Source organism: Streptomyces sp. F63, assembly GCF_018070345.1.
In the GTDB taxonomy this organism is placed as follows: domain Bacteria; phylum Actinomycetota; class Actinomycetes; order Streptomycetales; family Streptomycetaceae; genus Streptomyces.
Map to the genome: position 1 here is coordinate 230687 of NZ_JAGPXX010000003.1, position 55537 is coordinate 286223.

The 55537-nt window shown below is 73.3% G+C and carries 50 protein-coding genes, 1 pseudogene and 1 riboswitch (2 of these 52 cut by a window edge); of the genes and pseudogenes, 18 read left to right on the plus strand and 33 right to left on the minus strand.

The window, feature by feature from the left end; genetic code table 11:
• The 3 genes from rsgA to KBZ10_RS05080 form a co-directional block, all read right to left on the minus strand.
• Window positions 1-777: the 5' portion of a ribosome small subunit-dependent GTPase A gene (gene rsgA, locus KBZ10_RS05070; protein ID WP_210986266.1), read on the minus strand. Its footprint begins 252 nt before the window's first position; only the first 777 of its 1029 coding nucleotides appear in the window; the start codon lies at window positions 775-777; the stop codon falls past the left edge of the window.
• 13 nt (window positions 778-790) lie between these two features.
• The gene (gene aroA, locus KBZ10_RS05075; protein ID WP_210986267.1) at window positions 791-2149 is read right to left on the minus strand and encodes a 3-phosphoshikimate 1-carboxyvinyltransferase; all 1359 of its coding nucleotides are present in this window, start codon (window positions 2147-2149) and stop codon (window positions 791-793) included.
• A 210-nt stretch (window positions 2150-2359) separates the two neighbouring features.
• A complete protein-coding gene (locus KBZ10_RS05080) occupies window positions 2360-3118 on the minus strand; it encodes a M50 family metallopeptidase (RefSeq protein WP_210986268.1) in 759 nt (252 codons plus the stop codon).
• Window positions 3119-3179: 61 nt separating this feature from the next.
• On the opposite strand from KBZ10_RS05080, the gene KBZ10_RS05085 reads away from it, so the two are divergent.
• From KBZ10_RS05085 to KBZ10_RS05125, 9 genes are all read left to right on the plus strand, one after another.
• Entirely contained in the window at window positions 3180-3998 is an 819-nt protein-coding gene (locus KBZ10_RS05085; protein ID WP_210986269.1) for an SOS response-associated peptidase, read from the plus strand.
• Between the two features lie 36 nt (window positions 3999-4034).
• Window positions 4035-4700, plus strand: coding sequence for an alpha/beta family hydrolase (locus KBZ10_RS05090; RefSeq protein ID WP_210986270.1), 666 nt, complete (start codon window positions 4035-4037; stop codon window positions 4698-4700).
• Between the two features lie 300 nt (window positions 4701-5000).
• Window positions 5001-5684 (plus strand): sigma-70 family RNA polymerase sigma factor, encoded by a 684-nt coding sequence (locus tag KBZ10_RS05095; protein WP_210986271.1) that lies wholly within the window; start codon window positions 5001-5003, stop codon window positions 5682-5684.
• Complete coding sequence (rsrA, locus tag KBZ10_RS05100) at window positions 5681-6067, plus strand: mycothiol system anti-sigma-R factor (RefSeq protein WP_210986272.1); 387 nt, start codon at window positions 5681-5683, stop codon at window positions 6065-6067. Before KBZ10_RS05095 ends, rsrA begins: the two co-directional genes overlap by 4 nt.
• 150 nt (window positions 6068-6217) lie before the next feature.
• Window positions 6218-7696 carry an HD-GYP domain-containing protein gene (locus tag KBZ10_RS05105; protein WP_210986273.1) on the plus strand — a complete coding sequence of 493 codons (1479 nt, stop codon included), beginning with the start codon at window positions 6218-6220 and terminating at the stop codon, window positions 7694-7696.
• A complete protein-coding gene (locus KBZ10_RS05110; RefSeq protein WP_307847198.1) occupies window positions 7693-8988 on the plus strand; it encodes an HD domain-containing protein in 1296 nt (431 codons plus the stop codon). Before KBZ10_RS05105 ends, KBZ10_RS05110 begins: the two co-directional genes overlap by 4 nt.
• A gap of 309 nt (window positions 8989-9297) precedes the next feature.
• Entirely contained in the window at window positions 9298-10287 is a 990-nt protein-coding gene (locus KBZ10_RS05115; RefSeq protein ID WP_210986274.1) for a hypothetical protein, read from the plus strand.
• A gap of 73 nt (window positions 10288-10360) precedes the next feature.
• Entirely contained in the window at window positions 10361-11041 is a 681-nt protein-coding gene (def, locus tag KBZ10_RS05120; RefSeq protein ID WP_210986275.1) for a peptide deformylase, read from the plus strand.
• Window positions 11042-11225: 184 nt separating this feature from the next.
• A complete protein-coding gene (locus KBZ10_RS05125) occupies window positions 11226-11963 on the plus strand; it encodes a D-Ala-D-Ala carboxypeptidase family metallohydrolase (RefSeq protein ID WP_307847199.1) in 738 nt (245 codons plus the stop codon).
• Window positions 11964-12096: 133 nt separating this feature from the next.
• Here the strand turns inward: KBZ10_RS05125 and KBZ10_RS05130 are convergent, their stop codons facing one another.
• From KBZ10_RS05130 to KBZ10_RS05155, 6 genes are all read right to left on the minus strand, one after another.
• On the minus strand, window positions 12097-13053 hold the full coding sequence (locus tag KBZ10_RS05130) for a ribonucleotide-diphosphate reductase subunit beta (RefSeq protein ID WP_247701869.1): 957 nt from the start codon (window positions 13051-13053) through the stop codon (window positions 12097-12099).
• 125 nt (window positions 13054-13178) lie between these two features.
• Window positions 13179-15653, minus strand: coding sequence for a ribonucleoside-diphosphate reductase subunit alpha (locus KBZ10_RS05135; RefSeq protein ID WP_210986276.1), 2475 nt, complete (start codon window positions 15651-15653; stop codon window positions 13179-13181).
• A gap of 141 nt (window positions 15654-15794) precedes the next feature.
• Window positions 15795-15927: riboswitch (cobalamin riboswitch) on the minus strand.
• A 263-nt stretch (window positions 15928-16190) separates the two neighbouring features.
• On the minus strand, window positions 16191-16706 hold the full coding sequence (locus tag KBZ10_RS05140) for a GNAT family N-acetyltransferase (RefSeq protein ID WP_210986277.1): 516 nt from the start codon (window positions 16704-16706) through the stop codon (window positions 16191-16193).
• A 104-nt stretch (window positions 16707-16810) separates the two neighbouring features.
• Entirely contained in the window at window positions 16811-17011 is a 201-nt protein-coding gene (locus tag KBZ10_RS05145; RefSeq protein WP_374223310.1) for a YbdD/YjiX family protein, read from the minus strand.
• Window positions 17012-17013: 2 nt separating this feature from the next.
• A complete protein-coding gene (locus KBZ10_RS05150; RefSeq protein ID WP_210986279.1) occupies window positions 17014-19218 on the minus strand; it encodes a carbon starvation CstA family protein in 2205 nt (734 codons plus the stop codon).
• 220 nt (window positions 19219-19438) lie between these two features.
• Window positions 19439-20209, minus strand: coding sequence for a GntR family transcriptional regulator (locus KBZ10_RS05155; RefSeq protein ID WP_210986439.1), 771 nt, complete (start codon window positions 20207-20209; stop codon window positions 19439-19441).
• 320 nt (window positions 20210-20529) lie between these two features.
• Between KBZ10_RS05155 and KBZ10_RS05160 the strand changes: the two genes are divergently transcribed.
• Window positions 20530-21600, plus strand: coding sequence for an SIS domain-containing protein (locus KBZ10_RS05160; RefSeq protein ID WP_210986280.1), 1071 nt, complete (start codon window positions 20530-20532; stop codon window positions 21598-21600).
• Between the two features lie 312 nt (window positions 21601-21912).
• Window positions 21913-23436 (plus strand): PAS domain-containing sensor histidine kinase, encoded by a 1524-nt coding sequence (locus KBZ10_RS05165; protein ID WP_210986281.1) that lies wholly within the window; start codon window positions 21913-21915, stop codon window positions 23434-23436.
• A 210-nt stretch (window positions 23437-23646) separates the two neighbouring features.
• On the opposite strand, the gene KBZ10_RS05170 is transcribed toward KBZ10_RS05165, so the two are convergent.
• Entirely contained in the window at window positions 23647-23904 is a 258-nt protein-coding gene (locus tag KBZ10_RS05170; protein ID WP_003983230.1) for a WhiB family transcriptional regulator, read from the minus strand.
• 320 nt (window positions 23905-24224) lie between these two features.
• Window positions 24225-25193: a diacylglycerol kinase family protein gene (locus KBZ10_RS05175; protein WP_210986282.1), complete on the minus strand. Its 969-nt coding sequence runs from the start codon at window positions 25191-25193 to the stop codon at window positions 24225-24227.
• Window positions 25194-25256: 63 nt separating this feature from the next.
• Between KBZ10_RS05175 and KBZ10_RS05180 the strand changes: the two genes are divergently transcribed.
• Window positions 25257-25724, plus strand: a complete 468-nt coding sequence (locus KBZ10_RS05180; protein ID WP_210986440.1) for a hypothetical protein — start codon at window positions 25257-25259, stop codon at window positions 25722-25724.
• 105 nt (window positions 25725-25829) lie between these two features.
• Here KBZ10_RS05180 and KBZ10_RS05185 read toward each other — a convergent pair whose 3' ends face one another.
• The 6 genes from KBZ10_RS05185 to KBZ10_RS05210 all read right to left on the minus strand — a co-directional run bounded on the left by KBZ10_RS05185 (window position 25830) and on the right by KBZ10_RS05210 (window position 30482).
• Complete coding sequence (locus tag KBZ10_RS05185; RefSeq protein WP_374223311.1) at window positions 25830-26900, minus strand: RNA polymerase sigma factor SigF; 1071 nt, start codon at window positions 26898-26900, stop codon at window positions 25830-25832.
• Window positions 26789-27202: an anti-sigma regulatory factor gene (locus tag KBZ10_RS05190; RefSeq protein ID WP_019710113.1), complete on the minus strand. Its 414-nt coding sequence runs from the start codon at window positions 27200-27202 to the stop codon at window positions 26789-26791. The genes KBZ10_RS05185 and KBZ10_RS05190 overlap by 112 nt, the downstream gene beginning before the upstream one ends.
• Window positions 27203-27514: 312 nt before the next feature.
• Window positions 27515-28438 carry a 1-aminocyclopropane-1-carboxylate deaminase/D-cysteine desulfhydrase gene (locus KBZ10_RS05195; RefSeq protein WP_210986284.1) on the minus strand — a complete coding sequence of 308 codons (924 nt, stop codon included), beginning with the start codon at window positions 28436-28438 and terminating at the stop codon, window positions 27515-27517.
• A gap of 174 nt (window positions 28439-28612) precedes the next feature.
• The gene (locus KBZ10_RS05200; protein ID WP_210986285.1) at window positions 28613-28846 is read right to left on the minus strand and encodes a hypothetical protein; all 234 of its coding nucleotides are present in this window, start codon (window positions 28844-28846) and stop codon (window positions 28613-28615) included.
• 200 nt (window positions 28847-29046) lie between these two features.
• The gene (locus KBZ10_RS05205; RefSeq protein WP_210986286.1) at window positions 29047-29985 is read right to left on the minus strand and encodes a beta-ketoacyl-ACP synthase III; all 939 of its coding nucleotides are present in this window, start codon (window positions 29983-29985) and stop codon (window positions 29047-29049) included.
• A 158-nt stretch (window positions 29986-30143) separates the two neighbouring features.
• On the minus strand, window positions 30144-30482 hold the full coding sequence (locus KBZ10_RS05210; RefSeq protein WP_210986287.1) for an STAS domain-containing protein: 339 nt from the start codon (window positions 30480-30482) through the stop codon (window positions 30144-30146).
• Between the two features lie 411 nt (window positions 30483-30893).
• Here KBZ10_RS05210 and KBZ10_RS05215 point away from each other — a divergent pair, with 411 nt between their 5' ends.
• The gene (locus KBZ10_RS05215; RefSeq protein ID WP_210986441.1) at window positions 30894-31532 is read left to right on the plus strand and encodes an N-acetyltransferase; all 639 of its coding nucleotides are present in this window, start codon (window positions 30894-30896) and stop codon (window positions 31530-31532) included.
• A 160-nt stretch (window positions 31533-31692) separates the two neighbouring features.
• Here KBZ10_RS05215 and sodN read toward each other — a convergent pair whose 3' ends face one another.
• Window positions 31693-32088, minus strand: a complete 396-nt coding sequence (gene sodN / locus KBZ10_RS05220) for a superoxide dismutase, Ni (protein ID WP_030545080.1) — start codon at window positions 32086-32088, stop codon at window positions 31693-31695.
• Between the two features lie 141 nt (window positions 32089-32229).
• Here sodN and sodX point away from each other — a divergent pair, with 141 nt between their 5' ends.
• Window positions 32230-32745 (plus strand): nickel-type superoxide dismutase maturation protease, encoded by a 516-nt coding sequence (gene sodX / locus KBZ10_RS29155; protein WP_282107774.1) that lies wholly within the window; start codon window positions 32230-32232, stop codon window positions 32743-32745.
• A 44-nt stretch (window positions 32746-32789) separates the two neighbouring features.
• On the opposite strand, the pseudogene KBZ10_RS30240 reads toward sodX, so the two are convergent.
• From KBZ10_RS30240 to KBZ10_RS05240, 4 genes and pseudogenes are all read right to left on the minus strand, one after another.
• Window positions 32790-33626: pseudogene (locus KBZ10_RS30240) on the minus strand (ABATE domain-containing protein); the annotation flags it as partial.
• 17 nt (window positions 33627-33643) lie between these two features.
• The gene (locus KBZ10_RS05230) at window positions 33644-34423 is read right to left on the minus strand and encodes an amino acid ABC transporter ATP-binding protein (protein WP_019710105.1); all 780 of its coding nucleotides are present in this window, start codon (window positions 34421-34423) and stop codon (window positions 33644-33646) included.
• On the minus strand, window positions 34420-35415 hold the full coding sequence (locus tag KBZ10_RS05235) for an amino acid ABC transporter permease (RefSeq protein WP_374223308.1): 996 nt from the start codon (window positions 35413-35415) through the stop codon (window positions 34420-34422). Before KBZ10_RS05235 ends, KBZ10_RS05230 begins: the two co-directional genes overlap by 4 nt.
• 41 nt (window positions 35416-35456) lie before the next feature.
• Window positions 35457-36404 carry an ABC transporter substrate-binding protein gene (locus KBZ10_RS05240; protein WP_210986289.1) on the minus strand — a complete coding sequence of 316 codons (948 nt, stop codon included), beginning with the start codon at window positions 36402-36404 and terminating at the stop codon, window positions 35457-35459.
• Between the two features lie 523 nt (window positions 36405-36927).
• Here KBZ10_RS05240 and KBZ10_RS05245 point away from each other — a divergent pair.
• Window positions 36928-38145, plus strand: a complete 1218-nt coding sequence (locus tag KBZ10_RS05245) for an NADP-dependent malic enzyme (protein ID WP_210986290.1) — start codon at window positions 36928-36930, stop codon at window positions 38143-38145.
• Window positions 38146-38565: 420 nt separating this feature from the next.
• Window positions 38566-39528 carry a zinc-binding dehydrogenase gene (locus KBZ10_RS05250; protein WP_210986291.1) on the plus strand — a complete coding sequence of 321 codons (963 nt, stop codon included), beginning with the start codon at window positions 38566-38568 and terminating at the stop codon, window positions 39526-39528.
• Window positions 39529-39673: 145 nt separating this feature from the next.
• Here KBZ10_RS05250 and KBZ10_RS05255 read toward each other — a convergent pair whose 3' ends face one another.
• The 9 genes from KBZ10_RS05255 to KBZ10_RS05295 form a co-directional block, all read right to left on the minus strand.
• Complete coding sequence (locus KBZ10_RS05255; protein ID WP_210986292.1) at window positions 39674-40816, minus strand: PadR family transcriptional regulator; 1143 nt, start codon at window positions 40814-40816, stop codon at window positions 39674-39676.
• Window position 40817: 1 nt separating this feature from the next.
• Complete coding sequence (locus KBZ10_RS05260; RefSeq protein ID WP_210986293.1) at window positions 40818-41828, minus strand: DUF4097 family beta strand repeat-containing protein; 1011 nt, start codon at window positions 41826-41828, stop codon at window positions 40818-40820.
• Between the two features lie 156 nt (window positions 41829-41984).
• On the minus strand, window positions 41985-42164 hold the full coding sequence (locus KBZ10_RS05265) for a DUF6104 family protein (protein ID WP_019710098.1): 180 nt from the start codon (window positions 42162-42164) through the stop codon (window positions 41985-41987).
• A gap of 400 nt (window positions 42165-42564) precedes the next feature.
• A complete protein-coding gene (locus KBZ10_RS05270) occupies window positions 42565-46383 on the minus strand; it encodes a multifunctional oxoglutarate decarboxylase/oxoglutarate dehydrogenase thiamine pyrophosphate-binding subunit/dihydrolipoyllysine-residue succinyltransferase subunit (RefSeq protein ID WP_210986294.1) in 3819 nt (1272 codons plus the stop codon).
• Between the two features lie 296 nt (window positions 46384-46679).
• Window positions 46680-47804, minus strand: a complete 1125-nt coding sequence (locus KBZ10_RS05275) for an ATP-binding protein (protein ID WP_210986295.1) — start codon at window positions 47802-47804, stop codon at window positions 46680-46682.
• Window positions 47801-48550, minus strand: a complete 750-nt coding sequence (locus KBZ10_RS05280) for a response regulator transcription factor (protein WP_210986296.1) — start codon at window positions 48548-48550, stop codon at window positions 47801-47803. The genes KBZ10_RS05275 and KBZ10_RS05280 overlap by 4 nt, the downstream gene beginning before the upstream one ends.
• Window positions 48551-48642: 92 nt before the next feature.
• Window positions 48643-49437 carry a spermidine synthase gene (locus tag KBZ10_RS05285; protein WP_247701824.1) on the minus strand — a complete coding sequence of 265 codons (795 nt, stop codon included), beginning with the start codon at window positions 49435-49437 and terminating at the stop codon, window positions 48643-48645.
• Between the two features lie 159 nt (window positions 49438-49596).
• A complete protein-coding gene (locus KBZ10_RS05290; protein ID WP_210986298.1) occupies window positions 49597-50943 on the minus strand; it encodes a hypothetical protein in 1347 nt (448 codons plus the stop codon).
• Window positions 50940-51707, minus strand: a complete 768-nt coding sequence (locus tag KBZ10_RS05295; RefSeq protein ID WP_210986443.1) for an ATP-binding cassette domain-containing protein — start codon at window positions 51705-51707, stop codon at window positions 50940-50942. Before KBZ10_RS05295 ends, KBZ10_RS05290 begins: the two co-directional genes overlap by 4 nt.
• Window positions 51708-51980: 273 nt before the next feature.
• On the opposite strand from KBZ10_RS05295, the gene KBZ10_RS05300 reads away from it, so the two are divergent.
• Window positions 51981-53186, plus strand: coding sequence for an RNA-guided endonuclease TnpB family protein (locus KBZ10_RS05300; protein ID WP_210986299.1), 1206 nt, complete (start codon window positions 51981-51983; stop codon window positions 53184-53186).
• Window positions 53187-53236: 50 nt separating this feature from the next.
• Here the strand turns inward: KBZ10_RS05300 and KBZ10_RS05305 are convergent, their stop codons facing one another.
• Window positions 53237-54520, minus strand: a complete 1284-nt coding sequence (locus tag KBZ10_RS05305) for a zf-HC2 domain-containing protein (RefSeq protein WP_210986300.1) — start codon at window positions 54518-54520, stop codon at window positions 53237-53239.
• Window positions 54517-55125: an RNA polymerase sigma factor gene (locus tag KBZ10_RS05310; RefSeq protein WP_210986301.1), complete on the minus strand. Its 609-nt coding sequence runs from the start codon at window positions 55123-55125 to the stop codon at window positions 54517-54519. The genes KBZ10_RS05305 and KBZ10_RS05310 overlap by 4 nt, the downstream gene beginning before the upstream one ends.
• 83 nt (window positions 55126-55208) lie before the next feature.
• Between KBZ10_RS05310 and KBZ10_RS05315 the strand changes: the two genes are divergently transcribed.
• Window positions 55209-55537, plus strand: partial view of an ATP-binding protein gene (locus KBZ10_RS05315; RefSeq protein WP_210986302.1) — the 5' portion only. The gene runs 145 nt beyond the window's last position; the window shows 329 of its 474 coding nt (coding positions 1-329); it begins with the start codon at window positions 55209-55211; its stop codon lies beyond the right edge, outside the window.

Genomic DNA, 55537 nt, shown 5'->3' on the forward strand with positions numbered 1-55537 from the left:
CGCGGGCGCGCCGGGGGCGTCGGGCAGGGGCAGGGCCAGCGCCGAGGTGGTGGTGTGCCGGCCGCGGCCGGTGACCGCGTTGACCACTCCGGTGGCCCGCGCCCGGTCCGGCACCAGGGCGTTGACCAGTGTCGTCTTGCCGACGCCGGAGTGCCCCACGAAGACGGTGATCCGGCCGGCCAGTCGTTCCCGCACCCGGTCGGCGGCGTCGCCCCCGGCCGGCTCCGCGCGGCTGGTGACCACGTACGGCACGCCCAGCGGCTCGTAGGTCTCCAGCAGCGGTGCCGCGGGCGCGAGGTCCGCCTTGGTGAGGACGAGCAGCGGGTCCAGCCCGGCGTCGAACGCGGCGACCAGGCAGCGGTCGATCAGCCGCGGCCGGGGCTCCGGGTCGGCGAGGGCGGTGACGATGGCCAGCTGGTCGGCGTTGGCGACGATCACGCGCTCGTACGGGTCGTCGTCGTCGGCCGTGCGCCGCAGGACGGAGGAGCGCGGCTCCACCCGCACGATCCGGGCCAGGGTGTCCTTGGCGCCGGACAGATCCCCGACGATGCCCACCCGGTCGCCCACCACGACGCCCTTGCGGCCCAGTTCACGGGCCTTCATCGCGGTGACGCTGCGGCCGTCGACGAGGCAGGTGATGCGGCCGCGGTCGACGGTCAGCACCATGCCCTCGGCGGCGTCCTCGTGCTTCGGGCGGATGCTGGTGCGCGGCCGGCTGCCCTTGCCGGGCCGGACCCGGACGTCGTCCTCGTCGGTGTGCTTGCCGTAGCGACGCATCGCGGGACCTGCCTCAGCCCTTCCGGGCGGGGGCCGCCGCCCGGGCCGGGCCGAGCATCTCCGTCCACAGCCGCGGGAAGTCCGGCAGGGTCTTGGCGGTGGTCGCCACGTTCTCGACCTCGACGCCCTCGACCCGCAGGCCGATGACGGCCGCGGCGGTCGCCAGGCGGTGGTCGTCGTAGGTGTGGAAGATGCCGCCGTGCAGCGGGCGGGGCCGGATGCGCAGGCCGTCCTCCGTCTCGCTGACGTCGCCGCCCAGTTCGTTGATCTCCTTGGTGAGGGCCGCGAGCCGGTCGGTCTCGTGCAGCCGCAGGTGGGCCACGCCGCGCAGGACGGACTCGGAGTCGGCCAGGGCGGCGACGGCGGCGATGCCGGGGGTCAGCTCGCCCACGTCGCCGAGGTCGACGTCGATGCCGTGGACGCGGCCGGTGCCGGTGAACGTCAGCCCGTCCGCGGTGAGTTCGCAGGAGCCACCCATCTCGGTGAAGATCCCGCGCAGCGCGTCACCCGGCTGGGTGGTGTGCTCGGGCCAGTCGGGGATCGTCACCCGGCCACCGGTGACGAGTGCCGCGGCCAGGAACGGCTGGGCGTTCGACAGATCCGGTTCGACGACGAGGTCGCGGCCGAGCAGCGCGCTGTGCGCGACCCGCCAGACGCCGGGCTCGCCGCCCGCCTCCGGGGTGTCCACGGCGGCGCCGGCGGCGCGCAGCATGTCCACGGTCATCCGGATGTGCGGCATGGAGGGCAGGGCGCGGCCCACGTGCCGCAGTTCGATCCCCTGGTTGAAGCGCGGCGCCGACAGCAGCAGGGCGCTGACGAACTGGGAGGACGAGGAGGCGTCGATCTCGGCCCGGCCGCCGTCCAGCGCGCCGCCGCCGTGCACCGTCATCGGCAGTGAGCCGCGTCCCTCGTCGTCGATGCGGGCGCCGAGGGCGCGCAGGCCGTCGATGACGCCGTGCAGCGGGCGCTCGTGCGACCGGGGGTCGCCGTCGAAGCGGATCGGTCCGTCGGCCAGGGCGGCCACCGGCGGCAGGAAGCGCATCACCGTGCCGGCGTTGCCGACGTCGACGGTGGCCGGGCCGTGCAGGCCTGCGGGGATGATCCGCCAGGCCTCGCCGCCGGTCGCGTCGCCGGAGCTGGAGGAGACGGTCTCCTCGATGCCGGTGCCCATGGCCCGCAGGGCCTCGGCCATGAGGAGGGTGTCGCGGGAGCGCAGCGGGCGGCGCAGCCAGCCCGGCTCGGAGGCCAGGGCGGCCAGCACCAGGCCGCGGTTGGTGACCGACTTCGAGCCCGGCACGGTGACGGTCGCGTCGACGGGGCCGGACGCGATCGGGGCGGGCCAGAGGGCGGTGTGCTCGGGGGTACCGGTCATAAGCCTCACCTTAATGGCTCGCGGCATGCCGGAAACTTCAACAAAACCGCCGCAACCCGCCCGAAAGGTGTCAGGGGGATCGCAGTCCGTCCAGCCGCTTTCCGGCCGTTCCCCGCCCGTTCCCCGCCGTTCCCGGCTCCGCACCGGCCCCCGCGCCCGCTTCCCCCACCCGGGCCGGCGGCCCGTCCCCCCGCCGGGTCGCACCGTCCGTCACAGCCCGAGCAGCCAGCGCCCGCCACCGGTCAGCGAGCAGAGGGTGACGGTGTGGAAGAGGAACAGCCACACCGCCGCCGGCGCGTGCGTCAGCCGCGCGAGCTGGTCCGCGTCGGAGTCCGGCGCCCCGCCCGCCGCCATGCCGCGGGAGCCGAACGGCAGCCCCCGCCGGCCGTAGCGGCGCCGCTTGGCCTGGAGTTCGAACACCGGTCGTACCCCGCCCAGCAGCAGGAACCACACGACGCCGTAGGCGAAGACGGCCTGCACGTCCGGTCCGGTCAGCCAGGAGACGCAGAAGAAGAGGGCGCCGGTGAGGAGGACGGTCAGCACTCCGTAGGCGTTCCGGATCATCACCAGCATCAGGGCGAGCAGACCCGTCGCGCCCCAGAGCAGGGCGGTGATGTGTCCGGCCGCCAGCAGCCAGGCGCCGCCGAGGCCGAGCAGGGAGGGCGCGGTGTAGCCGGCGGCGGCGGTGAGGATCATGCCGGGCCCGGTGGGCTTCCCCCGGGAGACCGTCAGCCCGGAGGTGTCCGAGTGCAGCCGGATGCCGTCCAACCGCCGGCCGGTGAGCAGGGCGACCAGCCCGTGGCCGCCCTCGTGGGCGATGGTCACGGCGTTCCGCGCGACCTGCCAGACCGGCCGCCACAGCACGGCCGCCAGCGCGACGGCCGCCGTCGCGAGCACCAGCCAGGAGGCCGGGTCGGGCTGGGAGCCGGTGACGCGATCCCACAGATCGCCGGGGCTGGTTATGTCCATCGGGCAGCGGTCCCTCGGTGTGCTTGCGGTGGTGTCGGGGCGTCGTGGCAGTCTGGCATCCATGTGCGGCCGATACGCAGCAAGCCGGAATCCGGCGGAACTCGTGGACACCTTCGGGGTGGCCAGGTGGGACCCGGAGGAGACGCTCGCGCCCGATTACAACATCGCCCCCACCAAGACCGTCTACGCGGTCCTGGAACGGCCGGACAAGGAGGCGGAGAGCCCCGGCCCCGTCCGGCAGCTGCGGACGCTGCGCTGGGGGCTCGTCCCGTCCTGGGCGAAGACCCCGGAGGGCGCGGCGAGGATGATCAACGCCCGTGCGGAGACGGTCCACGAGAAGCCCGCCTACCGTCGCGCCTTCACCTCCCGGCGCTGCCTGCTCCCCGCCGACGGCTACTACGAGTGGATGACCGCGGCGGCCGAGCGGGAGCTGGAGGAGAAGGGCCGGAAGAAACGGCCGCGCAAGCAGCCGTACTTCGTGACCCCCGTGGACGGCTCGGTGATGGCGATGGCCGGCCTGTACGAGTTCTGGCGCGACCGCACACTGCCGGACGACCACCCCCAGGCGTGGTGGGTGACGTGCACGGTGCTGACCACGGAGGCGGAGAGCACCCCGCTTCCCGGGGCCCGCCGCGAAGCCGGCCCCCGGGCGCTGGCCGACATCCATCCGCGCATGCCGCTCGCGCTGCCCGCCGACCGCTGGGACGCCTGGCTGGACCCGCGCACCACCGACCCGGACCGGCTGCGCGAACTGCTCGCCCCGCCCCCGCCGGGCACTGTCCGCGCCTATCCGGTCCCGACCGAGGTCAGCAACGTCCGCAACAACGGTCCGGAGCTGCTGAAGGAGCTCGACGCGCCCGAGGAGGAAACCCTCTTCTGAGGGGGCGGCGGGGGCGGAAGCGGAGAGGATGGCGCCATGGCAGACACCCCGGAAGCCCTGTCGGAGACCGTCCCCACCCCTGCCGGAGACGGACGCGTCAGCTGGCATCCCGCTCCGCGCCCCCGCCTGGTCCTCGCTCTGGGACACGGGGCCGGCGGCGGCGTCGAGGCGCGCGATCTGCGAGCCCTGGCCGCCGCGCTGCCGGCCCGTGGAGTCACCGTGGCGCTGGTCGAGCAACCCTGGCGGGTGGCGGGCAGGAAGCTCGCCCCCGCCCCGAGGACACTCGACACGGCCTGGACCGCGATCTGGCCAGCCCTGGCCGCCGCCGGCCCTCCGGTGGTCGCCGGCGGACGCAGCGCGGGGGCGCGCGTCGCCTGCCGTACGGCGCGGGCGCTGGGGGCGCACGCCGTACTGGCGCTGTCCTTCCCCCTGCACCCGCCCGGCCGGCCGGAGAAGACCCGCGCCGAGGAGCTGACCGGGGCCGGAGTGCCCGTGCTCGTCGTCCAGGGCGCCCGCGATCCGTTCGGCCGCCCGGAGGAGTTCCCGGCCGGGACCGAGCTCGCCGAGGTGCCCGGCGGCGACCACGGCTTCGCGGTGCCGAAGAAGGCGGAGATCTCCCAGCAGCGGGCCCTGGACCTGCTCACGGAGGCCGTCGCCGGCTGGCTCGGCCGGCTGCCGGACGGGCCGCCCCCGGCGCCGTAGCAGCGGCTGCCGTGCCGGCGGCGAGACCCGGCGCCGCAGGGCGGACCACCCGGGAATGCGGTGCCCGCGGCCCGCGTTCTGGAGGAGGTCCGCACGCACCGGCCGCCCGCCGGTCACCGCCTCAGTGAGGGAGTTCTCTCCATGGGTCCGACGCAGTGCCCCGCGCGCCCGCAGACGGGCACCGCCGCGTGGTCGCGCATCACGCTGCCCGCACCCTCCGGAGCCGCGGCAGGAGGGCATCGTCGTCTATCCTCCGATCCGAGTGGGTCCGTACCCGGACCCGCCACGTCGCTGGAGGAGGTGGGTCCGGTCACCGGGACCGACGCAGGGGCCGAAGACGGTCGCGCCGAGGACAGTCGTACGGCCGAGACGGCAGAGGAGCGCAGCGCCCGCTTCGAACGGGACGCCCTTCAGTTCCTCGACCAGATGTACTCCGCCGCGCTGCGCATGACCCGCAACCCGGCGGACGCCGAGGATCTCGTGCAGGAAACCTACGCCAAGGCGTACGGCTCCTTCCATCAGTTCCGCGAGGGCACCAACCTCAAGGCCTGGCTGTACCGCATCCTCACGAACACCTTCATCAACTCGTACCGGAAGAAGCAGCGCGAGCCCCAGCGCAGCGCCGCCGAGGAGATCGAGGACTGGCAGCTCGCCCGCGCCGAGTCGCACATGTCCACCGGTCTGCGCTCCGCCGAGTCGCAGGCACTGGACCGGCTGCCCGACTCGGATGTGAAGGAGGCCCTCCAGGCCATCCCCGAGGAGTTCCGCATCGCGGTCTACCTCGCGGATGTCGAGGGGTTTGCGTACAAGGAGATCGCGGACATCATGGGGACACCCATAGGAACCGTGATGTCGCGGCTCCACCGCGGCCGCCGCCAGTTGCGCGGCCTGCTGGAGGACTACGCCCGTGAGCGCGGGCTCGTCCCCGCCGGTGCAGGAGCTGCGCCGGGCGAGTCGCACGATTCGAAAGGCTCGGGCTCATGAGCTGCGGCAACCCGCACGAGATCGACTGCTCGGAGATTCTCGACCACCTGTACGAGTTCCTCGACCAGGAAATGCCGGCCGGGGACCGCGCCAAGTTCGAGACGCACATCGACGAGTGCTCGCCGTGCCTGGAGAAGTACGGCCTGGAGCAGGCCGTGAAGAAGCTCGTCAAACGCTGTTGCGGCCATGATGACGTGCCGTCCGACCTGCGCTCGAAGGTCATGGGCCGGATCGAGCTGGTCCGCTCCGGGGAGACCGTCCCGGAGAAGCCGGTGATGGAACGGCGCACCGGCGAGCGCGACACCGGAGCCTGCGGCACCGACGCCGCGTCCCGGGAGACGGGCTCCTCCGCGGCCGCCGCCCGCGCCGCCGATTCGGCCTGACGGCTCCCGATTCACCCGAAGGGACGAATCGGGGCCTCCCGGGCCGCCGCGATCCGCCGAACCCCCCGCCCCGGCCGCCCCACCGTCCTATCCTCACCGGTCTGATGCGCCTGCGGAGCGGCGGGCGCGGGACCGGCGGGAGGACGCTCCATGCGAGGGGTGCCACGGGGGGCGCGTGCTTACCTGTTCTGCGCCACGCTCGCGGCCGCGGTGTCCGCCGCTCCCGCACTGCTTCCGGGCGCCCGCACCCCCTGGGCGGCCCTCGCCGCGCTCGCCGCGCTGTACGCCCTCTGCGGCCGGCTCACCCGGCTGCCCCTCCCCGGCTTCCCGAGGTTCCCCGGAGCCGCGCCGGGCGGAACCGCGCCGGGCGGTGTGGGGACGGCTCCCCCGTCCGCCGCCGGGAGCCTCGCGCCGGTCCTGCTCGCCGGAGCGTTTCTGCTGCCGCCCGCCGCCGCGGCTCTCGTCCCCGTACTCGGCGCGCTCACCGGCCCGGCCGAGCGGCGGCCGGGGTGGCTCCGGCGCCTCTGGCACGCCGTCCGGCTCTCCCTCGCCGGCTGCGCCGCGGCCCACGTCCACGCGCGGACGGCCGGGGACGCCGCCGGCAAGCCCCTCGGCGCGGGGGACTTCCCCGAGGCGCTGCTCCCCGCGGTCGCGGCCGCCGGTGTCCACTGCCTGGCGCTCACCCTGCTGGACTGGGGCATCCTCGTCACCGCCGAGGGTCTGACGGCGCGCGATGCCTGCCGCGGCCTGCCCCGCGCCCTGCCCTCCCATCTGCTGCACGGTCTGGCCGGGCTGCTCGCGGCAGCCCTGTGGCACAGCCCGTACGGCCCGGTCACCGCGGTCTCCGCGCTGCTGCCGATGTGTGTCTCCGGCTGGCTGCTCGCCCAGTGTCACCGCCAGCACACCGTCCATCAGGCCACCATCCGCGCCCTCGTGCAGGCCGTCGGCATCAAGGACCACTACACCCGGGGCCACAGCGAGCGGGTCGGCCGTGCCTCCGTCCTGATCGCGCGGGAACTCGGCATGGCCGGCGGCCGGCTGGATGTCCTGCGCTTCGCCGGCGTGCTGCACGACATCGGCAAGATCGGCGTCCCCACCCGGCTGCTGCGCAAGGACGGGCCGCTGACGCCCGAGGAGCGCCGCCTCATCGAGCTCCATCCCGAGTACGGGCACGAGATGGTGCGCGGCATCGCGTTCCTGGAGGAGGCGCGCGCCGCCATCCTCCACCACCACGAGCGGCTGGACGGGCGCGGCTATCCGTACGGGCTGAGCGGCGACCGGATCCCCGAGTCGGCGCGCGTCGTCGCGGTCGCCGACGCCTTCGACGCCATGACGTCGACCCGCTCCTACCGGCGGGCGCGGCCGGTCACCGAGGCCGTCGCGGAGCTCCGCCGCTGCGCCGGGTCCCAGTTCGACCCGCGCATGGTGCGGGCCCTCTGCCGGGCGCTGGACCGGCACGGCTGGCACCCGGCGGCCGCGGCGCCCGCGGCGGCCGCGGAGGCCCGGCCGGAACACGGAGGGAGCCCGCCCCCGCAGCGCGAGGCCGGTGCCGGAGGCCGCGCGGACGGCCCCGGACCGGGGGAGCGGCGGCCGTCCGGACGCGGCCCGCACGGAGGGGTCGCCCGGTGAGCCCCGGCGGAGCGGCCGCGCGGCCGGCGCCGGCACGCCCGGACACCGGGGCCGTTCTCCTGCTGGTGGCGGCCGGGCTGCTGGCGGCCGGGGCGCTCGGCCGGACGCTCACCCAGGGGGTCACGGGGCCGGATACCGCACTCGCCTTCGGCGCGGTGATCGCCGCCGGGGAGCTCGCCCGCCGCGGAGCGGACGGGCGTGAGGCCGCCCCGCCGGCCACCGCCGGTGCCGTGGCGTACGCGTTTCTGGGATCGGCGGCCGGCGGCCCCGGCGGCCCGGAGGCCCCCGGCGTCCTGCAGACGGTGGCCGTCGTTCTCGTGGCGGGTCTGGCCGGGCTCGCCGGGGCAGCCGGCGCGGCGCCGGCCCTCCGCTCCGCCGGCCGCGGCCGGGCCGCCCGGGAGCGGCTGGCCCGGCACGTCCTGACCGCCGGGTTCGCCTCCTGCTGCGTCCAGCCGCTGCCCGTGGCGGCCCCGCTCCCGGCGTGGACGGGCAGCGGCCCCGGCCACGCGCTGCTCCTGCTGCTCGCGGCGGCTCTCACCGCACGGTGCGACGCCGTGCTCCGCGCCGTGTTCGACGGCTCCCGGGGCGGTGGCCGGGCCGGCCGGCGGTTCCCCGGTGAGCCGCGCGCGCTGCCCGGCGCCGGGACGGCGGTCTGCGCCACCGGCGCCCTGCTGGCCCTCGCCGTGGACGCCGTCGGCCTGTGGGCGCTGCCCGTCTTCTGCCTGCCGCTGCTGCCGGCCCTGTATGCGTTCCGCCGCTATGAGGACGTCCGGTCCGTCCGCCGCCAGACCATCGTCTCCCTGGCCCGCGCCACCGAGATCGCCGGCTGCGTCCCCGTGGGCCATGCCCGCCGGGTCGCCGCGCTCAGCCGGGACGTCGGGTGCGAACTGGGTCTCTCCCGGCCCGAGCTGGACGTCGTCGAGTACGCGGCGCTGCTGCACGACGTCGGCCGGCTCTCCCTGCCGGACCCGGCGCCCGGCGGGGCCGGGGAGCTCCCCGCCGAGGACCGCCGCCGGATCGCCCGGCTCGGCGGCGCGGTGGTACGGCAGACCGGGGTGCCGCCCGAGGTGGCGGTGGTCGTCGAGCGGCAGGCGGATCCGTGCCCGGAGCAGCCGCTGCCCACCCGCATCATCCGGGCCGTCGACGCCTTCGACGAGCTCACGGACGGCGCCGGGCGTCCCGCCGGTGCCGAGGCGCTGGACCGCCTCCGCCGGGTCGGCGGGGAGGAGTACGAGCCCCGCGTGGTGGACGCGCTGGCCAGAGTGCTCTCCCGCGGCGGTCCGGGTCCCTGACGGAAGGGCGCGGGCCCCTGACGGAAGGGCGCGGACCGCTGTCTCCGGCGGCGGGAGGGGCGGGCGGCACCGGGGCCGCGCGCGGGCACCCCGGCGGACATGGTTGGATGCGGCCCAGAGGGATTCGCGCGCCGTCCACGCGGCAAAGAGCTGTGGTGGGCGCCGTTATCCGGGCTGAGGGGTCGGCCGAAGTATGGCAGGTTGTCCTCAGGGAGGAAGACGCGTCCCCGGTGCTTCGCGCACCGCATCCGGCCCCGGGCCGGGCTGGAGCAGGGCAAAGGACACGGAGCGAACCGGCAGGCGGGAATCGTGAAGATCTTCGGCAAGGTACGGAACCGGCCCTCCGCCTCGTGGCGGCAGGCGACCGACCGCGCTTTCACGCTGATCGGCGACGGCCGGTACGAGGACGCGGGAGCGCTGCTCACCCGCGCCGCCGACATGGAGCCCTGGCTCTCCGAGTCCTGGTTCAACCTGGCGCTGCTGCACAAGTTCCGGCACGACTGGGAGCAGGCGCGCACGGCCGGCCTGCGCGCCGTCGCCCTGCTGGACCGGGACACCGGAGCCCCGGACTGGTGGAACGTCGGCATCGCCGCCACCGCCCTGCAGGACTGGCCGCTGGCCCGCCGCGCCTGGCAGGCGTACGGGCTCAGGGTCCGCGGCGACCAGGGCGCGGACGCCCCGGCCGGTGAGCCGGTGGGCATGGAGCTGGGCAGCGCCGCGGTACGGCTGTCGCCGGAGGGCGAGGCCGAGGTCGTGTGGGGCCGGCGGCTGGACCCGGCGCGGATCGAGGTGCTGAGCATCCCGTTGCCGTCCTCCGGGCGCCGCTGGGGCGAGGTGGTGCTGCACGACGGCGTCCCGCGCGGTGAGCGGCTGACCGCGGCCGGGCCCTCGTACCCGGTCTTCGACGAGATCGAGCTGTGGGCCCCGTCCCCGGTGCCGACCTGGGTGGTGCTGCTGGAGGCGGCGGCGGAGGCCGACCGGGACGCCCTGGAGCGGCTGGCCGCGGACGCCGGTTTCGCCGCCGAGGACTGGTCCTCCTCGGTGCGGTTGCTGTGCCGCACCTGCTCCGAGAGCCGGATGCCGAGCGCCGAGGGGGACGGGGAGCACCTGGACCCGCACGACCACAGCGTGCCGGGTCACCCGGGCCCGCTGGGCCACCGCACCGCGGGTGACCACTGGGTGGCGGAGCGCGAGTGCGGCATAGCCGCGCCCCCCGGGCTGGTCCGCGGCCTGCTCGACGGCTGGGTCGCCGACAGCCCGGACACCCGGGCCTGGCGGGATCTCGAAGAGGTCTGCTGAGCGGCCCTCCCCGCTGCCCGTACCCTGTACGGGCAGCACCACGAGGGTTCTTCAGGGAAGGCGTACGGCGGACATGGCCCAGCAGGACAGCGCACGGCAGGCGGCGGAGGGGACCCCGGCCGCGGAGACTCCGGAGCCCGCGGAGTCCGGGGAGGACCTGGAGTTCTTCGACGACACGGCCGGCGCCGAGGAGCGCGAGCGGGCGCATCGCGAGCGGGGCACGGCCCGCCCGATCACCGTGGTCGGCAATCCGGTGCTGCACCGCCGGTGCCAGGACGTCACCGAGTTCGACGACAAGCTCGCGCAGCTGATCGACGACATGTTCGCCAGCCAGCGCGCCGCCGAGGGTGTGGGCCTGGCGGCCAATCAGATCGGTGTGGACCTGCGGGTCTTCGTCTACGACTGCCCGGACGACGACGGTGTGCGCCATGTCGGCGCCATCTGCAACCCGGTGATCGAGGAACTGCCGGCCGAGCGCCGGGTGCTGGACGAGTCCAACGAGGGCTGCCTGTCCGTCCCGACCGCCTACGCCCCGCTGGCGCGCCCCGACTACGCGGTCTGCCGAGGCCAGGACGCGCAGGGCAAGCCGGTCGTGGTGCGGGGCACCGGCTACTTCGCCCGCTGCCTCCAGCACGAGACGGACCATCTCGACGGTTATCTCTACATCGACCGGCTGTCGAAGCGGGACCGCAAGGACGCCCTGCGGCAGATGGCCGAGGGCACACCGCGGTACGAGACGGTGCCCAACGACTGACCGCGGCGGTTTCCGGAGCCGGCCGCGGGAAGAATTCCGGGAGTTGTCCGGGACCGTGTTTCCCGAGGCGGCGGAGTCGTTCCGGCGATTCCGCCGCTTTCTGTTCCGCTTCCGTACGGTTGACGCGCGTCGACCGCACCGCCAGTCTCTTCCGTACCGAAACCCCCACTTGTTGGAGGCACTTGTGATCAGACGCGTCACCCGGCTCCTGGTCGCCTTTGTCATGCTCATGGCTAGCCTGACGGCCGGGGCCCTCGTCACGGCCGGAACCGCGCACGCCGACGGCTGCTACACCTGGTCCCGTACCCTCTCCCGGGGCGCCACGGGAGCCGACGTCAGCCAACTGCAGATCCGGGTCGCCGGCTACCCCGGCACCGGCGCGGTCCTGGCCGTCGACGGCTCGTACGGACCGGCGACCGAGGCCGCGGTCAAGCGCTTCCAGTCCGCGTACGGGCTCGCCGCGGACGGCGTCGCCGGCCCCGCCACCTTCAGCAAGCTGTACGCGCTGCAGGACGACGACTGCACCCCGGCCCACTTCTCGTACAGCGAACTCAACCAGTGCAACAGCACCTGGGCCGGCGGCGCGGTGAGCGCGGCGACCGCCAAGTCCAACGCCCTGCGCACGATGTGGAAGCTGGAAGCGCTGCGGCACGCGCTCGGTGACCAGCCGATCCGGGTGACCAGCGGGTTCCGCTCCACCGCCTGCAATAACGCCGTCGGCGGCTCGTCCAACAGCCGCCATCTCTACGGTGACGCGGCCGACCTGGGCGCCTCCCCGCACTCGCTCTGCACCCTGGCCAAGGCCGCCCGCAACCACGGCTTCAACGGCATCCTCGGCCCGGGCTACCCCGGGCACAACGACCACATCCACGTCGACCACCGGTCGAGCCGGTTCTGGTCGGCGTCGAGCTGCGGCATCTGACGCGCCCGCCCGCCCGGCGGGACCGGCGCCGGGCCGCTCCGCCCGCTCACGCCGCGGAGCGGCCCGGTCCCGCGACCGGAAAGCCGGACCGGAAAGCCGGACCGCAAGGTCCGCCGGAATCCGCCGGAATCCGCTAGAAGTCGTCGTCGAAGGAGACCGTCCCCTCCACCGCGACCTGGTAGGCCGACGGTCGGCGCTCGAAGAAGTTCGTCAGCTCCTGCACCCCCTGCAACTCCATGAAGCCGAAGGGGTTCCGCGCGCCGTAGCGGGCCGGCAGTCCGAGCCGGCGCAGCCGCTGGTCGGCGACGCACCGCAGATACTCGCGCATCGAGTCGGTGTTCATCCCCGGCAGCCCTTCCCCGCACAGGTCGCGGGCGAACTGCAGTTCCGCCTCGACCGCCTCCTCCAGCATCGCGGTGACCCGCTCGGCCAGCTCCTCGTCGAACAGGTCCGGCTCCTCCTCACGGACGGTGTCCACGACCGAGAAGGCGAAGTCCATGTGCAGGGACTCGTCACGGAACACCCAGTTGGTGCCGGTGGCCAGCCCGTGCAGCAGCCCGCGCGAGCGGAACCAGTAGACGTACGCGAAGGCTCCGTAGAAGAACAGCCCTTCGATGCAGGCCGCGAAGCAGATGAGATTGAGCAGGAAACGCCGCCGGTCCTCCTTGGTCTCCAGCCGGTCCAGCTTCTCCACCGAGTCCATCCACCGGAAGCAGAACCGGGCCTTCTCCCGGATGGAGGGGATGTTCTCGACGGCGGCGAAGGCGGCGGCGCGGTCGTCGTGGTCGGGGAGATAGGTGTCCAGCAGCGTCAGATAGAACTGGACGTGCACGGCCTCCTCGAACAGCTGGCGGGAGAGATAGAGCCGCGCCTCGGGGGAGTTGATGTGCCGGTAGAGGGTGAGCACCAGGTTGTTGGCGACGATCGAGTCACCGGTGGCGAAGAAGGCGACCAGCCGCCCGATGAGATGGCGCTCGCCGGGTGAGAGCCGGGAGAGGTCGGCCACGTCGGAGTGGAGGTCGACCTCCTCCACGGTCCAGGTGTTCTTGATCGCGTCGCGGTAGCGCTCGTAGAAGCCCGGATAGCGCATCGGACGCAGAGTCAGTTCGAACCCCGGGTCGAGCAGGTTGCGGACCGCCGGCTCCGCTTCCGCGGCGGCCGGGGCGGTGGTGGGGGCGGGCGAGGTGGCGGCGGCGGCCGGCTTCGCTTCGGTGGTCACTGGCAGGCCTCACAGGACTCGGGGTTCTCCAGGGAACAGGCGGTCGCGCCTCCGGCGGCACCGGACGGGTCGGCCGCGCCGGCCGCCTCTGCCGCCTCTGCCGCCTCCGCCGCGTCGGCGGAGCCGGCGGCCCGCGCGATCCGGGTGGCCGGGCGCGACCGCAGGTAGTAGGTGGTCTTGAGGCCCTTCTTCCAGGCGTACGCGTACATCGAACTGAGCTTTCCGATGGTCGGCGAGGCCATGAAGAGATTGAGCGACTGGCTCTGGTCGAGATACGGGGTGCGGGCCGCGGCCATGTCGATCAACGCCCGCTGCGGAAGCTCCCAGGCGGTTCGGTAACGGTTCCGCAGCCCGGCCGGGAGCCAGTCGAGTCCCTGCACGGAGCCGGCCGCCTCGCGCAGCGCCTCCCGGGTCCGTGCGTCCCACCTGCCCAGTTCCTTCAGCTCCTCCACCAGATATGTGTTGACCTGGAGGAACTCCCCGGAGAGGGTCTCGCGCTTGAAGAGGTTCGACACCTGCGGCTCGACGCACTCGTACACCCCGGCGATGGAGGCGATCGTCGCCGTCGGGGCGATGGCCAGCAGCAGGGAGTTGCGCAGTCCGGTGGCGGCGATCCGGGCGCGCAGCGCCTCCCACCGCTCCGGCCACCGGGGCCGGGCACCGTAGTGGTCGGGGTGGAGCACACCGCGCGAGGCGCGGGTGGAGGACCAGGCCGGATGGGGACCGTGCCGTCCGGCGAGATCGCAGGATGCCTCGTACGCCGCGAGCATGATCCGCTCGGAGATCTCGGTGGAGAGCCGGGCCGCCGCGGGGGAGTCGAAGGGCAGCCGCAGCCGGAAGAAGACGTCCTGCAGCCCCATCACGCCGAGCCCGACCGGGCGCCAGCGCCGGTTGGAGGCGGCGGCCTGCGGGGTGGGATAGAAGTTCACGTCCACGACCCGGTCGAGGAAGGCCACGGCGGTGCGCACGGTCGCGTCCAGCCGCTCCCAGTCCATCGCCTCCGCCACCGCGGCCTCCCCGGTGCCGGCGCCCGGGGCGACGTGGGCCGCGAGATTGACCGATCCCAGATTGCAGACGGCGGTCTCCCCGTCGTCCGTCACCTCCAGGATCTCGGTGCAGAGGTTGGAGGAGTGGACGACCCTGCCGGGCTCGGCGGTCTGGTTCGAGGTCCGGTTGGCGGCGTCCTTGAACGTCATCCAGCCGTTGCCGGTCTGCGCGAGCATGCGCATCATCCGGGCGTACAACTGCCGTGCGGGCAGCCGCCGGACGGCGAGCCCCGCCTCCTCGGCCCGGCGGTACGCCGCGTCGAACTCGGCGCCCCACAGATCGGGCAGCTCCGGGACGTCGGAGGGGGAGAAGAGCGACCACTCGGCGTCGGCCTCCACCCGGCGCATGAACTCGTCCGGGATCCAGTGGGCCAGATTGAGGTTGTGCGTCCGGCGGGCCTCCTCGCCGGTGTTGTCCCGCAGCTCCAGGAACTCCTCGACGTCCGCGTGCCAGGGCTCCAGGTACACACAGGCCGCCCCCTTCCGCCGGCCGCCCTGGTTGACGGCGGCGACGGAGGAGTCGAGGGTGCGCAGGAAGGGGACGATCCCGCCGGAGTGGCCGTTCGTGCCGCGGATCAGGGCGCCCCGGGAGCGGACCCGGCTGAAGGGCAGGCCGATGCCGCCCGCGTGCTTGGAGAGCCGCGCGACCTGGTGGTAGCGCTCGTAGAGGGAGTCCAGCTCGTCGAGCGGCGAGTCCAGCAGATAGCAGGAGGACATCTGCGGGTGCCGGGTGCCGGAGTTGAAGAGGGTGGGGGAGCTGGGCAGGTAGTCCAGCCGGCTCATCAGCCGGTACAGCGAGGCGACCTCGTCCACGGCCCCGGGCGAGTCGTCCGCGGCCAGTCCGCAGGCCACCCGGAGCAGGAAGTGCTGCGGGGTCTCGATGACCTGACGGGTGACCGGGTGCCGCAGCAGATAGCGGCTGTACAGGGTCCGCAGCCCGAAATAGCCGAAGCGGTCGTCGGCGCCGTCGGCGAGCGACATCTCGACGAGGGTGTCCAGCCGTTCCGCATGATTCCGGACGAAGGCGGCGGTGCGGTCGGCGATCAGGCCCTCCCGGTGGCCGGCCCCGATCGAGTCCGGGAAGGACACCGCGCCCTGGCCGGCCGCCTCGTCCGCGATGGCGCGGGTGAGGAGCCGGGCCGCCAGCCGGGAGTACACCGGGTCCTCGGAGATCAGCCCGGCCGCCGCCTCCGTCGCCAGCTCGCGCAGCGCGGCCTCGTCGGCGCCGGGTCCGCGGCCGCGCAGCGCGGCCGCGGCCACCCGGCCCGGGTCGGCGGCGGGCAGATCGGCGGTCAGCCCGGTCAGCAGGCGCAGCAGCGCCGTGCCGGGGGCGTCCCGGCCGGCGGTCGCGGGACCGCGGCTGCCGGCCGGCGCCGGATCGGCGGTGCGGTCGGCTGATGCGGGATCGGCGGGCGCGATGGTCACGTGAAGCTCTCCCTCGCTCGGCGGGGCCGCGGGACGGAGCGCGGGGCGCGCGCGGCCGCCCCGTCCGGAGAGGAACGGCACCGCGCGACGTCCACCGGCCCAATCCCCGGAGCCCGGACGGAATCGACGTCCGGCTCGGTCGGGCCGGACGTGGCCGACGGCAGGCGCTCGGACTCGAAGGCAGGCGAAAGCCGCCTTCACACCGTTGCGGGACAGTTCAGGATTCGCACCGGATTCCCCTGGCGCGTCAGCGAGCATGAGCATACATCTTGTGTCGTGTTCCGCGAGCGGGTACTAGATGTTGTGTGACGCCGGAGGTGTGGGGTCTTTGCAGGGGAATACGGCCGCGGTGTGCCGCGGGCCCGTGCGGAGAGCGGCCGGCCGGTTCGGGCCGCGGCGGCGCGTTTCCGTTCGGGATCGCCGGGGATCCCCGGGCGCGCGTCCGCGCCGCCGCGCGTCCGCGGGCTGCCGCGCCCATCGGAGCAGGGCCGGGGCACCGGGTCAGGGGCTCAGCGTCCGGGGCGCACGGCCAGGGGCTCAGAGTCCGGGGCCGGGGAGCTCGCGGCCGAAGGCGTGCAGCCGCAGCCCCGGCAGCGGCTCCCAGTCCCGCTCCGGGAGCCGGACGAACCCCAGCCGCCGGTAGAGCCGGTGGGCCGTCGTCATCCGGGGATGGCTGGAGAGCACGACCCGGACCAGACCGGCCTGCCGGGCACGGTCGAGACAGGCCCGGACCAGCGCCTCGCCGGCGCCGCGGCCCCGGGCCGGGCCGGCCACGGCCAGCATCCGGAACTCGCTCTCCCCCGCGCCGGCCAGCTCCGCGTACGGGCTGCCGGGCGTCACATGGGCGACGCAGCCGACCGGCTCGTCGCTCACGGCGTCGGCCGCCACGAGGAGTTCCGTGTGCGCGGCGCGCCGGGCGGCGTCGCGGAGCTCTGCGAGGTACGGGTCCGAGGCGCCGTACTCCAGCAGTCCGTCGCCGAGATACGCCTGGGCGGTCAGTTCGCCCAGCGTCCGGTATTCCTCCGGCCGGGCGGTGCGGATGACGAGGTCCATACCGGCAGTCTGCCGTGCCGGTGTGACAGCGGGCCCTTTCCGGGCACGCCGATGGCCCCGGCGCGGGGCCGGGGCCATCGGGTGGTACTGCCGGGCCGGGAGCGTCAGCAGCAGCGGAAGCCCTCGCGGGGGTCGGCCTCACGGCCGTCCACGCGCTGCCGTTCGAACTCGCGGCGGCTCAGCACCGGGGCCTGCGGATCACACTTCCGCGCGTGGGCGACGTACCGGTCGTAGGTCGCCTCCCCGGTGGCCTCCCGCCAGAGGAAGCGGATCCGGGCGGCCTTCTCCTTCAACGCGGGGCTCATGGTCATGAGGAACTCCCCGTGCCGGTGCTCTCCTTGCCGTCCGTGCCGGCTCCGGCCGTGACGAGCTCGGCCTTCTCCTCCTTGGTGGTCCACAGGCCGGCCGGAGCGACGAGCTTCGACTCCACGTACGGGACCTCCTCCAGCTTGGTCGCCGCGGGATTGCGGATCGCCTTGAGGCATACCCGCCCCGCGTCGATGAGCACCACGATGACGAGCAGGAGGAAGAGGATGGAAAGGACGCCGTCCACCGTCGCGTTGGTGACGACGGTGTGCATGTCGCCCATGTCCTTTGCGGGCGGCAGCACCTTGCCGTCCTCAATGGCTTCCTGGTAGACGGAACGCTGCTTGAAGAAGCCGATCTTCGCGTCGTCCGAGAAGATCTTCTGGTAGCTGGCGGTGAACGTGACCGCGACGTCCCAGGCCAGCGGAACGGCCGTGACCCAGGCCCACTTGAGGCGCCCGGACTTGATGAGCAGCGTGGTGGCGACGGTCAGCGCGACGGCCGCCAGCAGCTGGTTGGCGATACCGAACAGCGGGAAGAGCTGGTAGATGCCGCCCAGCGGGTCGTGGACGCCGACCCAGAGGAAGTAGCCCCAGCCGCCGACGACGGCCGCGCTCGCGATCCACGCACCCGGCCTCCAGCTGACGTCCCGGAAGGGCTTGTAGACGTTGCCCAGCATGTCCTGGAGCATGAACCGGCCGACGCGGGTACCGGCGTCCACCGTGGTGAGGATGAAGAGCGCCTCGAACATGATGGCGAAGTGGTACCAGAAGGCCTTCATCCCGGCCCCGCCGAAGACCGCGGAGAAGATCTCCGCCATACCGACGGCCAGCGTCGGGGCGCCACCGGTCCGCGACAGCAGGGACTCCTCCTCCACGCCGGCCGCGGCCGCGGCCAGATCGCTGGGGGAGATGGTGTAGCCGAGGCTGGCGACCGCCTCGGAGGCGGACTGCACCGAGTCGCCGATCAGGCCCGCCGGCGCGTTCATCGCGAAGTAGAGGCCGGGGTCGATGATGGAGGCGGCCACCAGCGCCATGATCGCCACGAAGGACTCCATCAGCATGGAGCCGTAGCCGATCATGCGGACCTGGGTCTCCTTCTGGATCAGCTTCGGGGTGGTGCCCGAGGAGACCAGGGCGTGGAAGCCGGAGAGCGCGCCGCAGGCGATGGTGATGAAGACGAAGGGGAAGAGCGAGCCGGCGAAGACCGGCCCGGCGCCCGAGCTCGCGAACTCGGTGACCGCGTCCATCTTCATGTTCGGCAGGGCGAAGGCGACGCCCAGGGCCAGCAGGGCGATCGTGCCCACCTTCATGAAGGTCGACAGATAGTCACGCGGGGCCAGCAGCATCCACACCGGCAGGATCGAGGCGACGAAGCCGTAGACCACCAGCCAGATCACCAGGGTGCCGGGCTGCAGGGTGAAGGTCTCCGCCCAGGAGGAGTCGGCGACCCAGCTGCCCGAGACGATCGCGAGCAGCAGCAGCGCCACACCGATGAGCGACACCTCGGTCACCCGGCCCGGACGCAGCACCCGCAGGTAGAAGCCCATGAAGAAGGCGATCGGGATCGTCATCGCGATGGAGAAGGTGCCCCACGGCGAGTGCGCCAGGGCCTTGACGACGACGAGCGCCAGCACCGCCAGCAGAATGATCATGATGGCGAAGATGGCGATGAGGGCCGCGACGCCGCCGACCGGGCCGATCTCCTCACGGGCCATCTGCCCCAGCGACTTGCCGTCCCGGCGCATGGAGAAGAAGAGCGTCACCATGTCCTGGACCGCGCCGGCGAAGATCACGCCGACGATGATCCAGATGGTGCCGGGGAGGTATCCCATCTGCGCGGCCAGCACGGGTCCGACCAGCGGGCCGGCGCCGGCGATGGCGGCGAAGTGGTGACCGAGCAGCACGCGCCGGTCGGTGGGGTGGAAGTCAACACCGTTGTCGAGCCGCTCCGCCGGGGTGGCCCGGCTCTTGTCGGCCTTCAGTACGCGGTTGGCGATGAACCGGGAGTAGAAGCGGTAGGCGATGGCATAGGAACCGAGGGCGGCGGCGACCATCCAGGCGGCCGACACCTCCTCGCCGCGCGAGAGGGCGAGTACGGCCCAGCCTGCCGCGCCGACGAGGGCCACGGCAGCCCAGATCGCGATCGACTTGGGGGTCATCCCGCGCTTCGCGGTGGGTGGGGCTGCCGATTCTGACTCGGGCATGGGAGGGTCTCCGTTTTTTCCGGGAAGGATCTCCTGCGTAACGCGCAGGGAAATCTAAGGCAGCACGCGGCCGATGTTCACTACGCCTGCATACCGGTACGGACACATTGTGGAAACCATAGTCCGGTAGGTGGAATGGACCATTACCCTCCGCCGCGCTGTCCCCACCTCCGGAAACTCCGGCGAACCCGGGCCCGCGGCGCGCGCGGGCCCCGGCTGCTCAGGCTTTGGGACGCTGGAGGCGGGCGACGAACTTGTAACGGTCCCCGCGGTAGACCGAGCGGACCCACTCCACCGGAGCCCCCTTCGCGTCGAAGGAGTGCCGGGAGAGCATCAGCATCGGCAGCCCGACGTCCGTCCCCAGCAGGCCCGCTTCGCGGGGGCTGGCGAGCGAGGTCTCGATCGTCTCCTCGGCCTCGGCCGGGCGCACTCCGTAGACCTCGGCCAGCGCGGTGTAGAGGGACGTGTACTTCGCCAGGCTGCGGCGGAGCGCGGGGAAGCGCCTGGCCGACAGATGCGTGGTCTCGATGGCCATCGGCTCGCCGCTCGCCAGCCGGAGCCGTTCGATCCGCAGCACCCGGTCCCCGGTGGCGATGTCGAGCAGCCCGGCGAGCCGGTCGTCCGCGGTGACGTAGCCGAGGTCGAGGAGCTGCGAAGCCGGCTCCAGGCCCTGGGCCCGCATGTCCTCGGTGTACGAGGTGAGCTGCAGGGCCTGCGAGACCTTGGGCTTGGCGACGAAGGTGCCCTTCCCCTGGATGCGTTCCAGCCGGCCCTCGACGACGAGTTCCTGGAGGGCCTGGCGCACGGTGGTGCGCGAGGTGTCGAACTCGGTGGCGAGCGTCCGCTCGGGCGGGACCGGGCTTCCCGGGGGGAGGGTCTCGGTCATCTCCAGCAAGTGGCGCTTGAGCCGGTAGTACTTCGGCACTCGTGGGGCGCGCCCGGCGCCCGCCGTGCCGTTCGGGCCGTTCTCGGCGCCCCCGTCGGTCTCCATCGTCAGCCTTCCCGACTCCTGGCCTGCTGCCGTCACCGGCTCCTCCGTACGTAGGGCTCACATCGTGGCACGGTCCGGCGTGCATGGTGCGCTGCCCCTGTGCGGCCGGAAGCTGCCGGTCCCGGTCGCCGGGGCCGACAGCCCTCCTTATACACCCTGGGATCCGCGCGGGGTTCCGGGCGGGAGAGCGGGACCCCCGGGTGTATTGGTCTAAACCAAACGAGGGTACCCTGATCGCGTCCGGCCCCGCCCGGAGCGGCCGCCGCGGAACGCCGCGTACGGCACCTCCGGTGGTCCCAGAGCTACGGGAGGCACCCCGCATGTCCGCCACGCAGCCGCTCCGGTACGGCGAACAGCCGGGCCGCATCATGGCCGGCGAGATCGCCGAACAGCCCGCCGTGCTCGCCCGGATCCTCGGCGAGGGCGCGGCCGCCATCCGCGAGACCGCCCGCCGGGTCGCCGCCCGCGGGCCGCGGTTCGCGCTGCTGACCGCCCGCGGCACCTCCGACAACGCGGCCCTCTACGCCAAGTACCTGCTGGAGATCCGCCGGGGCATGCCCTGCGGGCTCACCTCGATGTCCACGACCACGGCCTACGGGGCCCGGCCCGACCTCACGGACGTCCTGGTGATCGCCGTCAGCCAGTCGGGCGGCTCACCCGATCTGGTCGCCTCCACCGAAGCCGCCCGCGCGGGCGGCGCGGTCACCGTGGCGGTGACCAACAATCCCGCCTCCCCGCTCGCGGCGGTGGCGGAGTTCCACATCGACATCCTCGCGGGGTCCGAGAAGGCCCTGCCGGCGACGAAGACGTACACCGCCGAACTGCTGGCCCTCTACCTCTTCACCGAGGGCCTGGCCGGCGGGGACGGCGCGGCGGCCGGGGCGCTGCCGGAGCTGGCCCGGCAGGTCCTGGACCGGGCTCCGGAGGTCCGTACGCTGGCCGGCCGCTACCGCTTCGCCGAACGCATGGTCCTCACCTCCCGCGGCTACGGCTATCCGACCGCCAAGGAGGCCGCCCTCAAGCTCATGGAGACCAGCTACATCCCCGCCCTCTCCTACTCCGGCGCGGATCTGCTGCACGGCCCGCTCGCCATGGTCGACAACGTCTCGCCGGTGATCGCGATCGTGCCCGAGGGCCGGGGCGGCGAGGCCCTGCGGCCGGTGCTGGACCGGCTCCGGGACCGGGGCGCCGATCTCGTCGTGATCGGCAGCCGTGAGCAGGTGGAGGCGGCTTCCGCGGGCTTCGCCCTGCCGACCGCGCACCTCGCGGAGGAGGTGCAGCCGGTGCTGGAGATCCTGCCCCTGCAGATGCTCGCCCATGAGGTGACCATCGCCCGCGGGCAGGACCCGGACGCGCCCCGCGCGCTGGCGAAGGTCACCGAGACCCGGTGAGGAAGCCCTGGAAAGACCCGCGGGCCGCGGCGCCGGGACAGGACCCTCAACCTGTCCGGCACCGCAGCCCGGAGCTGTACCGGCCGGTGGTTCCACGGGGTGTGCGGTCCCCCGCGGCCGTTCCCGGCCGACCGGAGACCCGGACGCGGTCAGGGCAGTGAGCGCCCCGGGTCTCGTTTCCGCCCTCCTGTGCGGGGAGGGCAGAGGCTCTGTTCGTTCATCCCCGCCGGTCCATCTTGGCCCGGACCTCCGCCGGCTGTCCAAGCCCGCAGGTCCGGAGCCCGCCCGGGTAGGCTCGCGACTGTGCCGTCCATGAACGACCTCGTACGCCAGCACACCGCGCTCGGTGACTCCGACCTGGAGTGGCTCCATCTCCTGGTGTCGGAGTGGCAGCTGCTCTCCGACCTCTCCTTCGCCGACCTGGTGCTGTGGGTGCCCACCCGGGACGGGACCCGCTATGTGTCCGTCGCCCAGATGAGGCCCAATACCGGGCCCACGTCCTACCAGAACGACATGGTCGGGCATTTGGTTCCCCGGGGCCGCCGCCCGATGCTGGACGCCGCCCTCGACGAGGGCCGCATCGTGCGGGAGGGCGATCCCGAGTGGCGCGAGGAGGTCCCCGTCCGGGTCGAGTCCATCCCCGTCCGCCGGGAGGGGCGGGTCCTGGGGGTGATCGCGCGCAACACCAACCTGCTGACCGTCCGCACGCCCAGCCGGCTGGAGCTCACCTACCTCCAGAGCGCCTCCGACCTCGCCCAGATGATCGCCGCGGGCGCCTTCCCCTTCCAGGACCAGCAGGGCGACATGGACGTCTCACCGCGTGCGGGCGACGGCCTGATCCGGCTCGACGCCGACGGCATCGTCCAGTACGCCAGCCCCAACGCCCTCTCGGCCTACCACCGGCTGGGCCTGGCCGCCGACCTGGTCGGCCTCCATCTGGGCCGGGCCACGGCCGAACTGGCGCCCGCGCGAGGCCCGGTGGACGAGGCGGTGGCCAAGCTCGCGAGCGGCTGGGCGCCGCGCGACTTCGAGGTGGAGAGCGACCAGGGGGTCATTCAGCTGCGGTCCATCCCGCTGAAGCCCAAGGGCACCCGGATCGGTTCCCTGGTGCTCCTCCGCGACGTGACCGAACTGCGCCGCCGGGAGCGGGAGTTGCTCACCAAGGACGCGACCATCCGGGAGATCCACCACCGGGTGAAGAACAATCTGCAGACGGTGGCGGCGCTGCTGCGGCTCCAGGCCCGCCGCATGGACTCCGACCAGGGTCGGGAGGCCCTCGGGGAGGCCGTACGCCGGGTCGGCTCGATCGCCATCGTCCACGAGACCCTCTCCCAGAACCTCGACGAGCGGGTCGAGTTCGACGAGATCGCCGACCGGGTGCTGGCCATGGTGGCCGAGATCTCCCCGGGCCGGGTGGTCTGCCGCCGCACCGGCCGGTTCGGGATACTCGACGCGGACGTCGCCACTCCGCTGTCGATGGTGCTGACCGAAGTGGTGCAGAACGCCCTGGAGCACGGCTTCCCGCCGGGGGCTCCGGGGGACCGGGGCAAGCAGCAGGGCACGGTCGAGGTGTCGGCGGTGCGCGGCGGCGGCCGGGCCGATCCGCGGCTGCTGGTCACGGTCCAGGACGACGGCGCGGGCCTTCCGGCGGACTTCGACCTCCGCCGCACCGGCAACCTGGGTCTGCAGATCGTCCGGACGCTGGTCGAGGGCGAGTTGGGCGGCACCTTCGACCTGCGGCCGGTGCCGGAGGGCGGTACGAGGGCCCTGCTGGACATTCCGGTGCGGCCCGAGGGAGCCGAGCGGCGGAGTCTTCCGCTGCCGGGCCGGCTGTGAGCGGACCGGGACCCACCGGACGGCACGGCGCCGGGCTGCGGACCGGGGCGGCGGCATCCGGACGGCACTGAGCCCCGGCCGGGATCCGGCCGGGGCTCAAAGCTCTATGTGCAACGGGTACTGCGCGCTGCGACTCGGGGGGCGGGTGGTGCGTACCCGCTGGGATGACGTGGTGTCATCGGGAACACGCTCCGCCCGGGTGCAGGGGGGTCAGGCGCTCGCGTTGCGCGCCCGGTTGCGGGCGGCACGGCGCTTCATCGCGCGGCGCTCGTCCTCGCTGAGGCCACCCCACACGCCGGAGTCCTGGCCGGACTCCAGCGCCCACTGCAGGCACTGCTCCATGACGGGGCAGCGACGGCAGACGGCCTTGGCTTCCTCGATCTGCAGCAGCGCAGGACCGGTGTTGCCGATGGGGAAGAAGAGCTCGGGGTCTTCCTCGCGGCAAACGGCGCGGTGACGCCAGTCCATGGCTGCTCCATCTCCTTGTGATACTTGCTGAGTGCTTGTGAATGTGAACGCTTTCACGAATCCCCCCGCGACAGAAGGGGCCGACGACCAGTTCCCTGGTGCGGTCCCAGCGGGATTGAGGAGGGGGGTTCGGGCTCTCAAGGGGGCCGTGTGCGAGGCCGTCCCGATCGCCACGAAGAGACTCGCAAACCTCGGCTGCGGATACAACCCCTTCCGGAAAGTTTTTTTTGATTCCTTGGTGTCGCCTCGGTCACAGCCTCACTTCCAGGGGGTGGAAGATGGCCTAAACGTTCGAGTGAAAGGACTTTCTGCGGTTCCGCTCACACAATCACACGCAGTGCACGCCGTACGCCTGTGAACGTCACGCTGGAACGCAGTCCCAGGTGGTCACCGTCCATCTGGAACGGCAGTTTCACCTGCGAATGCAAGGTGAAGTCCGTCAGGTCGTGCAGTGACAGAGCGTGCTTGCCGTGCGGGCCCCGCTCGGGCGAGGACAGGAGCAGCTGGGTCCCGTAACGCGCCACCGCGGCAGCGGAGAGACTGCTCAGTCCGAGCACGTCCAGCGCGGTGTCGAACGTCGCCCCGGGGGCGGCGTAGACCGGACGATTGCCCAGGTAGGTCCAGGGAGCGGTATTGCAGACGACCGACAGCACCAACTCCCGTACGGGCGTGTGCCCCGGGCGTTCGAACGTAATCGTGCCGCGGCCCCGGTGCGGGTCGCCGAAGAACTGGCGGAGCACCTGGCGCACATACAGAGCGTGTGTCGAGCGCCGGCCTCTCTCGCGCTGCTGTTCGACTCGGCCGACGACTCCGGCGTCGAATCCGAAGCCCGCGGTGAAAGTGAACCAGCGCGCCGGAACCGCCTCGTCCACCGTTCCGGGAGTTCCCGAGGCGAGGCCCAGGCCGACCGTCCGTTCGTTTCCGTCACGCAATGCGTCCAGCAATGCACCGGTCGCTTCCACGGCGTCATTGGGAAGGCCCAGAGCGCGGGCGAACACATTGGTGGAACCACCCGGGACAACGGCGAGGCGGGGCAGCGCATCCGGGTCCGGACCGTGGTGCAGCAAGCCGTTCACGACCTCGTTGACGGTGCCGTCGCCGCCGAGCGCCACGACCAGTTCCACCTCGCCGCTCTCGGCCGCCCGCCGGGCGAGGTCGCGGGCATGTCCTCGGCGCTCCGTGGCCGCCACCTCCAGTTTGAGATCACTGGCCAGGGCGTGGATCAGGACATCCCGCGTGCGGGCGCTGGTGGTGGTGGCCGCCGGGTTGACCACGAGGAGGGCGCGCATGCCGTGCACATTACCTACCTGCCGGTATGCGGCACAGCCCGCACGGTGACCCGCACCGGACCGATGGAGGACGGCCGATACGCTGCTGAGGTGAGCAGCGAGCAGCGACCGTCCACTGACGCAACCCCTCCCGCCGGCCCCCGCCCGGCCCGGCTCTCCGCCGCAGCCGCCCTGTGCGCCGCCGAGGGCGCGGTGCTCGCCGGCTTCGGGGCCTATCTGCTCCTGATGGGGCTGGTCGGCGATCCGGCGAGCCCGCAGCAGGCCGAGACGGGAGGGCTGACCCTGCTGGCGCTGGCCGCCCTGCCCCTCGTCGCGGCCCGCGGGCTGCTGCTGCGGCGGCGCTGGAGCCGCGGGCCGGCCGTGATCACCCAGCTGATGGCCGTGCCGGTCGCCTGGACGCTGGTGGGCACCGGCGGCGCGATGACCGCCGCGGGGGCGGCGCTGGCCGCGGTGGCCGTCACCGTACTCGTGCTGCTGGTCAATCCGACGGCCACCGAGGCGCTGGGCATCGGCCCGCGGAACGAGGTGTGACGGCGCGGGGAGACGCTCTCGCCCCGGGCCGCCGCCCGGGCCCGCCGTCCTGGGGCCCGGCGGGGAATGCCCCGCCCGCACCGCGCGGGGACCCGTCCGCTCCGGTCACTCCTCGACGAGGAGCTTGTCCCGCAGCTGGGCCAGGGTGCGGGCGAGCAGCCGGGAGACGTGCATCTGCGAGATGCCGACCTCCTGCGCGATCTGCGACTGCGTCATATTGCCGAAGAAGCGCAGCAGCAGGATCTTCTTCTCCCGCGGCGGCAGCTCCTCCAGCAGGGGCTTGAGCGACTCGCGGTACTCCACGCCTTCCAGGGCGTCGTCCTCGGCGCCCAGGGTGTCGGCGACGGCCGGCGACTCCTCGTCGGTGTCCGGGACGTCCAGCGAGAGGGTGCTGTACGCGTTGGCGGACTCCAGGCCCTCCAGCACCTCCTCCTCGGAGATGCCGATCTGGACGGCCAGTTCGTGGACGGTGGGGGAGCGGCCGTGCCGCTGGGACAGCTCGGCGGTGGCCGTCGTCAGCGACAGCCGCAGTTCCTGGAGCCGGCGCGGAACCCGCACCGCCCAGCCCTTGTCGCGGAAGTGCCGCTTGATCTCGCCCACGACCGTCGGGGTGGCGTAGGTGGAGAACTCCACGCCCCGGTCGGGATCGAAGCGGTCCACCGATTTGATGAGGCCGATGGTGGCGACCTGGGTCAGGTCGTCCAGCGGCTCGCCGCGGTTGCGGAACCGCCGGGCCAGATGCTCCACCAGCGGCAGGTGCATCCGCACCAGGTGGTCGCGGAGCTCGGCGCGCTGCGGCGAGCCCTCGGGCAGGCCGCGCAGCTCGACGAAGAGCGCCCGGGCACCGCTGCGGTCGTGCGGATCGGGCTGCTCCCCGTGGGCGTATTCGTGCTCGCGCCCCGGGTGCCCGCCCCGGCCCTGTTCCTCCCGGGGCTCCTGCCGCTGCTCGTGCTGATGCTGGTCCATGTGGTCCGCCCGCTCTGCCTGTTGCTCGGGGATGGCCGCCCTGGGCACCGCCCCCGCCGAGCGCCTCTCGTCCTGCACCGGCCCACCCGCTCCCTCCGTCACGGCTGACCGGGACCCGCGCCGCGCTTCTTGTGCAGGCCGATGCTCACCGTGCGGTCCTCGGCGACCGTGGAGTCCACCTCGCCGGCGAGCGCGGAGAGCACCGTCCAGGCGAAGGTGTCGCGCTCCGGGGCGCGGCCGTCGGTCGTCGGGGCCGAGACGGTGACCCTCAGCGAATCCCCGACCAGGCGGAAGACGCAGCTGAGCACGGAACCCGGCACCGCCTGCTGCAGCAGGATCGCGCAGGCCTCGTCGACCGCGATGCGCAGATCCTCGATCTCGTCGAGGGTGAAGTCCAGTCGGGCGGCGAGGCCCGCCGTGGCCGTCCGCAGCACGGAAAGATAGGCACCCGCGGCGGGCAGCCGGACTTCCACGAAGTCCTGGTTCCCGGGCTCACCTGCGATGTGGGACACCCTCACCTCCAAGGTGACAAGCTCTTCGAGCTGATACGAGCGCCGGACCGCGCGCTTCGCGCGAGGGCGGAACCGGCGCAGCACATGGTTCGCCTGCGACGCTATCGTGATCTGTGGGCCGGTGTCGCCTGTGCGAGAGGCGCAGGGCACAGCGGGGCCGCCCTCCCACGGCCGGTCGGAGCCCGCGATCCGGTGAACGTCACTCATTGTAGGCATGTCTCTACGGACAGTGGCTAGGGGTGTGGCGGTTCCAATTCCGGGAATCCGGCCCCGAATTCACCCGGTGGAGGCGGGGGCGGACGTCGCCACTGGTCAGCCCGCTCCGGTGAGAACGGCGGCGAGCGTCGTGCCCCGGGGGAACGCGCCCTCTTCGGTCAGCGACAACAGTCCGTACAGCATCTTGGCGACGTACAGTGACTCCAGGATAACCCCGTGCCGGGCGGAGAAGTCCTCTGCGAACGCCCGGAGTTGCGGCGGCACCTTCGCGTAGCCGCCGCCGTGGAAGCGGTGCTCCACCCGCCAGTCGCCCCGGCGCCCGCCGAACGCGTCGTGCTGGAGGCGCTCCACCTCCCGGTCCAGAAAGCCGCCCTTCAGCGCCGCGAAGCCCAGCGCCCGCTGGCCGGGCGCCAGTCCCGCGGCCAGTCCCGCGAGGGTGCCGCCGGTGCCGCAGGGCACCGCCACCACGTCGGCCCGGCCCCGCAGTTCGCGGCCGAGGGCGGTGCAGCCGTGCACGGCGAGGGCGTTGCTGCCGCCCTCCGGCACGAGATGGAAGGGGCCGAACCGCTCCCGGAGGTCCGCGACGAACTCCGGAGCGGTCTTGCGCCGGTAGCCGGCCCGGTCGAGGAAGACCAGCCGCATCCCGTCGGCGGCGCAGCGCTCCAGGGACGGGTTCAGCGGGCGGTCCGCCAGCTCGTCCCCGCGGACGACACCGATGGTGGCTAGCCCCAGCAGCCGGCCGGCCGCGGCGGTGGCCCGCAGATGGTGGGAGTAGGCGCCGCCGAAGGTGAGCAGAGTGGTGTGGCCGTGCTCGGCGGCGGCGCGCAGATTCGGGGCGAGCTTGCGCCACTTGTTGCCGGGCAGCTCGGGATGGATGAGGTCGTCCCGCTTGAGCAGCAGCCGTACGCCGTGGCGCGCGAAACGCTCGTCCCCGGCCGGGCGCAGGGGTGAGGGCAGCCGGGGCCGCAGGGCGCCGGGCCCGGACGGGACACCGGGAGCACCGGGGGTGGGGACGGACACCGGACCATTGTGGCCCGGCGCCCCGGGGGGACGCGCAGGCGGGGGCGGCGGCCGGGTTCGCGGCGCCCGGTCCCGGCGGCGCCCGCGGGGCGTTCCCGGCGCGGGCGTGCGGGCTCCGGGGTCTTCGCGGCGCGGGCGTTCGCGCCCCCGGGCCGGGGGACGGGCCGCGCGGGCTCAGCCGCGGAGGACGCCGTCGCCGTGCGTCGCGATGTGCTGCTCCAGCGCCTCCATGGCCCGGCGGGTGGCCTCCGGGGAGCCGCCGCGGCGCTGCTCGGCGTAGTACGCCGCACCGAGTTTCTTCAGCAGGTCGGCCCCGGCGCGCTGGGTCTGCACCTCGTCGAGCTTCTGCTTGCCCTGTGTGAGCCCGCGCTGTGCCTGCTCCTTGGCGCGGTCCAGGAACCCTGCCATGTGCTGCCTCCTGCGATCGGTGCGGTGGGGCGGCCGGGCTGGTGCGCCGGCCCTCGCCCCGTCAACGCGGGGGCCGGGCGGGGGGTTCCCCTCGTCACCCGTACGGCGGAGTCAGGATCCGCCGCCCCTGGGCCTGTCGCGGCCCTGAATCCCCCACCCCTACACAGGAGATGACCTGCTCACGACCTTGTGCAACACCCTTAGGGGCAGTGGATGACCTGCCCCGCGTACGAGAGGTTGCCGCCGAAGCCGAAGAGCAGGACCGGGGCGCCCTGTTCGATCTCCCCGCGCTCCACCAGCTTGGACAGGGCCAGCGGGATGCTTGCCGCCGAGGTGTTGCCGGAGTCCACGACGTCCTTGGCGATCACGGCGTTGACCGCTCCCAGCCTCCGGGCGAGCGGCTCAATGATCCGCAGGTTCGCCTGGTGCGGCACCACCGCCGCCAGGTCCTCGGGCCGCACTCCGGCGCGCTCGCACACCCGGCGCGCGATCGGCGGCAGCTGGGTGGTGGCCCAGCGGTAGACGGCCTGCCCCTCCTGCGCGAAGCGGCTCGGGGTGCCCTCGATGCGCACGGCGCCGCCCATCTCGGGGACGGATCCCCAGACGACCGGACCGATGCCGGGCTCCGCCGCGGCGGCCACCACCGCGGCACCGGCGCCGTCGCCGGTCAGCACGCAGGTGGAGCGGTCCGTCCAGTCGGTCACATCGGTGAACTTCTCGGCTCCGATGACGAGCGCGGTACGGGCCGCGCCGGCCCGCACCGCGTGGTCCGCGGCGGCCAGGGCGTGGGTGAAGCCCGCGCAGACCACGTTGAGGTCCATGGTGGCGGGGGAGGGGAGGCCGAGCCGGGCGGCGACGCGGGCGGCCGTGTTGGGGCTGCGGTCGACGGCCGTGCAGGTGGCGACGAGGACCAGGTCCACCTCCGAGGCCGGCAGGCCGGAGCCCGCCAGCGCCTTGGCGGCCGCGGCGGCGGCCATGTGGTCCACGGTCTCGTCGGGACGCGCCACGTGGCGGGTGCGGATGCCGACCCGGCTGCGGATCCACGCGTCGTCCGTGTCGACCATGGCCGCGAGATCGTCGTTGGTCAGCACGGTGGCGGGCTGGTAGTGGCCGAGGGCCAGGACGCGCGAACCCGTCATGGGTGTCCCTTCGTCATCCGCCGGCGCCGGTCGGGTGCCGGTGCCGGGTGCGGTGGGCACCGCCCCACCATCCTGGGGGCGCGGACGCGGCGACCGGGTACGCGTTCGACCAAGGATCCGGGCGCAGAACTGGCGTGATCCGCCAGCGGGGCCGTCACTCAGGCGGAGACGCCGTGCCGGCGCAGGGCCTCGGCCAGCGTGGGAACGGGGCGGAAACGGTGGTCGAGGCCGGTCAGGCCCAGGATGCGCAGAATCCCGGGCCGGTCGCAGACGAGAGCGAGGCGCCCGCCCTGGGCGTGGACGCGGCGGTGGACGCGGCACAGCAGCCGCAGACCGGAGGCGTCGAGGAAGGTGACCGGGCCGAGGTCGATCACGAGCCGGGGCTCGGCGGCGGCGGTGGCCCGGTCGAGGTGCGGTGCGGTGTCGAGGGCCGCGGCGATGTCCATCTCGCCGCGGAGTTCCACGACCGTGCAGCCGCCCGTGCGGTAGGTGGCCATGTGCCGGCTGGGCTGCGGGGTCAGCTGACTCTCCTCTTCCGGGCCGTGCGCGGGGTCCTGCCGCCCGGTCCTCCGCGTGTGGCTGTGCGGTCTCCTCGGGCGGCGGGCGCTGCGTCCCCGGTCCGGCGGGCCGGCCCCGGTCGTACGGAAACCGCCGATCGGGCAACCGGGGTCCGTGCGGCCCGGGGCAAGGGGTGACGTACCGTCACCGTAGCGGCACAGCGTGGGAGGGTGAAACTGAAGAAACGGTCTTCGCCCCGGGAAGTGCATCCGTATAGGTGAATTTCCGCACTTGCCGTTGACGGGGACCCGGCGCTTCCCGCGTATCGCCCGTATCGCCCCGGGGCAGCCTGGAGCGGTTGCGCCCGAGGTCCTACCGTGACTGCCACCGGACTCTGGAGGCAGCAGAAGATGTCACTGATCCCCACCGCCGCACCGACCCCGGGCATACGCCGCGCCGGAGCGGACGACCGCACCTGGGTCGCCTCGCTCCTGGGCGAGGCGTTCATGAACGATCCGGTCAGCAGCTGGGTCTTCCCGGAGGCGGAGCAGCGGCGCGCGCTCCACCCCGCCTTCTTCGGCGTCTTCCTCGACGCCGCCCTGGAGGAGGGCTCCGTGGAGGTCACCGAGGACGGCTCCGCGGCCGCCCTCTGGCTGTCCGTCCCGGCCGTGGCCGAGGCGGACGTCCCGGCCGCGATCGCCGAGGACGAGCAGGCCGCGGCCCTGATGCGCGCGGTGAGCGACCCGGGCAACGAGCGGACGGAGATGGTCGGCCGGCTCACCGCCCGGGTGCACCCCCGGCACCGGGAGCACCGCTACCTGATGCTCATCGGGGTCGACCCCGGCCGGCAGGGGCAGGGGATCGGCAGCGCGCTCCTGGAGCCCGCGCTGCGCCACTGCGACAGCGCGGGCCTGCCCGCCTATCTGGAGGCCAGCAGCGCCCGCAGCCGTTCGCTGTACGAGCGCGAGGGCTTCGTCTTCACCGGTCGGACCGTCGATCTGCCGGACGGCCCGCCGATGTGGCCCATGTGGCGCGAGCCGCGGGGCTGAGCCGGGCGGGGCCCGGCGGACGGCCGCGGCTCTCCGCCGCCCCGGACGGGCGGAAAGCACCGCACCCGGTCCGCGGGGGCGCCGTGTTCGGCGCACCGCGGACCGGGTGCGGACGGGAGAACCGGGCGGCCGGACACCCGCGGACCGGCGCCCCCGGCGGTCAGGCCTTCTTGGTCTCCCAGAAGATCTTGTCGATCTCGGCGATGAGGTCGAGCAGCTTCTGGCCGGTCGCCGGGTCGGTCGAGGCCTTGGCGGCGCTCGCGGCCTTGAGGGCGTCGTTCACCAGCTGGTGCAGCTGCGGGTACTTCTCGAAGTGCGGCGGCTTGAAGTAGTCGCTCCACAGCACGGAGATGTGGTGCTTGGCCAGCTCCGCGCGCTCCTCCTTGATGACGGTGGCGCGGGTGCGGTAGTGGGGGTCGTCGTTGGCCTGGTACTTCTCCTGGATGGCCTTGACGGACTCGGCCTCGACGCGGGCCTGGGCCGGGTCGTACACGCCGCAGGGCAGGTCGCAGTGGGCGCTGACCTTGACCGTCGGGGCGAACAGGCGGGAGAGCATGTAGCTGTCCTTCCTCGTGATCGTCTTCTCAGGTGGGACATTACTCCGTGAAGATGGCCATGTGGCGAGTGCCCCAGCGGGCTTGGGACAAAAGTCCGAGTGAGGGCGCAACTCGCGGAGGAACGGACCGGGAGGTGCCGGATGCCCGATGCCGGTCGGCGGCGGGGATACGAACACGGGTGCGAGCCGGGGCCGGCGCCGTGCCCGTCGGACGCCGGGGAGCACCGGCCGCTGCTCCCGTACGGGCTCGCCGAGGTCGTCGGCCCGTCGATGCTGCCGGCTCTGCGGCCGGGAGACCGGCTGGTCGTCCGGTACGGGGCGCCGGTGCGGCCGGGGGACGTGGTGGTGCTGCGCCATCCGATGCAGCAGGACCTGCTCATCGTGAAGCGGGCGGCGGAGCGGCGCGGGGGCGGCTGGTGGGTGCTCGGGGACAATCCGGCCGCGGAGAGCGACAGCCGCGAGTTCGGCGTGGTTCCCGACGGACTCGTGCTGGCGCGGGCCCGCTTGCGGCTGCGTCCGCCGCGCATGGTGCGGGCTCAGCGGTCGGCGGCCGCGCTGCTGTCGTGGACGGCCTCGGCGGTGCGGCCGGTGCCGTCCGGGCGGCGGCCGGCCCCGGGGCCCGTACGCGCACTCTCCAGGCGTTTGCGGGCCCGGTAGGCGGCCACGTTCGCGCGGGTCGCGCAGCGGTCCGAGCAGTACCGCCGGGAGCGGTTGGTCGAGGTGTCCAGATAGGCGTTGCGGCAGGGAGCGGCCCGGCAGAGGCCCAGCCGGTCGGCGCCGTGCTCGGTGAGGTGGAACGCCAGGCCCACGGAGGCCGTGGCGGTGTAGTCGGCGGTGGCATTGGCCGCGTGGTCGGCGATGTGCAGATGCCAGTCGGGACGGCCGTCCGCGCCGCGCGGGGCGTGCCCGGAGATCTGCGGGCTGACGGGGAACTCCATCAGCAGGGCGTTGAGGAGGCCCACCGCCAGCGCCTCGTCCCCCGCGTCCGCCGCCTCGAAGACCGCGCGGAACCGGGCCCGCACCGACCTCAGCCGGGTGACGTCCGCCTCGTTCGCGCGGCGCGCCGTCTGGCGGCCGGGGCCGAGCAGCGCGCGGACCGCCTCGACGGAGGTGAGCCCGTCCGTGCCGCGGCCCGGTTCCTCGGTGTTGACCAGGCGCACCGCGAAATCCGAGTAGGAGGCCAGTTCCACGGGGTTCCCTAACGGTTGGAGGCGGATCGGGTGGGCTGGACGGGCGGGGGCCGGTGCGCCGGCGGCGCGGTGCCCCCGCGGCGGCCGGGCTCGGCCCCGTCCCCGCCGCGGCCCTGCGGGCGGCCGTGACGGGGGCCGCTGCTCCGCGGCCGTGGCCGGTCGGTCCGGGGTACGGGGTACGGGGTACGGGGTACGGGAAGTATCACGGACCCGCGCGCTCCGGCGGTCACGGCGCCTTCCCGGATCGCGGGCGGCGGTGAGGGCGGGGCATGGCCGGGGCAGCCGGCCGGAGACGCCCGGAGGCGGTACGGCCTTCTCGCCCGTACCGCCTCCGTCCGCTGTCCGCACTCCCCTGGAGCCCCTGCTCAGAGCACCTTGGAGAGGAAGGACTTGGTGCGCTCGTGCTGCGGGTTGGTCAGGACGTCGCGCGGGTTGCCGGACTCCACCACCACACCGTCGTCCATGAAGACGATCGAGTCACCCACCTCGCGGGCGAAGCCCATCTCATGGGTGACGACGACCATCGTCATGCCCTCCTCGGCCAGTCCCCGCATGACGTCGAGGACCTCGCCGACCAGCTCCGGGTCGAGCGCCGAGGTGGGCTCGTCGAAGAGCATCAGCTTGGGCTCCATGGCGAGCGCCCGGGCGATCGCCACCCGCTGCTGCTGGCCGCCGGAGAGCTGGGAGGGGTAGTTGCCCGTCTTGTCGCCCAGGCCGACCCGGTCGAGGAGCTTGCGCGCCCGCTCGCGGGCGACCGCCTTGGACTCCCGCTTGACCTGGACGGGCGCCTCCATGACGTTCTCCAGCGCCGTCATGTGCGGAAAGAGGTTGAAGCGCTGGAAGACCATGCCGATGTCGCGGCGCTGGGCGGCGACCTCGCGCTCCTTGAGCTCGTAGAGCTTGTCGCCCTTCTGGCGGTAGCCGACCAGCCGGCCGTCGACGTAGAGGCGGCCCGCGTTGATCTGCTCCAGGTGGTTGATGCAGCGCAGGAAGGTGGACTTGCCGGAGCCGGACGGGCCGACGAGGCAGAAGACCTCGCGCGGCGCCACCTCCAGGTCGATGCCCTTGAGGACGTGGGTGTGCCCGAAGGACTTGTGCACCTGCTCGGCCTTGACCATCGGGTGCTTGCTCACGGCGGTGCTCATACGGTGGTACCCCCCACCCGGCTCGGAGTGCGGAAGGAGCCCAGGTTCTTCCTGATCTTCTGCAGCGGCGTGGGCGGCAGGCTGCGGGTCGACCCGCGCTGGAAGTACCGCTCCAGGTAGTACTGGCCGATGCTGAAGACCGTGGTCAGGGCCAGGTACCAGAGGGTGGCGACGAGCAGCAGCTCCATCACCGCGAGGTTGCGGGAGTAGATGGTGCTGGCCTCCTTGAGCAGCTCCGGGTACTGGATGGCGAACGCCAGCGACGAGGTCTTGAGCATGTTGATGAACTCGTTGCCGGTCGGCGGGATGATCACGCGCATGGCCTGCGGCAGCACGATCCGCCGCATGGTGCGGGGGCCGGTCATGCCGAGGGCGTGGGCCGCCTCGGTCTGGCCCTCGTCCACCGACTGGATGCCCGCGCGGCTGATCTCGGCCATGTAGGCGGCCTCGTTGAGGCCCAGGCCCAGCAGCGCGGCGAGGAACGGCGTCATGACGTCGTTCATCTCGTCGCGGTAGAAGCCGAGGTTCAGCAGCGGGAAGACCAGCGCGAGGTTGTACCAGAGCAGGAGCTGGACCAGGACGGGCGTGCCGCGGAAGAACCAGATGTAGCCCCAGGCGACGGAGGACATCACGGGGTTCTTCGACAGGCGCATCACCGCGAGGAGAGTGCCGAGCACGACGCCGAGGAGCATCGCCAGCACGGTGATCTTCAGGGTGTTCCAGGCGCCGGACATGATGGTCCGGTAGGTGAGGTAGTCCGGGACCGTGGGCCAGTGGATCTCGGCGTTCGCGAACGCGAGGCCGAGCAGGACGAGCAGACCCAGCACGATCGCGGCGCTGATCCAGCGGCCGTAGTGGCGTACGGGGATGGCCTTGACGGCCTGGGGCGGGACCGGGGAACCGGCGGTGGCCGGGCCGGAGCCGGAGCCGGCGGTGTCGTCCTTGGATATCGACACCGCCGGGCCCGGCCCCTTGTCATGGGGTTCTGACACGGGGAATTACCTTTACTGGGGAGCTGTGCTGGTCCGGAGGCTCACTTGCCGCCGTTGACGGTCGCCTCGTCCACCGCGCCGTTGGTGACTTCCCACTTCTCCAGGACCTTCTGGTACTCGCCGTTCTTGATGACGGCGTCGACGGCGGCCTTGATCGCGTCGCGCAGCTCGGTGTTCTTCTTGTTCACGGCGATGCCGTACGGGGCGGCGTCGATCTGCTCGCCGACGACCTCGAAGTCCTTGCCGCCGCCGGAGGTCTTGGCGTTGTACGCGGCCACCGGGAAGTCGTTGATGTCCGCGACGGCGCGGCCCTGCTTGACCTGGAGCAGCGCCTCGGTGTCCTTCTCGAAGGGAAGGATCTTGATCGGCTTGTCGCACTTCTTGCTCTGCGCCTTGGCCAGGTCCTCGTTGGCGGTGCCGCGCTGGAGGGCCACGGTCTCGCCGCAGAGGTCGTCCAGGGACTTGATGCCCTCCGGGTTGCCCTTCTTGACGAGGATGGAGGAGCCGGCCCGGAAGTAGTCGACGAAGTCGGCGCCGTCGCCGACCTTCTTGTCGCCGTCCTTGCCCTCCTGGCGCTCCTTGTTGTCCGTCATCGCCGACATGATGATGTCGTGGCGGCCCGAGTTGAGGCCGGTGATCAGGCCGTCGAAGGTGCCGTTCTCGAACTTGAACTCGACGCCGAGCTGCTTGCCGAGCGCCTCGGCGAGGTCCGGGTCGATCCCCGCGACCTGGTCCTTGTCGTCGTAGAACTCGACCGGCGCGTAGGCGATGTCCGAGCCGACCTTGATGACGCCCTTGTCCTGGATCTCCTTGGGGAGCTTGTCGAAGAGCGGGGCGTCGGATCCCTTGGCCTTCTTGTCGCCGCCGTCCGCGCCGTCGGTCTGGTCGCCGCAGGCGGTGAGCAGCAGGGCGCCCGCGACCGCTATCGCGCCGACGGCTGCTGTCCGTGACCTGCGGGCGGCCGAGCGGCGGGTGAGGGAAGCGGTCATGGTGGGATCCTCCTGCGCGTGAGGGATGGAACTGCGGCCGGACACACTCCTGCGAGCGGTGCGACCCTGGCTGATTAGGGCATCTTGCCATCCGGACGGAGCCGCACAGTCAGCGGTCGTGTCAAAATCGGATAACGGGCAATCCCCTTTGCGTACGGAGCGAACACGGCCGAACACGCCGCCGTCGTGCGCCGAACGAGACCGGCATCACGGTTTCCCACCCCTGGCCGGTAAAAGCGCTGGTGAACGGCTTGATCCGGGCTTGACGACGCATCGCGCCGAGCCCAGATGCAAGGGAAGTCACTCGTATGAGCAACCGCTCGTCCGGTAGAAAAGACCCTTACACCCCTCACCCGGGGCTCAGGGCGCGTGTGCGGCGCGCCCGGTGTCCGTAACTCCCCCCGCGCGCGGCTGCGGCCGCGGGACGGCCAACCGCCGTCCGGGGCCGCGGACACGGTGCCCGCTCGCGCCTCAACCCGGCGCGGCAACCCTCAACACTTTTCAGAATGAAGGGGTCAGAACAGTGGCAGCGGAGATCGTGAATCCTCGCAGCGACAGCGACAGCGACAGCGACACGGAGGGCGAAGAGCCCTTCGATCCGGCCTTCGCCCTGCACCGCGGCGGCAAGATGGCCGTGCAGGCGACCGTGCCCGTGCGCGACCGGGACGATCTGTCCCTCGCCTACACGCCCGGCGTCGCCAAGGTGTGCAGCGCCATCGCCGAGCAGCCGGAGCTGGTGTACGACTACACCTGGAAGTCGCAGGTCGTGGCGGTCGTCACCGACGGCAGCGCGGTTCTCGGACTCGGTGACATCGGCCCGGAGGCGTCGCTGCCCGTGATGGAGGGCAAGGCGATCCTCTTCAAGCAGTTCGGCGGCGTGGACGCGGTGCCCATCGCCCTGGACTGCCGGGACGTGGACGAGCTCGTCGACACCGTCGCCCGGATGGCCCCCTCCTTCGGCGGGATCAACCTGGAGGACATCTCCGCACCCCGCTGCTTCGAGGTGGAGCGCAGGCTCCAGGAGCGCCTCGACATCCCCGTCTTCCACGACGACCAGCACGGCACGGCCATCGTCACCCTCGCCGCCCTGCGCAACGCCGCGCGGCTCACCGGCCGGTCGCTCGGCGAGCTGCGGGCGGTCATCTCCGGCGCCGGCGCCGCGGGTGTCGCCATCGCGAAGATCCTCATCGAGGCGGGGATCGGCGATGTGGCGGTCTGCGACCGCAAGGGCATCGTGTCGGCGGACCGGGACGACCTGACCGACGTCAAGCGGGACGTGGCCGGCTTCACCAACAAGGCCGGGCTGAGCGGTTCGCTGGGGTCCGCGCTCGACGGCGCGGACGTCTTCATCGGGGTCTCCGGCGGCACCGTGGCGGAGACGGCGGTCTCCAAGATGGCCGCGAACGCCATGATCTTCGCCATGGCCAACCCGGACCCGGAGATCCACCCGGACGTCGCGCACAAGTACGCGGCCGTGGTGGCCACCGGGCGCTCCGACTACCCGAACCAGATCAACAACGTGCTGGCCTTCCCCGGGATCTTCTCCGGCGCCCTCCAGGTGCGGGCCACGCGGATCACCGAGGGCATGAAGCTCGCGGCGGCCGAGGCGCTGGCCTCGGTGGTCGCGGACGAGCTCAGCGCCGACTGCGTGATCCCCTCGCCGTTCGACGAGCGGGTCGCCCCCGCGGTGACGGCGGCGGTGGCCGCGGCGGCGCGGGCCGAGGGCGTCGCCCGGCGCTGAGCCCCGTCCGGGGCCGGCCGGCTCTCCCGGCCGCTGCCCCGGCCCCGGTCCGCCGGGGCGTGCCGTGCCGTGCGCCCGGACCTCTGTGCCGTGGTGCCGCCTCGGGGGTGGTGCCACGACACCGGTGGGTCCGCGGACGTTCTCCACGGGGCCGGCCTCTCCGTGCCGCGCGCGGCCGCGCGTACGGCCCTGCCGCCGATGCCCCTCTTCTGCCCGTCCGTCCCCTTGCGCAGGGGGCGCGGGGGCAACGGGGAGGCGCCGGGCCCGGGAGCCGGGGGGCCGGGGGTCCTCGGCGCGGGGTGGCGGGGAGGCCCGGGGGCCGACGGGCCCGCGGGGAAGGGCCGCCGCTCGGGGGCACGCGGCGCGCGTCACACCCGTGCGTGGTTCCGTGGGCTCGTCCCGGCGATCTAGGGTCGGATCATGTTCGCCGCCTACGCAGCTCGTATCGACCGTGACCAGCCGCTCAACGGACTGGAAGTGGGTGAGCGCCCCGCGCCCACGGCCCGTTCCGGATGGACGACCGTCAACGTGAGGGCCGCCTCGCTCAACCACCACGACCTGTGGTCCCTGCGCGGTGTCGGCCTCGGTGAGGAAGCGCTCCCCATGATCCTCGGCTGTGACGCGGCCGGGACCGACGAGGACGGCAACGAGGTGGTGATCCACTCCGTGATCGGCCAGAGCGGCCACGGGGTGGGCCCCAAGGAGCCGCGCTCCATCCTCACCGAGCGCTACCAGGGCACCTTCGCCGAGCAGGTCACCGTTCCCGCCTGGAACGTGCTGCCCAAGCCGAAGGAGCTCAGCTTCGAGGAGGCGGCCTGTCTGCCGACCGCCTGGCTGACCGCGTACCGGATGCTCTTCACCAACGCCGGTGTCCGCCCCGGTGACTCCGTCCTCGTGCAGGGCGCGGGCGGCGGTGTGGCCACGGCCGCGATCGTCCTCGGCCGGGCGGCCGGGCTGCGGGTGTACGCCACCAGCCGGGACGAGGCCAAGCGGCGGCGGGCTGTGGAGCTGGGCGCCCACGAGGCGTACGAGCCCGGCGCGCGGCTGCCGGAGCGGGTGGATGCGGTGATGGAGACGGTGGGCGCCGCCACCTGGTCGCACTCCGTCAAGTCGCTGAAGCCGGGCGGCACTCTGGTGATCTCCGGCGCGACCAGCGGGCCGAACCCGAAGAGCGCCGAGCTGAACCGGATCTTCTTCCTGGAGCTCAAGGTCGTCGGCTCCACGATGGGCAGCAAGGACGAGCTGGAGGACCTGCTCGCCTTCTGCGCCGGCGCGGGCGTGCGGCCCGTGATCGACTCCGTGCTGCCGCTGGACCGGGCGCGGGAGGGCTTCGAGAAGATGGCGGGCGGCGACCTCTTCGGCAAGATCGTGCTCACCGTGTGACACCCGCGCGGGTGCCGTCCCGGCTCCCCGGAGCAGGTGGCCCGCTCCCGCACCGGGCCGCGGGTGTCCCGCTCCCGCACCGGGCCGGCCCCGTCCGCTGTTCTTCGCACCGGCGGGGCCGCCGGGGCCGGTCCGCGGGCGGCGTTCAGGGGCCGGGACGCAGGACGACCCCGATGCGGGCGGCCGCCGTGGAGAGGTGGCGGCGGGCCTCCCGGAGCTGTTCCTCCGTCACGCCGTGGTCGCGGGCCGCGTCGCGGATGTCGTCGCGGAAGCGGTCCAGCAGCCGCTCCAGGTCGCGCACGGGGTCCCCGGAGGGCTCCGGGGTTTCCCGTGCCCACTCGGGCTCCGGCGGGGCGGCGCCGGGCGCGGTGCCGGTACGGGTGTCCGTGGCCGCGCCGCCGTCCGTGAACGCCCCCCGCTCCGTTCCGGGGTCCGTTCCGGCGCCGTGGCCCGTGCCGCTGTCCGCGTCCGTCCCCGCGTCCGTCCCCGCGTCCGTCCCCGCGTCCGTCCCGGCCTCCGTGCCGGTGTCGGCGCGGCCGCCGGGGCCGCCCGAGAAGCGGTTGACCTCGCGGGTGATCTCCGCGAAGCCCTCCCGCACCGCGCGCTGCCAGTCGCCGGTGCGGATGTGCTCCTGCGTCTGGTCCTGGAGGCGGCGGGCGAGCCGCTGGATCTCCTCCACGACGGCGTCCTGGGCGTCCCGGGCCGGTCCGCCGGCCCGCCGGGCCCGCTGCCCGGCGCGGCGGCTCTCCTGGGCGGCGCGGTGCGCCTGCCGTTCCTTGGCACGGCGGGTTTCCTCCTGCGCCCGTCGCCGGGCGCCCCCGTCGCCGGGGCCGCCGGGCTCCGCGGGGCCGCTGCCGTACTCGCCGCGGTGCGCGCGGGGGGTGCCGGAGGTGCGGGCCGTGCGGGCCCGCTCGGCCGCCGCGCGCATCTCCCGGCGCAGCTCACTGGCCGAGCCCCGGACGTCCTCGCGGATCTCGGCGGCCAGGACCGCCACGGACTCCCGGATCTCGCGCTCCAGATCCGCCAACTCGGCCTGGCGCGCGATGAGTTCGTCCCGTCCGGCCTCGGTGAGGGTGTAGACCTTGCGGCCGCCCTCGGTGGCGTGGCTGACGAGGCCCTCGCTCTCCAGCTTGGCGAGGCGCGGGTAGACCGTGCCGGCGGACGGTGCGTAGAGGCCCTGGAAGCGCTCCTCCAGGAGCCGGATCACCTCGTAGCCGTGGCGCGGTGCCTCGTCCAGCAGCTTGAGCAGGTAGAGGCGGAGCCGGCCGTGGGCGAAGACGGGGGGCATGTCAGAGCACCTTCTTGTCGTCCGCGGTGTGCGCGGTCTGCGCGGTGTTCGTGCCGTCCGTGCCGTCCGGACCGGGTCCGGTCCCCGGCGCGTCCGAGGGCGCGCCGGCGGCGTTCCCCGGGCCGCCGCGGGGGCCGGCTCCCGGGTCCCGGCGGGGCGGTCGCACCCCGGCCGGGACGGGCTCCTCGTCCGCTCCGGGCGGGCGGCGGAGCAGTGCTATGGCGCCGGAGACGCTGGTGGCCTTGAGCCTGCCGCCCCCGTCGCCGAGCCGGCCTCTGATCTTCTTGGCGCCCCAGTGGTCGGCGATGTCGAGACCGTCGAAGGCGCAGGAGACGGCTCCGCTCGCGGTGTGCGCGTCGATCCTGGTGTCGGCACCGCGCGGGAGCCGGACGGCGACCTCGCCGGAGATGGTGCTCAGCCGGACGTCGGTGTCCCGGCTCGCGGTGGCGAGGTCGATGACCATGGTGCCGCTGACCGTGTCGGCGCGTACGGAGCGGCCGGAGCCCTCGATGACGGTGAGGTCACCGGAGACCGAGTTGAAGCGCAGGTCACCGGTGACGGCCTGCGCTTCGACCCGGCCGGAGACGGTCTCGGCGCGGACCGGGCCGCTCAGCCCGGCGAGGGTGCTGTCCCCGGAGACGCCCCGGAGGTCCGTACCGCCGGAGACCCCGGAGACGACGGTGCCGGCGCCGACCGTCCCGACCTTGACCCGGGTGCCGGCCGGGACGGTCACCGAGACGGTGGCCTGCCGGTTCCGGCCCTTGCGGTCGAGCCACTGGAGGAAGCCCTGCCAGGGCAGGTCGTCGTAGGCGATGGTCAGGGTGGAGTCCTCGTGGACGACGGTGAGCGGCGGCCCGTGCAGCTCGTCGATGTGGAGCCGGGCGGGGCCGGAGCCGTCCGTGCCGACGATGTTGACGTTGCCGCCGACCACGCGGACATGGACGGCGGTGACGGGTGCGTCGAGGACGAACTTGCGCGCCTCGGTGACGGACCACTGGGACCGGGCTGGCATGGGCCTGACCTGACCTTCCTCCGGGCGGACGGCAGCACGCAACATATCGCGTCTACGAAGACACGATATATCGTGGATGGGGGAAGTCAACAGGCGTAGCCGGCCGGGGCGGTCGCGGTGCCGCGTGCGCGGGCCCGGGTGCGGGTGCGGGTGCGGCTACTCGTCGTCCTCGTCGTCGAGGCGGGCCAGCCAGGTGGCCAGGCGGTCCACCGGCACCTCGAAGTCCGGGTTGAGGTCGACGAACTCACGGAGCCGCTCGGCCACCCAGGACAGCGGGACCTCCTCCTCGCCGCGCCGGTTCTCCAGCTCCTCGATACCGCGGTCGGTGAAATACAACGTGCGCTCCGCCAGGACGATCGGTGGGAATGGGGCGGGGCCAGGATATTCCTGCCCGGACGGGCGCCCTCCGGGGCCCTGCCGCTCCCGGGGCGGGGGCCGTGACGGGCCGGGGCTGTGACGCGGGGCGCCGCCGGAGAGGCCCCGTCCGGGTGCGGGCCCGAGCCCGGGCGCCGCCCCGGCCCGCCGGCCGGCTTGCGCAGCCGCGGGTGGTCGTGGAGGCGCCGCCGGCCGGCAGGGGCGCACGGGCCGGTACGGAGAAGGGCCGGTACGGAGAAGGGCCGGTGCGGAGAAGGGCCGGTGCGGAGAAGGGCCGGGCCCCCGCCGCGAGGGCGGGGGCCCGGCCCGTGCGCCGTGCCCGGTCGTCCCGGCGCGGTACGAGGCCCCGGGACGCGCGCGGTCAGGCGTCGAACACCTCGTTGACGAGCTGCTGCTGCTCCGCCTGGTGGCGCTTGGCCGAGCCGACCGCCGGGGAGGAGGAGTGCGGCCGGGAGACCCGGCGCAGCCGCTCGGCGGGCGGGAGACCCGCACCGACCGAGAGGTCCAGGTGGTCGATCAGGTTGAGCGCGATGAAGGGCCACGCGCCCTGGTTCGCCGGCTCCTCCTGCGCCCAGATGTACTTCTCGGTGCCGGTGTAGCGGGAGAGCTCCGCCTGGAGCTCCTTGCCGGGCAGCGGGTACAGCCGCTCCAGCCGGACCAGGGCGGTGTCGTGGGCACCGCGCTTCTCCCGCTCGGCCAGCAGGTCGTAGTAGACCTTGCCCGAGCAGAAGACGACCTTGCGGACGGCCGCCGGGTCCACCGTGTCGTCGCCGATCACCGGTCGGAAGCCGCCGGTGGTGAACTCCTCCGTCTTCGACGCGGCCGCCTTGAGCCGGAGCATCGACTTCGGGGTGAAGACGATCAGCGGCTTGTGGTGCGGGTTGTGCACCTGCCAGCGCAGCAGGTGGAAGTAGTTCGACGGCAGGGTGGGCATGGCGACCGTCATGCTGTTCTGCGCGCAGAGCTGGAGGAAGCGCTCGATCCGGGCCGAGGAGTGGTCCGGGCCCTGGCCCTCGTAGCCGTGCGGCAGCAGCAGGGTGACGCCGGAGGTCTGGCCCCACTTCTGCTCCGCCGAGGAGATGAACTCGTCGACGATGGTCTGCGCGCCGTTGACGAAGTCGCCGAACTGCGCCTCCCACATCACCAGGGCGTTCGGGCGGGCCAGCGAGTAGCCGTACTCGAAGCCCATCGCCGCGTACTCGCTGAGCAGCGAGTCGTAGACGTTGAAGCGGGCCTGGTCCTCCGACAGGTAGAGCAGCGGGGTGTAGTCGTCGCCGGTCTCGCGGTCGACGAGGACCGCGTGCCGCTGGCCGAAGGTGCCGCGGCGGGAGTCCTGGCCCGCGAGGCGGACCGGGGTGCCCTCCATCAGCAGCGAGCCGATGGCGAGGGTCTCGCCCATGCCCCAGTCGATCGTGCCGTCCTCGACCTGCGTCGCGCGGCGCTGGAGCTGCGGGAGCAGCCGGGGGTGGACGGTGATCCGGTCGGGGATGTTGGTCTGCGACTCGGCGATGCGCTTGACCACCTCGCGCGAGATGGCGGTGTCGACCTTCACCGGGAACTCCGACTGCGGCTCCGGGACCTCGGGGGCCATCGGCGCCGCGGTGGCGTCGCGGACCTCGGTGAAGACCTTCTCCAGCTGGCCCTGGTAGTCCTGGAGGGCCTGCTCGGCCTCCTCGACGGTGATGTCGCCCCGGCCGATCAGCGACTCGGTGTAGAGCTTGCGCACCGAGCGCTTCTTGTCGATCAGGTCGTACATCAGCGGCTGGGTGAAGCCCGGGTTGTCGGACTCGTTGTGGCCCCGGCGCCGGTAGCAGATCAGGTCGATGACGACGTCCTTGTTGAACGCCTGGCGGAACTCGAAGGCGAGCCGCGCCACCCGGACCACGGCCTCCGGGTCGTCACCGTTCACATGGAAGATCGGCGCCTCGATCATGCGGGCCACGTCGGTGGCGTACATGGAGGAGCGGGCCGACTCCGGCGCGGCGGTGAAGCCGACCTGGTTGTTGATGACGACGTGGATGGTGCCGCCGGTGCGGTAGCCGCGGAGCTGCGACATGTTGAGCGTCTCCGCCACCACGCCCTGGCCCGCGAAGGCCGCGTCGCCGTGCAGTTGGACGGGGAGGACGGTGAAGTCCGTGCCGCCCTTGCCGATGATGTCCTGCTTGGCGCGGGCGACGCCCTCGACGACCGGGTCGACGGCCTCCAGGTGGGAGGGGTTGGCGGTGAGCGAGACCGTGATCTGCTCGCCGTCCAGGCCGGTGAAGGTGCCCTCGGCGCCCAGGTGGTACTTCACGTCACCGGAGCCGTGCATCGACTTCGGGTCGAGGTTGCCCTCGAACTCCCGGAAGATCTGCGCGTAGGACTTGCCGACGATGTTGGCCAGGACGTTCAGCCGGCCGCGGTGGGCCATGCCGATGACGACCTCGTCCAGCCGCGACTCGGCGGCCGAGTCGAGGACCGCGTCCAGCAGCGGGATGACGGACTCGCCGCCCTCCAGCGAGAAGCGCTTCTGGCCGACGTACTTGGTCTGCAGGAACGTCTCGAACGCCTCGGCGGCGTTGAGCCGGCGCAGGATGCGCAGCTGCTCCTCGCGCTCCGGGTGGGCCTGGCCGCGCTCCACGCGGTCCTGGATCCACTTGCGCTCCTTCGGGTCCTGGATGTGCATGAACTCGATGCCGGTGGTGCGGCAGTACGAGTCCCGGAGCACGCCCAGGATGTCGCGGAGCTTCATCATCGAGCGGCCCGCGAAGCCGCCGACGGCGAACTCGCGCTCCAGGTCCCACAGGGTGAGGCCGTGCTCGATGATGTCGAGGTCGGGGTGCTTGCGCTGCTGGTACTCCAGCGGGTCGGTGTCGGCCATGACGTGGCCGCGGACCCGGTAGGCGTGGATCAGGTCGAAGACCCGGGCGGCCTTGGTGACGTCGTCGTCGTGGGAGACGTCGATGTCGCGGAGCCAGCGGACCGGCTCGTAGGGGATGCGCAGCGACTTGAAGACCTCGTCGTAGAAGTCGTTCTCGCCGAGCAGCAGCTGGCTCATGATCCGCAGGAACTCGCCGGAGGCGGCGCCCTGGATCACGCGGTGGTCATAGGTGCTCGTGAGCGTCATGACCTTGGAGATGCCGAGCTTGTTCAGGGTGTCCTGCGAGGTGCCCTGGAACTCCGCCGGGTACTCCATGGCGCCCACGCCGAGGATCAGGCCCTGCCCGGGCATCAGGCGCGGCACGGAGTGCACGGTGCCGATGCCGCCGGGGTTGGTGAGGGAGGCGGTGACCCCGGTGAAGTCCTCCATCGTCAGCTTGTTCGCGCGGGCGCGGCGGACGATGTCCTCGTACGCCTGCCAGAACTCGAAGAAGCTGAGCGTCTCGGCCTTCTTGATCGCCGCGACGACGAGCTGGCGGTCGCCGTTCGGCTTCACCAGGTCGATGGCCAGGCCCAGGTTGACGTGGTCCGGCTTGACCAGCGTCGGCTTGCCGTCCTTCTCGGTGAACGAGTGGTTCATCGAGGGCATGGCCTTGAGCGCCTGCACCATGGCGTAGCCGATGAGGTGCGTGAAGGAGACCTTCCCGCCCCGGGCGCGCTTCAGGTGGTTGTTGATGACGATGCGGTTGTCGAACAGCAGCTTCACCGGGACCGCGCGGACGGAGGTGGCCGTCGGCAGTTCCAGCGAGGCGTTCATGTTCTTCGCCACGGCGGCCGACGGGCCGCGCAGCGTGACGTACTCCGGCCCCTCGGCGGGCGCCGCGGCGGGCTCGGCCGCGGCCTTGGCCGGCGCCTTCCGCCCGGGCGCCGCGGCGGGCTTGGCGGCCGGGCGGGCCGGGGCCTTCGCCGCGGGGGCCGGGGCCGGCTTCGGCTCGGCGGGCTTCGCGGCCGGCTCCGGCCGGGCGGCGGGCGCGGCGGCCTGTGCGGGTGCCGGTGCGGACGGAGACGGGGTGGCCGCCTTTCCGTTCGGCGCGGGGGCGGCCTGGTCCGGGGCGGCTGCTGCCGACCCGGTGTCCGCACCCGGCTTGTAGTCGGCGAAGAAGTCCCACCAGGCTCGGTCGACCGAGTTCGGGTCCTGGAGGTACTGCTGGTAGATCTCGTCGACGAGCCACTCGTTGGGACCGAAGGCGGCTGCGGGGTTGTTACCCCGTCCGTCCTGGTCGGTCGAGACGCTCGAAGTGTTGGGGGACTGTGGCGACACGGCGGCTACCGCCCTCTTCCGCTTCCTAAGGTGGTGGACAGCGGAAATAAAGGCTACGCCTCTTACCGCGTCCGGTGCAGGCCGGGCTGGTCAGTCGTCGCGCAAGTCACACTGGCCGACTGGTTTCGGGGCAGCGCGCGGCGGGAAAATCCCGGAGTTTCGGCTCCGCGCCGGATACCGGGGATCACCGCCGGGCGGCGACGGCCTCCGGCTGCCGCAACCCTCCGGTGGCGCACCGCGGGCGGGGATGCCGGGGCCTCCCCTCCGAACGGGCGCTTCCGCTTTCGCACCCTACGTCAACCCTGCGCTTGGCGGCTGCCCGGCAGAGTGACCTTTATGCGGCAGCCGCGGGACGACTCGGCCACACCGATCGAGCCGCCGTGGAGATCCACCGCCCAGCGGGCGATGGCCAGCCCGAGACCCGTGCCGCCGTCACTGCCGGGACCGTGCGGAGTGGAGACGCGGCCGCGGTTGAAGCGCTCGAAGATCCGGGCCCGCTCCGGCTCCGGGATGCCCGGCCCCTCGTCCAGCACCTCCAGCACCACGCTCCCCGGCCCCTCGCCGCGCCGCGCGTACAGCGTCACCCGGCCCTGCGGGGGGCTGTGCTTGACCGCGTTGTCGACGAGGTTCGCCACCACCTGGTGCAGCCGCTCGGCGTCCGCGTAGGCGGTCAGCTCCGGCGGTGAGACGTCCAGATGGAGATGGACGTCCGCCCGGCCCGGCACACCCGTGGTGGCGGCCCGGCCGCGCGCCGCGTTGGTCATGCCGGCCTCCTTGATGATCCCGGAGAGATACGGCCAGACCTCGAAGCGCCGGGCGTGCAGCGGGACCACACCGTTGTCGATGCGCGACAGGTCGAGCAGCGTCTCCACCAGCCGGCCGAGCCGCTCGGTCTGCCCGAGGGCCATCCGCATGGTCTCCGGATCGGCCTCCGAGACGCCGTCCACCACGTTCTCCAGCACCGCCCGCAGGCCCGCGATGGGCGTGCGCAGCTCGTGCGAGACGTTCGCCACGAGCTCCTTGCGGTGCCGGTCCACGGCCTCCAGGTCGGCCGCCATGTGGTTGAACGTCCGCGCCAGCTCACCGAGTTCGTCGCGGCGGTGCTCGCGGACCCGGCGGCTGTAGTCGCCGTTGGCCATGGCGCGGGCGACGGTTTTCATCTCGTCCAGCGGGGCGGTCAGCCCGTGCGCCACGAACTGGGTGATCAGCATGGTGGCGATGATCGAGAAGATGGTGACGATGCGCAGCTCGGTGGCCGTGTTGAGGGCCATCACCACCAGCAGTGTGGTGATCGTCACCGAGCCAATGACCAGCGCGCCGAGCGCCGCCTTCACCGAACGGTACGGGTCCAGCGGCCGCAGGCTCTCCCAGAAGCGCGCCCACAGGCCCGGCTTCGCCGGCTCGGCGGGGCGGTGGTTCACGGAGCGGGGGCGGCCGGGGTCTCGAGCGCGTAGCCGACGCCGTGGACCGTACGGATGCGCTCCGCGCCGATCTTGCGGCGCAGGGCCTTGATGTGGCTGTCCACGGTGCGCGTGCCGGAGGCGTCCGCCCAGTCCCACACCTCGGCCAGCAGCTGCTCCCGGGAGAGCACCGCGCGGGGGGTGGCGGCCAGGCACACCAGCAGGTCGAACTCCGTCGGGGTGAGGTGGACGTCCTCGCCGTGCACCCGCACCCGCCGCTGCGCGTTGTCGATCTCCAGCTCGCCGAGGCGCAGGATGCCGCTGCGCGGCGTGTGCGCGGCGAGCGCCGCCCGTTCCACGCGGCGCAGCAGGACGTGTACCCGGGCCGCCAGCTCGCGCATCGAGAAGGGCTTGGTCATGTAGTCGTCGGCGCCGACACCGAGGCCCACGAGCATGTCGGTCTCGTCGTCGCGCGCGGTCAGCATCAGCACCGGGACCGGGCGCTGGGCCTGGACCCGGCGGCAGACCTCCAGCCCGTCGAAGCCGGGCAGCATGACGTCGAGGACGAGCAGGTCGGGCTGCCACGTCTGCGCGGTCTCGACGGCGGACGGGCCGTCGTGGGCGGTCTGCACCTGGAAGCCCTCGGCGCGCAGCCGCACGGAGATCGCGTCCAATATGGTCGTGTCGTCCTCGACGACGAGGACGCGGCGCTGATTGCCGGTGGTGGCGCCCGCGGTGCCGCCCGCGCCGTTCTGTGTCTGATCCATGTCGGTCTGCCCCTGCTGTCCCCGTGCCTGGTGCCCCGTGTCTGCCGCGGCGCGTGCTGGCTAGCAGCGTAAAGGCAGGGCGAGGGGCGCGGCTACGCAGGACCGATGGCGAGGTGCACGGCGTCCGGTACGCCCCGGGCAACGGGGATTTCTTCCGTCCGTACCTGCACGAACCCGGCGTTCCACAAGGCTTGTTCGAAAGCGGCGGAGGGCTGGGCGGACCAGACGGCGAGCACGCCGCCGGGGGCCAGCCGGCGGCGGCAGGCGGCCAGGCCCTCGGGGGTGTAGAGGCGGTCGTTGTCCTCGGTGACGGTCCAGCCGGGCCCGTTGTCGATGTCCAGGCAGAGCGCGTCGTAGGTCTCCCCGCGCGGTGCGGTCCGCAGGAGGCGGACGAGATCGGCGTGGACGATCTCCGTCCGCGGGTCGGCGAGCGCCGGGCCGGACACCGCCGCCAGCGGGCCGGAGCGGTGCCAGTCGATCACCGCCTCCTCCCGCTCCACGACGGCGATCCGCCCCCAGCGCGGCTCGGCGGCGGCCCGCGCCAGGGAGAAGCCGACCCCGAGACCGCCGATCAGCACCGACGGGCGGGGCCGGTCCGCGGGGAGCGCCGCCAGGACCGCGTCGACGAGCAGGCGTTCGGAGCGGCCGTCGGAGGTGTCCATGAGGAAGCAGCCGTTGGCGATGATCTCGTACCGCTCACCGCGCCGCCGCAGTACGACCTCGCCGTACGGGCCGCTCCGCCGGTCGACGACCACGGGCTCCCCGGCCGGGTCACCGGCCCCGTATCCCGCGTTTCCCGCGCCGGGCCCCGGGTGCGGGGAGACGGCCGGAGAGGGGCCCGACGGGGACGGGACGGAGGGGGACGACGGGGACGGCACGGGCTGCATGGGCGGACGGGTCCTTCTCGGAGCGCCCCGGGCCGGGGGCCGGGGCCGCGGGCGGGCGGCGGGTGGCGCTCCCCGCGCGGCGCGCCGGGCGGGCCGGCGGGAGGCGCCGCCCAGGGTAGTGACCACGCCGGCCGGCCCGCCCGGGTTTTCCCCTGGCCGCTACGGGCGGGTGACGCGGTCCGGGTCGCAGGCCCGGGCGGCGGCGAACCAGTCGGCGAACCAGGCCGCGCGCTCCGCGCGGCTCATGGTGTCCAGGGCCTTCACCACGGGGGTGTCGAGCAGGCGGTCGTCCATGGCGCCGGGCCACTGGCCGTGCGCCCACAGCAGCACCTCGTGGGACCACTCGGGGCGGATGCGCTCGCTCCGGCAGTCCCAGGCGAGCAGGGACTGGAGGACGGCGTCGCGCTGGAAGTAGTCGAGCCGCCGGTCGCTTCCGAGGTCGCCGCGGTGGACGATGCGGACCTCCACGGCGTCCGGACCGGCGGCGGAACGGCCGCCCGGCGCTGGCGCTCTCTCCTCGAACCGTGCGGGCGCGCCCGGCGCCCCCGCGGTCAGGCCGTACGCCCAGCGGACGGGGTCGGCCACCCGCTCGCGCATGCCCTCGTGCGCCCGGCGCATACAGATCTGCGGGCGCTCCCCCTCGCAGACGAACTCGGCGGCGGCCCGGTCGTACACCCACACCGCGCCGGGCTGCTGGACCAGGGGCACCGCCCCGGCGACCGCCACCGCCAGCGGCAGCGCCGCCAGCCACTTTCGGCGGGCCCCGGCGGCCAGCAGCATGGCCGCCGCCAGCCCGGCGAACCAGGCCGTGTGCGCGGCGCTCGCCCACAGGGCCGGTTCCGACCCCTCCCGGATGTCGAACGCGGCGGGGATCAGCTGTGCGAGGCCACTGCTCGCCGGTACGTTCCACAGGACCAGGGCGGCGTAGCCGGAAAGAGCGGCCAGCGGCGCCACGGGCCACCACGGGACGTACCGGCCGAGGAGATGCCCGCCCGCGGCGAAGGCTGCCACCGCGGCCAGGTCCACGAGCACGGGGCCGAGCAGCGGATGCCCGTACGCGGAGGCGTTCGGCCAGGTGAGCGCGGTCAGGACCGCCCAGGTGACGAGATAGGCGGCCACGGCCGCCAGCCACACCGGGAACAGGCCGGCGGTCAGCCGGTGCAGCGTCGGCCGGGGTGTCGCGCGGGCCCACTCGGCCGTGTGCCGGCGCCGCTCACGTCCGGCCTCCCAGCAGGCGGCGCCCGCCACCAGGGGGCCCAGCAGAATCTGCAGCGCGTGTGCGTGCTGGGCCATGGCAGGCCAGTCCGCCTGGTACGGGTCGCGTCCGCCGAACACGGCGATGAGCAGGGTCGCGAGGCAGATGGCGAAGGTCCACGGCGCGGTGCCGCGCAGGCTCTCGATGCGGAGGACGGCGAGCGCGGGGGAGGTCCGCACGGGGCCGCCGCCCGGCTTCGCGGGGGCCGCCGTCTCCGGGGCGCCGTCCGTCATGAGGGGTGTGGGAGTCATCGGAGCGCCGCCTTCCGCGTGGCCCGCGCGTCGTGGGTGTCCGTACCGCGCCCGCGCTCGCGCCGGTGGCGCCGCAGTGCGCTGGTGTAGCCGCGTTCCAGTGGGTTGTCGCCGGGCGCGTCGGCGTCCGTCTCCGCGCACGCGGCCAGCTCGTCCGGCGTGCCCCGGAACGCGACGCGGCCGGACTCCAGCAGCGTCACGTCCGCGCAGGCCGAGCCGACGTCCTCGACGAGATGTGTGGAGACCAGCACGGTTGTGTCACGGCCCAGTTCGCGCAGGAGGCCCCGGAACTCCACCCGGCGCTCCGGGTCCAGACCGGCCGTCGGTTCGTCGAGAAGCAGCAGTTCCGGTCCGCCGAGGACGGCCTGGGCGATGCCGACCCGGCGGACCGCGCCGCCGGAGAGGGTGCCCAGTCGCCGGTCGAGGGAGGGCCCGAGCCCGACGCGTTCGGCCGCCTGTTCGACCGCGGCGGGCGCCTTCCCGCCGGGCAGCTCCTTCAGCCAGGCGAAGTAGCCCAGCGTGTCGCGCACCGTGAAGGACGGGTAGTAGCCGAACTCCTGTGGCAGGTAGCCCAGTCGGCGGCGGATCTCCGTCCGTTCGCGGTGTGTCCCCGGGGCGAGGCCCAGCAGGCGGACTTCCCCGGCGGCCGGGCGGGCGACGGTGGCGAGCACCCGCAGCAGCGAGGTCTTGCCCGCCCCGTTCGGTCCGAGCAGGCCGTGCACGCCCGTGCCGAGATCGAGGTCCACCCCGTCCAGGGCGGTCATGCGGCGGTGGCGGACGGTCAGGCCCCGGACGGTCAGGCCCCGGTCGGGGTTACGGGGCTCCGGGGCGGGTTCCCGGTCGGCCGGGCCCCGCCCCGTCGGGTCGGGCACCGGGGCGGATGAGGGGTTCACCAGACTTCTCCCAGGAGGCCCCGTCCTTCAGGGCGGGGAGGAATGGGTCCTTGGCGCGGAGGCGCGGAGCGCCGGAGTTCGCTGCGCATCTGTTCTGACCTGCGCTCTCTTCCGTTGTCAGTGGGGGGTGTTAGGTTGCGGATCATGACGACGACACCGATAGCCGCGCAGGGGGCCGGTCATGCCCGGTACACCTTCCGGCTCCGTGTGTCGTCCGGCGTGCTCGCCCAGCTCGAAGACGAGTGGGCGCGCTGCCGCTGGGTGTGGAACGAGTGCGTGGCGATGTCGCGCAGGGTCCACAAGCACAACAAAGCGACTGGCGAGAACGCGACGTGTGGTCCGGCGCAGCTCGACAAGATGCTGACCGATGCCCGCCAGTCGATGACCTGGCTGCGCGAAGGTGCCTCGGTTCCGCAGCAGCAGACCATCCGGGACTTCGCCAAGTCCCGCGCCAAGGCCCTCAGGGACATCAAGGCGAAGCTTGCGATGCGGCAGCGGGCAGGGATGCCCCGCATCAAGCGGAAGCGCGAGGCCGCGCCGTCGCTGAACTACACGACCCGTGGTTTCCGGATCCGCGACGGGCGGCTGCACCTGGCCGGCGGGATTGTGCTGACGGTGGTGTGGTCGCGGGAGCTGCCCAAGCCGCCGTCCTCGGTGCGCGTGTACCGGGACAGTCTCGGACACTGGTACGCCGGCTTCGTCGTGGCCACGGTGACCGAGCCGCTGCCGGAGACCGGCGCGGTCATCGGCATCGACTGGGGCGTGAAGGAGACCGCGACCACGACCTCCGATGCCCACGACCTGCCGCACGCCCAGCACGGCAAGACGGCCGCCCAGAAGCTCGCGCACTATCAGCGGATGATGGCCCGGCGCCGCACTCCGAAGAACCGGCCTGACACCAAGGGCTACAAGAAGGCGCGCCGGGCGGCGGCGAAGGTGTCGAAGAAGATCACACGGCAGCGGACCGACACCGGCCGCAAGTGGGCCAAATCCGTCGTCCGTGACTTCGACGTCCTGGCGGTGGAGGACTTCCGGCCGAAGTTCCTCGCCAAGTCCACCATGGCCCGCAAGGCGGCCGACGCCGCCATCGGCGCCACCAAGACCGCACTGGTCGAGATGGCCCGCAAGCACGGCCGCGCCCTGCACCTGGTCAACCCCGCGCACACCACGATGGACTGCGCGCACTGCGGGGCGAGAGCCAAGCACCGCATCCCCCTCTCCGAAAGAACGTATACGTGCACCGCGTGCGGAACCGTCTCGCCCAGGGACAAGAACTCCGCCCGCGTGATGCTCGTCCGGGCTGGTCTCAACCCGGCTAGTGCTGATCTTGTAAGCCCTGCCCGTCGCTGACGGTCAGGCGAAGTGAGCTAGGAATCCCCCTCGTTTACGAGGGGGAGAAGTCAAAGTCGCTCCAGACGGTCGAAGGAGGTGCGGCGCAGGACGAGGAGCCCGCCGCACAGGACGGCGGTGCCCGCCCAGGCGCCCTGTGCCGGCGTGCCCGAGAGGGCGCCGAGGGACGCGGTCAGCAGTGCGGCCGGGTCGGCCGGGCCGGCCGGGCCCGCCCCGCCGGCGTCGGCCGCGGCGCCGGTGGCGGCGAGGAGCAGCAGCCAGCCGGTGCCGGTGCCGGCGGCGGCGCGCAGGCAGCCCACGCCGGAGGCGGCCAGCAGGGTCAGCAGGGTGAGCGCGAGCCCGGGGAGCAGCCAGGCGTGGGCGCCCGGTCCGCCGTCCGGCGCGGGCATCAGCAGCCCGGCGGCGGTGAGCAGGGGCACGCACACCGCCAGCACCCAGCCGGTGCGCACCAGCAGCAGCCGTATCCCGGCTGCGGGGGTCGCGGCGACGGCCTCGTACAGCGGATCGGAGTGGCGGCCGTACGACGCGGCGACCCCGGCGACCGGCAGCAGGGGCGCGACCGCCAGCAGCAGCGGCCGGGCGGCCGCGGTGCCGGACGCGCGTGCCAGCAGCACGGCGGCGGCCGTGACCAGGACCAGCGACAGCAGCCAGGAGCGTCCGAGGGCGGGCCCCGCGGACCGGGCCGACCACGCGAGCCGGGCGGCGAGCGACGGGCCCCGTCGGGGCGGGCCTCCGTCGCGGACCGGGGGCCGCGGCCGGAACAGGCGGTGCCGGGCCGGCGGACGGGGGTGAGACGGCCGCGACGGCCGTACCGGACCGGTCCGCTCCTCCCGGCCCGGTCGCCCGTGCCGGTCCGCCCCGGAACCGGCCGCCCCGGAACCGGCCGCCCCGGGACCGGCCGCCCCGGGACCGGCCGTGGCGGCAGCGGCCCGCGGGATCGCGGGTCCGGGAGCCGCCGGGCCCGGCAGCGGTCCGTCCGGCCCCCCGGTCGGACGGACCACTGCCGCACCCCCCGGTGCGGGGGCGTGGCGGCGGGCGGCCCGTGCCTGCGGGCCGGGCGAGTCCACGGCGGACGTGCCCCCGGCCGTCGCCGGGGCAGGGCCCCCGGCTTCCTCCGGCGCGGCGGCGAGGACCTCCGCCAGCACCTCCGCCCGCACCTCCCGGAGCACCGGGCCGGCGGAGCCCGAGCGGGCCGCCGCGGAGACCAGTCGCGCGCAGGGGACGCAGCTCTCCACATGCGATTCCAGCGCCCACGCCTGCGGCTCGGGCAGCGTTCCGTCGGCGTACGCGGACGCGCGGCCCGGTGTCACATGCCTGCCCGCGTCGCGGCTCATACGGCACCTCCTACGGAATCGGGGGAGTGGACGCCGAGCCGGGAGAGGGTCTTCCGCAGTTCGCGGCGCGCGCGCAGGGCCCGGGTCTTGACGGTGCCCTCCGGGATGCCGAGCAGGCCGGCCGCCTGGCGCGTGGACAGCCCGTCCACCACGGTGGCGCGGAGGACGGCCCGCAGTTCGGGGGAGAGCCCGTCGAAGGCGGTGCCCAGGTCCCCGAACTCCAACCCGGACAGCACCCGTTCCTCGGCCGAGGGCGCGACGGCGCGGGCGTCGCCGCACTCCTGCCGCGCGTGCGCCTCCTGGACCTCGGCGGTGCGCGCCTGCGCGCGCCGGGCGTCCACCAGCCGGCGGGCGGCGATCACCCAGAGCCAGCCGCCGGCCTCCCCGCCCCGGTGGGCGGCGGCGGACCGCCAGACGGTGACGAAGGTGTCCTGCAGGACTTCGCGGACGGTCTCGGGGTCGGCGCAGCGCCGCGCCAGCCGGGTGTGCAGCCAGCCGGCGTGGCGGTCGTACAGCTCGGCGAGTGCCTGGGCGTCTCCGGCCGAGACCGCGCGCAGCAGTTCGGCGTCGCTCGGGTCGGTCCCCACGGGGCGGAACGGTCTCACACCACCTCTATCGCCCCCGCGTGCGCTTCCGGTTCACGGGCAGGCGGAGGTTCCCCGGCGCGCAATACGGACAGGAGATATCCATGAGTGCCAAAACCGTCGCCCCCCTCGCTCATGTCCACCGCGTCCCGCACGAGCCTCCCGAGGACTGGGAGTACTCCCTGCAGTTGCCCCACGATCCCCGGGGCCCGCGGATAGCGCGCTCCACCGTCCGCAGGGTGCTCGCCGAGCACGGGCTCGGGGATCTCGCGGACCGCGCCGAGCTGCTGACCTCCGAGCTGGCCACCAACGCCTTCCGTTACTCCGACGGCCAGACGGCCGTCCGGCTCAAGTGGCGCGAGGGGATGCTGCGCGTCAGCGTCTGGGACACCTCGCCGAGCCGGCCCGCGCCCGTCATCGCCGGCCCGCAGAG

Bases quoted from the DNA above. Each gene is read 5' to 3' on its own strand.
- KBZ10_RS05150 (WP_210986279.1), bottom strand. From the start codon at position 19,218: ATGCCCGAGTCAGAATCGGCAGCCCCACCCACCGCGAAGCGCGGGATG.
- KBZ10_RS05090 (WP_210986270.1), top strand. From the start codon at position 4,035: ATGGCAGACACCCCGGAAGCCCTGTCGGAGACCGTCCCCACCCCTGCC.
- KBZ10_RS05230 (WP_019710105.1), bottom strand. From the start codon at position 34,423: ATGAGCACCGCCGTGAGCAAGCACCCGATGGTCAAGGCCGAGCAGGTG.
- sodX (WP_282107774.1), top strand. From the start codon at position 32,230: ATGCCCGATGCCGGTCGGCGGCGGGGATACGAACACGGGTGCGAGCCG.
- KBZ10_RS05300 (WP_210986299.1), top strand. From the start codon at position 51,981: ATGACGACGACACCGATAGCCGCGCAGGGGGCCGGTCATGCCCGGTAC.
- KBZ10_RS05160 (WP_210986280.1), top strand. From the start codon at position 20,530: ATGTCCGCCACGCAGCCGCTCCGGTACGGCGAACAGCCGGGCCGCATC.
- KBZ10_RS05175 (WP_210986282.1), bottom strand. From the start codon at position 25,193: ATGCGCGCCCTCCTCGTGGTCAACCCGGCGGCCACCACCACCAGCGCC.
- KBZ10_RS05180 (WP_210986440.1), top strand. From the start codon at position 25,257: ATGGAGGACGGCCGATACGCTGCTGAGGTGAGCAGCGAGCAGCGACCG.
- aroA (WP_210986267.1), bottom strand. From the start codon at position 2,149: ATGACCGGTACCCCCGAGCACACCGCCCTCTGGCCCGCCCCGATCGCG.
- sodN (WP_030545080.1), bottom strand. From the start codon at position 32,088: ATGCTCTCCCGCCTGTTCGCCCCGACGGTCAAGGTCAGCGCCCACTGC.
- KBZ10_RS05240 (WP_210986289.1), bottom strand. From the start codon at position 36,404: ATGACCGCTTCCCTCACCCGCCGCTCGGCCGCCCGCAGGTCACGGACA.
- KBZ10_RS05210 (WP_210986287.1), bottom strand. From the start codon at position 30,482: ATGGCCACCTACCGCACGGGCGGCTGCACGGTCGTGGAACTCCGCGGC.
- KBZ10_RS05170 (WP_003983230.1), bottom strand. From the start codon at position 23,904: ATGGACTGGCGTCACCGCGCCGTTTGCCGCGAGGAAGACCCCGAGCTC.
- KBZ10_RS05285 (WP_247701824.1), bottom strand. From the start codon at position 49,437: ATGCAGCCCGTGCCGTCCCCGTCGTCCCCCTCCGTCCCGTCCCCGTCG.
- KBZ10_RS05215 (WP_210986441.1), top strand. From the start codon at position 30,894: ATGTCACTGATCCCCACCGCCGCACCGACCCCGGGCATACGCCGCGCC.
- KBZ10_RS05295 (WP_210986443.1), bottom strand. From the start codon at position 51,707: ATGACCGCCCTGGACGGGGTGGACCTCGATCTCGGCACGGGCGTGCAC.
- KBZ10_RS05250 (WP_210986291.1), top strand. From the start codon at position 38,566: ATGTTCGCCGCCTACGCAGCTCGTATCGACCGTGACCAGCCGCTCAAC.
- def (WP_210986275.1), top strand. From the start codon at position 10,361: ATGGCCCAGCAGGACAGCGCACGGCAGGCGGCGGAGGGGACCCCGGCC.
- KBZ10_RS05290 (WP_210986298.1), bottom strand. From the start codon at position 50,943: ATGACTCCCACACCCCTCATGACGGACGGCGCCCCGGAGACGGCGGCC.
- KBZ10_RS05155 (WP_210986439.1), bottom strand. From the start codon at position 20,209: ATGGAGACCGACGGGGGCGCCGAGAACGGCCCGAACGGCACGGCGGGC.
- KBZ10_RS05130 (WP_247701869.1), bottom strand. From the start codon at position 13,053: ATGCGCTATCCGGGCTTCTACGAGCGCTACCGCGACGCGATCAAGAAC.
- rsrA (WP_210986272.1), top strand. From the start codon at position 5,681: ATGAGCTGCGGCAACCCGCACGAGATCGACTGCTCGGAGATTCTCGAC.
- KBZ10_RS05260 (WP_210986293.1), bottom strand. From the start codon at position 41,828: ATGCCAGCCCGGTCCCAGTGGTCCGTCACCGAGGCGCGCAAGTTCGTC.
- KBZ10_RS05085 (WP_210986269.1), top strand. From the start codon at position 3,180: ATGTGCGGCCGATACGCAGCAAGCCGGAATCCGGCGGAACTCGTGGAC.
- KBZ10_RS05080 (WP_210986268.1), bottom strand. From the start codon at position 3,118: ATGGACATAACCAGCCCCGGCGATCTGTGGGATCGCGTCACCGGCTCC.
- KBZ10_RS05200 (WP_210986285.1), bottom strand. From the start codon at position 28,846: ATGGCAGGGTTCCTGGACCGCGCCAAGGAGCAGGCACAGCGCGGGCTC.
- KBZ10_RS05165 (WP_210986281.1), top strand. From the start codon at position 21,913: ATGAACGACCTCGTACGCCAGCACACCGCGCTCGGTGACTCCGACCTG.
- KBZ10_RS05255 (WP_210986292.1), bottom strand. From the start codon at position 40,816: ATGCCCCCCGTCTTCGCCCACGGCCGGCTCCGCCTCTACCTGCTCAAG.
- KBZ10_RS05140 (WP_210986277.1), bottom strand. From the start codon at position 16,706: ATGGACCTCGTCATCCGCACCGCCCGGCCGGAGGAATACCGGACGCTG.
- KBZ10_RS05305 (WP_210986300.1), bottom strand. From the start codon at position 54,520: ATGAGCCGCGACGCGGGCAGGCATGTGACACCGGGCCGCGCGTCCGCG.
- KBZ10_RS05280 (WP_210986296.1), bottom strand. From the start codon at position 48,550: ATGGATCAGACACAGAACGGCGCGGGCGGCACCGCGGGCGCCACCACC.
- KBZ10_RS05205 (WP_210986286.1), bottom strand. From the start codon at position 29,985: ATGACGGGTTCGCGCGTCCTGGCCCTCGGCCACTACCAGCCCGCCACC.
- KBZ10_RS05145 (WP_374223310.1), bottom strand. From the start codon at position 17,011: ATGAGCCCCGCGTTGAAGGAGAAGGCCGCCCGGATCCGCTTCCTCTGG.
- KBZ10_RS05105 (WP_210986273.1), top strand. From the start codon at position 6,218: ATGCGAGGGGTGCCACGGGGGGCGCGTGCTTACCTGTTCTGCGCCACG.